We start from the raw sequence: 57,671 nt of genomic DNA on the forward strand, positions 1-57,671 counted from the left end.
CCCACCCTGGCCGCACCCGGCGCCGGCCTCGGCAATCCCGCTGCACCTCGCCGCCTGACCGCGGTGCTGCCCGAATCCGAAGTCGTGCTCCTCGACGACGTCGCCCGCAGCCGGAACCTCACCCCGAGCACGATCCTGCAAGGGGTGTGGGCCTTGGTGCTCAGCGCCATGACAGGTGTTCGCGATGTCGTCTCGGGCATCCAGGTCACCGGCAGGAACGCGGAAGTGGCCGGTATCGAACGCCTGGTCGGGATCGTGATGAACACCGTGCCGATGCGTGCTCGCCTGAATCCCGCGGAGCCCGCCGCCGAGTTCTTCGCACGCCTGCAGCTCGAACAGGCCGGCCTGTTCGAACACCATCACCTCGGCCTTCCCGATATCCAACGTGCGGCCGGTCTCGACGCACCTCTTTTCGACACCACCTTCGTATACGAGAACATTCCCTATGATGCCGCGGAGCTGGCGAATATCGTGCCGGGTCTGGCGGTGAGATTGCTGGACGACGACGCGGATCCGGAAGCCACGCACTACCCGTTGAACTTCGTCGTCTTCCCTGGCCCGTCCCTGCGTTTCGAACTGGGGTACCGGCCGGACGTCATTTCGGGAAGAACCGCGTCGATCTGGCTGGATCTCTACCTCGAGACGGTGCGGCGGATCCTGCGCGACCCGAACCTGCCGCTCGGTCGGTTGCCCGCTCTTCCCGGACCGGACGAGGTCGGGTCGACCGGTACCTTGGCGCCGGTTTCGCCGTCGCCGTCATCGCTCGTCGACGTCTTCACCAGACAGGTCGAGCGAACTCCCGATGCCGTCGCGATGGTGGCGGACGGACAACGCATCACCTTCGGTGAACTGGGCGCGCGTGTCGAGCGGCTGGCTCGCGAACTGCGCCGGCACGGTGCCGTGGCGGACCGGTTCGTGGCTGCCGCAGTGCCGCGCTCGGCCGATGCTCTCGTCGCCGTGCTGGCGATCCTCCGGTCCGGAGCGGCGTACCTGCCGATCGATCCCGACCAGCCGGGCGGCTGGATCGCCGAGGTTCTCGCCCGGACCGGTCCGGTCGTCGGGCTGACAACCGCGGATCTGGCCGGGGCGCTGCCCGGGATACCCGACGGCCGCTGGATATCCGGTGTGGACGGGGATGGTCCCGGGAGCGACGCCGCGTTGCCGCCGCACGGCGCTGGGCGTGCGCTCGCGTATGCCATTCCGACCTCCGGATCGACGGGGCAACCGAAAATCGTTCTGGTCGAGCAGCACAGCCTGAGCAACATGTTCCACAGTCACGAACGGCACTACTACGCGAAAGAGGCAACGGGAAACACCCGTCTCCGGGTCGCCTTGACCTACGCGATGACGTTCGACGGGTTCTGGTCACCGTTGTTCTGGATGGTCGCCGGGCACGAGCTGCACCTCCTCGACGACACCGTGCGCAAGGACACCGAGGCACTGGTCGCCTACGTGCACCAGCACGCCCTCGACGTCGTGGAGACCACGCCCAGCCACGCGGAACTGCTGCTGAGCGGAGGCCTGCTCGAAGAACCCGGGCCGCGGGTGCTGGCCTTGGGCGGGGAGCCGATCTCACCGGAGTTGTGGTTGCGGCTGCGACGCGCCGACGTGTCGGCCTACAACATGTACGGACCGACCGAATGCACCATCGACCCGCTGTACTGCCGGATCGACGACGTCGAGCGGCCCAGCATCGGTGAACCCGCGGACAACAACCAGATTCACGTCCTCGACACCTTTCTCCGGCCGGTGGCCGAGGGAGTGGTCGGTGAGCTGTACATTTCCGGAGAAGGCGTGGCCCGCGGTTATGCCGGACGTCCGGGTGCGACCGCCGAGCGATTTGTGGCTTGTACCGCCGGCAACGGCGAGCGGATGTATCGCACCGGCGACCTCGTACGTCGGGATTCCGGTGGCGAGCTGTGCTTTGTCGGTCGCGCCGACGACCAGGTCAAGATCCGCGGGTTCCGGGTGGAACCGCGTCAGGCCGAGCTGGTGATCGCGGCGCTGCCGGAAGTGGCGCAGGCAGCCGTCGTCGTCCGCGCCGATCAGTTCGGTGACCCCCAGCTCGTGGCGTACGTCGTGCCCGCTCCGGGGAGCTCGGTCGACCCGCGCGGTGTGCGCACCGAGGTGAGTTCCGTCCTGCCGGCACACCTGGTGCCCGCGGTGGTCGTGGCGTTGGACGTGCTCCCGACGACGACGTCGGGCAAATTGGACCGGCGCGCGTTGCCGGCGCCGAAGTGGACGTCCGAGGCGGCCCGGGCCGCCAGGACTCCGCTGGAGGCAGTCGTCGCGGACGCGTTCGCGGCGGCGCTCGACGTTGCAGCGATCGATCCGGACGACGATTTCTTCCGCCTGGGCGGACATTCGCTGCTGGTCACGAAGCTCGTCGGGCGGCTGCGATCGGCAGTGCGAACCGAGATCAGCGTCCGGGATGTTTTCGACCACCCCACCGCGGCCGGACTCGCGCTGCTGCTGGACGGCCGGGCCGGGCGGGTGGCGCCGCCGCGCCTGGAGCCTCGCCAGCGTCCGGCCGAGCTGCCGCTGTCCGCTCCGCAACGGAGACTCTGGGCGCTGGCGCAGATCGACGGTACCAGTGCCCCGTACAACGTTCCCTCGACGTGGCGCCTTCGTGGCGGCATCGATCGCGTCTCCCTGGCTTCGGCGATCGGTGACGTGTCACTTCGGCACGAGGCCCTGCGTACCGTGTTCCCGGTTACGAACGGCGAGCCGCGTCAGCGGATTCTGGACCGGCTTCCCGGGGTCGAGTTCTTGGAGTGCGTCGACGAGAAGGAGCGGCGAAGCCGGATCGCCGAAGCCGAACGCGCCCCCTTCGACCTTTCCGGGGAACTGCCGATCCGGGTTCGGCTCTGCAGCGTCGGCGATCAGGACCATGTTCTGTCCGTGGTGATCCACCACAGCGCAACAGACGGATGGTCGGCCGGCCCGTTCGCCCTCGATCTCGCGGCGGCCTATGAAGCGCGGGTGGCGGCAACCGCCCCGGAGTGGTCTCCGCTGCCGGTTCAATACGCCGATTACACGCTGTGGCTCGAAGAGTTCCTGAGCGCTCCGCGTGACTCCGGCACCCTGCGTACGCAACAACTGCGCTATTGGCGCACTGCCCTCGCCGGGCTGGCCACCGTCACGAACCTGCCGACGGACAGGCCGCGGCCGGCTCGCCGAAACCACGATGGTGACCATGTGCGCGCTGTGCTCGGCACGTCGTCGCACAACGCTTTGCGGGACCTCGCTCGACAACACAACGTCACGCTGTTCATGGTGGTCCAGGCAGCGCTGAGCCTGGTGCTGTCCCGCCTTGGTGCCGGCTCCGACATTGCGGTCGGAACCCCGAGCGCGGCCCGGACTGACCCCGCGTTGGACGGGATGGTCGGCTTCTTCGCAAACACAATGGTGCTACGCACGGACGTTTCGGGCGAGATCACTTTCGCGGAACTCCTCACCAGGGTTCGTGCGGCGGATCTCGAGGCGTTCGCGAACGCCGACGTCGCGTTCGACGAAGTCGTCGGAGCGATCGACCCGGCCCGGCTGCCGTCGGTCCACCCTCTGTTCCAGGTCGTACTGGTCGCGCGCGACACCGGAGCGCCCGCGCTGAAGTTGACCGGTTTGGCGGTCGAGGAAGAGCCTCCGGCGCACGTGGCAGCACGGTTCGACCTGACCTTCGAGTTCGGTGTCGTGTCCGGTGACGAATTGGAACTCGCCCTGGTCTACGCCGTCGATCTGTTCGATCGGGTGACTGCGAAGGCCATGGTGGACCGCCTCGGCCAAGTGCTGCGGACGGTCGCCGACGCCCCCAGCATTCCGCTGCGGCAGGTGGACGTCCTCCTGCCGGATGAACGAGGGCGGATCGCCAAGGCTGCCGTCGGCCGGTCGTCGGGCGAGTGCCTGCACGAAGTGTTCCAGGACCGGGCTCGGGCCACGCCCCAGGCGATCGCCGTCATCGCCGGCGACGAGCGGCTCACCTACGCCGAACTGGACTCCCGCGCCGACCGCCTCGCCGGCCACCTGCTCGCGCGGCCCCTCACCGGCCCGGTCATCGGCATCCACCTGGACCGTGGGCCGGAATTGGTCGTGGCTCTGCTGGCCGTGCTCAAGGCCGGTCGGGCGTACGCGCTGCTGGACGTGGAGTTTCCACCGGAGTGGGTGGCCACCGTCGCCGGCGACTCCGGAATGAGCTTGGTGCTGTCCACATCCGCGCGCGCCCGGACAGTCGAGTGGCGCGGTGCCGAAGTTCTAGACTTGATGGCCGAGGCACCTCTGCTCCCCGCCACATCCTCGTCGAGCCCCGCTGTTTCCGTGGACCCGGATGCGCCGGCTTGTGCGATGTTCACCTCCGGTTCGACCGGCCGGCCGAAATGCGTCCTCGCCCCGCACCGTGCCCTGACCGGCACCTACCTCGGCCAGGACTACCTGAGTTTCGGCGCGGGCCAGGTGTGGCTCCAGCTGTCACCGGTCTCCTGGGACGCGTTCGCGCTGGAGGTGTTCGGCGCGCTGCTTTTCGGCGGCACGACGGTGCTGTACCCGGGTGCGCAGATCGATCTCGACACGGTCGCGCACCTCGTGGCCGAACACGGGGTGACGTCCTTGCAGCTGTCGGCCAGCTTGTTCAACCTCCTCGCGGACGAACGGCCGGAGGTGTTCGACGGGCTGACCCAGGTCATGACCGCCGGCGAGACCGCGTCGGCAAGCCACGTCGCCACCGTGCTCGCCCGGTGCCCGCGATTGCGAGTCGTGAACGGCTACGGGCCGGTCGAGACACTGGGATTCTCCACCGCCCACGACATCGTCCCGGCCGATGTCGAACGCGGCTCGATTCCCATCGGGCATCCGGTGGCGGGCAAAGCCGCCTTCGTGCTCGACACGGAGCTGCGGCCGGTGCCGGACGGTGTACCCGGCGAGTTGTACCTCGGGGGAGTGGGGCTGGCGCGGGGTTATCTCGGCCGGGCGGCCGGCACCGCCACGCGCTTCGTGGCTTGCCCGTTCGGCCCGGCCGGGGCGCGGATCTACCGCACCGGCGACCTCGTCCGCCGGACCCGGACCGGGGTTCTCGAGTACCTCGGCCGCCTCGACGACCAAGCCAAGGTCAACGGGTTCCGCGTGGAACCCGGCGCGGTCGAGCAAGCTCTGTCGGGCATTTCCGGCGTGCGGCGTGCGGCGGTGGTGGTGCGCGACGACCGATGGGGAAAACCCGCGTTGACAGCGTACGTGGTGGGCACGGACGTCGACCCGGCACGCCTTCGTGCGGCGTTGTCGGAGGTGCTGCCCCGGCACCTGGTCCCCACGGCTTTTATCGGGCTGGCCGACCTGCCGCTGACCACCAACGGGAAGCTCGATCGGGGTGCGCTCCGGCAACCGCACTTCGAAGCCGACGAGGGGCGGCGCCCGGTGGCCACCTCGGAGGAAGCGCTCCTGGCCACCTTGTTCTCCGAGGTACTCGGCGTTCCCGAAGTGGGACCGGACGATGACTTCTTCGCCTTGGGCGGGCACTCGGTATCGGCGATCCGGCTGGCTGCGCGAGCTCGTTCCGCGAACCTCGTGGTCACCGCGCAGCAGGTGTTCGCCCACCCGACCGTCGCCGATCTGGCGACGCACGTGACGCGGCCGGATCCGGGCGACTCGCAGCCGCACCTGGACGGCTCGCTCGAACTGGACGCCGACGAACTGGCCGAGGTCGCCTCCTGGCGTAACGCCACCACTCCGGACCCGGCGGAAAGCGAGTGAGCGTGCGCGACCCTGTTGCCGAAGAAGTCCTGCCCTTGTCGTCCCTCCAAGAAGGACTCTTCTTCCACGCCCAGCACGACACCCAGGGCCCCGATGTCTACCTCGTCCAATCCGGACTGGTGCTGGAAGGAGCGATCCGGGAGCAGGAGCTCCGAGCCGCATGCGACCGCGTGGTGCAGCGCCATTCCGCGTTGCGGGCGAGTTTCCTCGGCTTGTCCTCGGGACGGATCGTCCAGGTCGTGCCCGCCGCCGTCACCGTGCCGTTCGAAGTGACAGATCTCTCCCACGTTCCGGCCGCCCGGCAGCGAAGCGAGCTGACCGATCTGCTCGATCGCGACCGCCTCCGGCGGTTCGACCTCGGGAACGCTCCCGCCCTGCGATTCCTCCTGGTCCGGCTGGGGCGACGACGTGCGGCTCTGGTGCTGTCGATCCACCACATCCTGGTGGACGGCTGGTCCATGTCGGTGTTGTGGCGCGATCTCATGCGTGCGTACTCGGGGGTCGAGCCGGCGGCGCCGGCGAACTACAGTGCCTATCTGGGCTGGCTCGGCCGGCAAAACCGCACCGACGCCATCGAGGCATGGCGGTCAGCGCTGGCGGGGCTGGACGAGCCGGCGCTGGTCGTCCCCGACACGGGCGAGCGGACCGCCGCATTGCCGTCGAGGATCGTCACCGAATTGCCGGCCGGCCTGACGGCCGCACTCGACCGGGAGGCACGGGCACGGCGGCTGACCCTGAACACGATCGTGCAAGGTGTCTGGGGCCTGTTGCTGTCGAACCGGCTCGGCAGGCGTGACGTCGTGTTCGGGGCGACTGTATCGGTCCGGCCGGCGGAGGTACCCGGAGTCGAGGACGTGGTCGGCCTGCTGGTCACCACCGTCCCCGTCCGGGTCACCGTCGACCCGGGAGAACCGCTCGCGCGGATGTTCACCCGGATCCAGCGGCAGCAGTCGGCCCTGATCGCGCACCACCACCTCGGCCTGGCGAACATCCAGCGGGCGGTCGGACTGGGGGACCTTTTCGACACGGTCATCGTGTTCGAGAGCCAGCCGGCCGGAGAGCCGGAGGTTTTCGGTGCTCTCCGAGCCACCGCGCTGCCTGACGACAGCGAGTCCGGGGTCATGCATTACCCGCTCAGTCTTGCCGTTCACCCCGGGGAACAGATGTCGTTGCACCTCAGCTTCCGGGCCGACCTGATCGACCGGGACGCCGTCGACCGGCTCGCCGCGGGACTGGTGAGCGTCATGGAAACCGTGGCGGAAGATCCGGATCGCGTCGCCGGCCGGCTCGAGCGGACGCCCGTCGGTACTGGCGCGCGGCTCGCCGGAGCCGACAGCCCGACCGTTCGTCCGGTACCCCGCACGACGCTGCCCGAACTGTTCCAGGAGCAGGCCGCCCGGACGCCCGGAGCGACCGCGGTCGTGCACAAGGGGCACACGTTGACCTACCGCGAGCTGGACCGGCGCGCGAACCGGCTCGCCCGGGCCCTTCGGCTGCGCGGCGTCGAGCGCGGACACGTCGTGGCGGTTGCCCTGCCCCGCTCCCTGGAACTGATGATCGCGTTGTACGCCGTGCACAAGGCAGGCGCCGCGTACCTGCCCGTCGATCCGGATCTCCCGGCGGAGCGGGCCGGGATCATGTGCGCCGACGCCCGGGCGACCGTCACCGTGACCGAACGAACCTACGAGGAGCTGGTGAAAGCCGAGCCCGGGCGGCTCACGCTCGGTGCCGCCGCGCCCGAGGACCCTGCTTACGTCATCTACACGTCGGGTTCCACCGGACGGCCCAAGGGGGTCGTCGTGCCCCACAGCGCGATCGTCAACAGGCTGCTGTGGATGCAGGACCACTTCGGGCTGGAGCCGGGCGAGCGGGTGCTGCACAAGACACCCGTCGGCTTCGACGTGTCCGTGTGGGAGCTCTTCTGGCCGTTGCTGGCCGGTGCCACCGTCGTTCTGGCCGATCCGGGCGGGCACACCGATCCCGCTTACCTGGCCCGGTTGATCGAGACGGAGAAGGTGACCACCGCCCACTTCGTGCCGACGATGCTGGATGCGTTCATCCGCGCACGTGAAACGACAGGGACCAGGTTGCGCCGTGTCATTTGCAGCGGTGAACAGCTCGATCGGGAGCTGGCCGGCAGCGCCCACGCCGTGCTGGGAGTCGCCCCGCACAACCTGTACGGCCCGACCGAGGCCGCCGTCGACGTGACTGCCTGGCAGTACGATCCGGGAGACCGGCGCGCCGGTGTCCCGATAGGACTGCCGATCTGGAACACGCAGGTTCACGTGCTGGACCACAACCTGCACCCGGTTCCGGCCGGGGAAACCGGCGAGCTGTACCTGGCCGGCGCAGGGCTGGCGCACGGCTACACGGGCCGGCCGGACTTGACCGCGGATCGGTTTGTGGCCTGCCCGTTCGGCGCCTCCGGTGGCCGGATGTATCGCACCGGCGACCTGGGACGCCGTGGTCCGGACGGGGCACTCGAATACCAGGGGCGGGTGGACGACCAGGTGAAGATTCGTGGCGTCCGCGTCGAACCGGACGAAGTCTCCGCCGTGCTGGCCGGCCACCCGGCGGTGCGCAGGGCACTGGTCGTCGCGCGTAAGGCGCCGACGAGCGGGAACCGGCTGGTGGCCTACGTGGTTCCGGCGGAGGCGGCTTCGGCCGATCTCCGGGGCTACCTCGAGGCACGGCTGCCTTCCTACCTGGTCCCCACGGCTTTCGTCGGTCTCGGCTCCATACCGGTGACCGCCAACGGGAAGGTGGACCGGCGCGCTCTGCCGGAGCCTGCGAAGCGTGACGGGCCGCCCCCGCGGCGCCCGCAGAACGCCGGTGAGCGAGCGCTGAGCGCAGCCTTCGCGGAGGTGCTCGGCGTTGCGGAGGTCGGGACGGGCGAAGACTTCTTCGAACTCGGCGGCGACTCGATCTCGTCGATCCACCTGGCGGTGAAGGCACGCGAGGCGGGTTTTGTGGTGACCACGCACGACATCTTCCGATATCGCACCGTCCGGGAATTGATCGTCCACGCTCGTCCCGGTGACCGTCCGCCGGATGGGGAGCCCGTCCCGGCGGCAATGGCACTCGCACCGGCGGAAGCCGAGATCCTCGACCGGCACTACCCGGAACGAGAGGCCGTCTGGCCGGTCTCCCCTTTGCAGGAGGGCCTGCTCTTCCACGCCGATTGCAGCGCCGGCGAAGTCGACGTGCACGTCGTGCAAATCGCGCTCACGCTGACGGGGGAGGTCCGTGCGGCCGACCTGCGCGCGGCGTGGCGAGCCTTGGTGCGCAGGCACGGGGCCCTGCGTGCGGCCTTCCCCCGGCTCCCGTCCGGGCGGCCGGTGCAGGTCCTGCCGAGCGGGGTGGATCCGGTCTGGAGCGAGGTCGAACTCGTCGACGATCTACCGGCCCTGCTGGCGAGTGACCGGCTGACGCCGTTCGACTTGAACTCGCCGACGCCGGCGAGGCTCATGCTCGTCCGCGAAAGCTCCGGGAAAACCACGGTCGTCCTGACCTTGCACCACATCGTCGTCGACGGGTGGTCCATCCCGACGTTGTTGCGCGATCTTTTCGCCCTCTACAAGGGAGACGAGCTGCCCGGTCCCGCTTCCTACGGCGACTACCTGGCGTGGGTGACGAGACAGGATCGGTCGTCGGCGGCCGCTGTCTGGGCGAGTGCGCTGGCCGGCCTGAACCGCGCGGCGCTCGTGGCTCCCGGCATCCGTTCCGCGGCGACCGCCGTGCTGCCGGCTCGGATTTCGACGCAGTTGCCGGTCGAAGCCTCTCGGCGGATCGCCGCGGCCGCTAGAGCCGGCGGGATCACGGTCAACACCTTGACCCAGGTGGCCTGGTCGCTGCTGCTCGCTCGGTTGCTGGACACCGAAGACGTGGTTTTCGGCGCCACGGTATCCGGGCGTTCGCCGGAAGTGCCCGCCGTCTCCGAGATCGTCGGCCTGTTGATCAACACCGTACCCGTGCGGGTGCGGATCCGGCCGGACGAGCGGCTGATCGACCTGTTGACCCGGGTTCAGGACGAACAGTCGGCGCTGGTGGCCCAGCACCATCTAGGGCTCACGGAGATCCATCGCGCGGTGGGCCGGACGGCCCTGTTCGACACAACTGTCGTATTCGAAAACTACCCCATCGACAAGTTCGGCGACTACGGGCAGGCGGGACGAAACCCGCTCGGCGAGATCGGGCTGGACCTGGGATTCGTGGAAATGGCCGCTCATGACGCCTTTCATTATCCGTTGCGCCTCATGGCAGCGTGTGATGATCGCATCTTCCTGCGGATAGATTACCGGGAAGAGTTGTTCGACGAATCTGTGCTGTGGTCGTGGATCGAGTGGCTTGTGCACGTGTTCGAGTCATTCGAAAGTGATCCGAATACGCTGATTCACCGAGTACTGCGCGGAAAGCTCGCCGGATGTCCGATGGTGCCGACCTCGACGCCCGATCGGCCGGGTGCGGCCGGGCACGAGCCCTCGGTGCCGTCGGAGGCGGGGGTGGAACTCATGCGTCGGCTTCGCCCGATCGCCGCTGAAGTGCTCGGGCTTCCTTCGATCGGGGACGACGAAGATTTCTTCGAGTTGGGTGCGGATTCCTTGGTCCTGGGCCGCCTGGCGGGCGCGTTTCGGGCCGGAGCCGATGTGGAAATCCCGGTGCGGCAGCTGTTCGAGCGCAGCACGTTGGCGGGGGTGATCGATTACTGGGAAGTTGCCGGTCGATTTCCTGGCCGAAGGAGCCCGTCTTCTGAAGACTTCGAGTGCTAGCCAACCGTGAACTTGGAGAAAGTCATGGAAAATCCGTTCGATGATGAACAGGGGCGGTTTCTCGTTCTGGTCAACGATGAAGGACAGCACTCGATCTGGCCCGCCTTCGCGGAGGTACCACTGGGCTGGCGCCAAGTATACGGCGAAGCCGATCGGCGTTCCTGTCTCGACTACGTCGAACAGAACTGGACGGACCTGCGTCCCGCCGGCCTTGCAAGGCAGGACCGGTGATGGGCGCGCCTTCGACCAGCGATCTCCCCGAGTATCTGCTGAGTGAGACGGAGGCACACACCATCTCGATGCTGGCCAGGAGTCTGCGTGAAAGTGTTGCGCACCCGACCTCATCGGCCTTCTACGACGAACACTGGAAAGAACTGGTCGCGCTGCCCCCGGGCCTTCGTGTGTTTCTCGAGTCCATCCGTCGCAAGGAGTCCGGTGGGGCGTTCCTCGTGACTGGTCTGCCGGTAGACGATCATGCGATCGGTCCGACCCCGGCACATTGGAGTACGCCGGCCGGGGATTCTCGGACGCTCGAGCACGAAATCATCCTGGCGCTGTGCGGGCTGTCGCTCGGAGAACCGTTCACCTGGGCCACGCTGCAGTCGGGACGGATGGTGCAGGATATCCTTCCCGTGCGCGGCGACGAGCACCGGCAGAACGGCCACGGCAGCACATCGTTGCTCGAGTTCCACACGGAGGACGGCTTCCATCCGGACCGCTGCGACTACCTGCTGCTTTACGGACTCAGAAATCACGACCGCGTGCCGACGGTCGTCGCTTCGATTCGCGATGTCCGGCTCAGTGCCCGTGATCGAAAGGTGCTGGCGGCCCCGCGTTTCCACATTCTTCCTGATGACGAGCACATCCGGCAGCTTGAGATCCGGAACCCGGCTCATCCGGCGTTGCGGGTGATGAAGCGGATGCGTGATGTTCCCGAGCCGGTCGCGGTCCTCTTCGGCGATCCCGCGCACCCTTATCTGAAAGTGGACCGTCCGTTCATGCGCTGCGCGGGCGACGATCCGGCCGCGGCGCGTGCGCTGAGGCATCTGATGGAAGAGCTCGAACGGGTCCAACAAGACGTGGTCGTCGTTCCGGGAGCGCTTCTGGTCGTGGACAACTACGTCGCCGTGCACGGACGCCGCTCGTTCGTCAGCCGCTACGACGGAACCGACCGCTGGCTGAAGAAGCTCACGGTCCGGCGGGACCTCCGCCGGCCCGTTCTGTCATCGCGTTCGGCCGGCGAATACGTTTTGTACTGAACGGGAGAAGTGCGTGCGAACGGTGATTGTGTCGGGTGCCAGTAGTGGCATCGGAGAGGCGACTGCGGCGCGTTTCGCGGAGGCAGGCGATCGTGTGATCAACTTCGACGTGGCAAGACCGACTGGCCCGGCCGGGTCCTCGATCAGCTGGGAAGAAGTCGACGTTTCGGACTGGGCCGCGGTGGCCGGAGCCGTGGCGAAGGTCGAGTCCGAACACGGCGGCATCGACGTGGTGGTCGCGAACGCCGGGATCAGCATCCGCCACCCAGCACTGGAAATCAGTGAAGAAGAGGCTCGCAGAGTGCTCGAAGTCAACCTTCTCGGGGTCCTGGCTCTGTGGCGCCATGCTGCTCGCGCGATGTCCGCGTCGGCGCGGCCGGGCGTGCTGCTGGCCACGTCGTCGGTGAACGGACTGCGCGGCTATCCCTTGTACGCCGACTATAACGCGTCCAAGGCGGGAATCGGGGCCTTGTGCCGAACGTTCGCCCTCGAACTCGCGCCGTTGATCCGGGTCGCGTGTGTGGCGCCGGGAGCCGTGCTCACACCGATGCAACGGGCAGAATACTCCGATTCCCTGCTGGAGGCGGTCAACGGCTGTATTCCGGCGGGCAGGCACGCCGCGCCCGAGGAGATCGCGAACGCCTTCTTCTACTTGGCTTCTCCTGATGCGGCGTTCGTCACCGGTCATGAGGTGGTTGTCGACGGAGGCGAGACCGCGGGGGCGACGACCACAGCATTGGCGAAGCCGAAATGATGTCGTGCAGAACGCAACTGCAAGGGGTTCGCGCATGACAGCGACAGACAGCCTCAGGCTGCTCACCGCCCAGTCGGAGGTGTGGGCGGCCCACGAGGTCGATCCGGATAGCCCCCAGTTCAACTGCGCCGGTTATCTCGAGCTGTCCGGGCCGTTGCAGCGGGACTTGCTCGATCGTGCGGTCGAGCAGGTGGACTCCGAGTGTGAGGCGCTGCGCGTACGCCCTGACCTGGCTCGCACCAATGTTTCCGGCGCTCTGGCCGCCGGCGTCGCCGAGGCGGGCGGATCCGGCGTGGAGTTCGTCGACCTCACCGGGGCCGCGTCGGTGGCTGACGGCAAGGACGCTGCTCGGTCGGCAATGGCCGAGGACTTGGACAGGCCGCTGCGGCTCGGCATCGACTCACTCGTCCGCATGACGTTGTTCCGGCTCGCGCCCGAGCATCATCTCTTCTACCTGCGCATCCACCATGTCCTGCTCGATGGTTACGGCCAGGTTCTCTATTGGCGACGGCTCGCCCGGGTGTACTCCGCGCTGGTCACCGGAAACGAACCGCCCCCAAGCTCTTTCGGGCGGCTGCGCGATCTGATCGGTGAGGAACGCGGCTACGTCGCCTCAGCCGACTTCGCCCGTGATCAGTCGTACTGGCTCGACCGGATGGCCGACCCGCCCGCGCGGATGAACCTCGGCGGCACGCCGGAGCCACGTCGACGGGTGCTGCGCACCGCCGGAGACGTCGCGATCGCGATGCGCGAGCTGCACCTGGCCGCCGCGGTCCTCGACGTGCACTGGTCGGTGCTGGGCACCGCCGCGCTCGCCACCTACCTGCACCGGCTGACCGGGCAGGAAGATATGGTGCTCGGATTTCCGGTGCGCGCGCGGACCACGCGGCTGGCACTGACCACGCCCGCCATGCTCGCCAACGAGCTGCCGCTTCGGTTGTCGGTATCTGCGGCCGTCACGACGGCCGAGCTGGTGGTTCAGGCGAATGAGTCCATCGTGCAAGCACTGCGCCACCAGCGCTACCGCGCGGAGGAGGTGCACCGCGCATTGCGTGCCCGGCACGGACACGTCGAATACCCCGCAGTGGTGGCCAATCTCGTCTCGTTCGACAGCGCGCTCACCTTCGGTGCCTGCGCTGCTTCGGTGTGCCAGCTGTCGACGGGACCGGTGCGTGATCTGTCGATGGACTTCTACGGCGGTACCCAGGACGGGCCACTGAGGCTGGGCGTGAGCAGCTCCGGTGCCGTGACCGGTCGGTCCGACCTCGATGCGCACCGAGCTCGCTTCGGCGAGTTCCTGGCGGTCTTCCTCGCTGCGCCCGGGAACTCGCGGCTGAGGTCGCTGGAGCTCCCGGTCGGCAATGAGCGAGCCGGAACCGGGCTGCGGTCACCGGCGCCGTCCGGGACCACGACCTCTCCGGCACAGTGACCGCGCCGCGCGGTACCGCGACCCGTACCTGACCACAAGGGAGATCCGATATGTCCAAGACGGCGGTCTTGCTAGCGGGCCAGGGGGCCTTCCGCCCCGGAATGTTCGCCGGCGAGCGCAGTTCTGCCGAGCTCGACCGGCTCCTCGACACGGTCGACGCCACGGCCGCCGAGTTCGGCCGGCCCAACGTTCGGCACCACCTGCTCGACCCCGCAACCCCGGCCGCGGCGGAGCTGGCCACAGCTGACCCGTTCACTCTCCAACTGCTGGTGTTCACCGCTGCGGTGGGTGAGTACCACCTGGCGGCCCGCGAGGGAACCGCGGACGTGCTGGTCGGCCACAGTCTGGGCGAACTCGCCGCACTCACCGTCGCGGGCGCCTTCGACCTCGTGGACGGTTTCCGGCTGGTGTGCCACCGTTCGGTCGCTCTGGCCGAGCGCGCGACCGAGCCGGGCGGAATGCTCTCGATGGATCTGCCTGCCGACCGAACCGGGTTCGTCGTCGCCGCCGTGGGTGACCGGCGGGCGCGAGTCGCGGTGCTCAACGCGCCGGCACGCACCGTCGTAGCGGGGCCGGACAGCGCGCTCGACGTGGTGCGCGGAGTGGCCGGGGCGCTCGGGGTGAGGGCGGTTCGGCTGCCCGCGCCGTACGCCTACCACTCGCCTGGGATGGCGTTGGCTGCCGAACAGTTCGCCGAGGACGTCAAGAGTGTCCGGCAACGGCCGCTACAGCTGCCGGTCTACTCCCCGCTGTTGCGCGGATACGTCGACGATTCCGACGACCTGGGCGCTTTGCTGGTCCGGCACCTGACCACGCAGGTGGACTTCGTCGCCGCGATCCGAGCCCTGCACGCCGAAGGGATGAGGACGGTCATCGAGTGCGGGCACAGCGGCCTTGGCAAGCTGGTGGAAGCCTGCGTGCCCTCGGTCAGGGTCGTCGCACCGGCCGAGACACCCGAATCGAAGAACACTCCGGCCGCTCTTGCCTCCCCCCTCCCCGTGGCCGCGACGGCTTCGAGCGTCGCGGAGGTGGCTGAGCGGCTTCGCATGTTGTACGCGACGGTACTGCAGTACCCCCTCGAAGCAGTCGAGCCTGAGGCCGATTTGGAGGCCGACCTGGGCATCGACTCGCTCAAGCAGGCCGAGATGCTGGGCAGGGTCAGGGCGGAGTTCGGGCTGCCCGCCTCTGCCGGCGACGGGCGGCTGATCGCTCATGCCACGCTGGCCGAGCTCGCGGGCACGGTCACGGCCATCCTGACCGCTGAGGAAGTGACGCGATGAACACGCGGGGGCATGTCATCGTCGGGGCAGGAGCGCTCGCGCGGGAGATCATCGGTTCACTCGCCGCGGCCGGAGTCGAGGCCTCATCGGTGGCACCGGGGACGCCCGTCGCAGCCAACGCGGTGGCGGTGCACGTCGCGGACCCGGCCACGTATCCGATGTCCGAGGTCTGCCGCGCGGCAGCGGTGGCCAAAAGCCCGATTGCGGTGATCGTCGCCGACACACGGACCGGCGCTCCGGGGGATGGGGCTTCGCGCGGTGGTCCTGCCGCCGTGCGTGCTGCTGTCGAGCAGCTGGCAGGTGAAACCCGGGTCAATGCGATCGCCGTGGCCGGTCCGAAGGACCGCGCGATCGGCGCCGAGGTGGCCGCGGCGCTGGTGTATTTGACCGATCCTCTCGCGGCCCCGCTCAGCGGCCAGTGCCTCACTGTGGACGCCGCACTGATCGGCCCGTCCGCCGGCACCAGCCCCGGGCCGGCCGAACCGGATGTTCATCTGCGCGGCACGGATTCGGACGTGGTCGCAGTAGTCGGGATGGGTCTCGTGCTGCCCAGGGCGGCTTCCCCGGATGAGTTCTGGAAGCTGCTGCACGGCGACCTCACCGTGTTCGGCGAGCCAGGCACGCGCATCGACCTCGACCACGTCTGGTCGGCGGATCCCGACGAGGACGACCACACCTACTCACGGGTGTCGGGCTTCATGGTGCCCCACGGCAGTCCCGATCCCGATGAGGACTTCACCGAGCGCTGGTTGCGAAGCAGCATTGCCCAGGCCATGTCCACGGTGAACACATCGGCATCGCATCGACACCTGTTCGCCGTGGGCCTCACCGTCGGTGGCAGCCACCACTTGGAACAGAGCCTGGTCGTCCGGGAGGTGCGCAGGCTACTCGGCGACCGGTTCGACGCGGCGACCGAGCGGCGATTGCGCGACCTGTACCCGCTAGCGACCGACTCTCCTGAGCGAATGCTGCCCTATCGCATCGCCCGGCGGGCGGCAGCAGACTTGCCTGCCGGCACCGAAGTCGTGGTATTGGACGCCGCGTGTTCGTCGTCGCTCTACAGCATCGACATCGGGGCGCGGGTACTACGGGCGGGTGAGACTGACGTCGCGGTGTGTGGCGGTGCCTTCGCGCTGGGCGTGCAGAACCTCGTGCTGTTCTCGAAACTGCGCGGCCTGTCGCGCTCGGGCGAGGTTCGGCCGCTGGACTCCCGCGCCGACGGCGTGCTGTTCACAGACAGTGCGGCCGTGCTCGTGCTCAAAACCCTGTCGCGTGCACGTACCGACGGCGACACCGTACTTGGCTATGTGACCGGCTTCGGTGGCTCGTCTGACGGCAAAGGGAAGGCCATCTACGCGCCGAACCCGGTGGGCCAGCGGATTGCGCTGCGCCGGGCGTGGGCCGCGGCGGGCGTAGCTCCAGCCGACATCGACTGGGTCATCGCGCACGCCACGGGCACACCCACCGGCGATCGGACGGAACTTTCCGTGCTCGGCGAGCTGGCCGGGTCAGGCGGCAGTTGGACGGTGTCGTCCAACAAGTCGGTGGTCGGCCATCCCGGGTGGGCCGCGGGCGCGGTCTCCACCGTGCACGCACTGCTGGCACTGCGTCACGAGAGCATCCCCGCGCAACGACACTTCAGCGGCCTGCCGGCCGGGCTTGGCCGCGACGTGCCCATCACCGTTCCCACCCTGGACATCCCGTGGCCGGCCGGGGACCGCCCGCGCACGGTCGCCATCTCGGCCATGGGCTTCGGCGGGACCAACGGGCACCTGCTGATCAGCGACACTGTCCCGGCGACGCCTCCCGACGCTCGAGACGACGCCGCTGAAGTCACCGAAGACCCCGTCGTCGTCGCCGGGTGGGCCACGCACCTGCCGGGTGGCCCCGACGACGAGCGAGTACGCGAGTGGCTGTGCGGCGGTCCCGCGAGCTGGCCCACGAGGTTTCCCGGAGACTACCCGTTGCCGTCTCCGGTGGACATGCGGCTCGCCCCGTCGGCGATCGCCGCGATGGATCTCAGCCAGGTGATCGCGGTCCGGTGCGCGGACGCGCTGGCTGCCGGCTGGTTCAGCGGTACCGGACTGGCCGAGCGGACCGCCGTGTTCGTCGGGCACAGCGGGCCGACGACGGCCGCGGTGCGCCGTGACACCCGCGCCTACCTCGCCGGCCTGGCGGCCCGCGGCGGCATCGACCGGTTCGATGACCTGGTCGCCGAGCCCGCCCGAACCGTGGTGCCCGCCGCGACCGAGGACTCCTATACCGGCCTGATGCCCAACATCGTCGCAGCCAGGATCGCCCAGCGGCTGGATCTGCACGGACCAAACATGTCACTCGACGCAGGCCTGGACTCGTTCACCTCGGCACTGGTCACGGCCACCCGATCGTTGCGCGACGGCGATACCGACCTCGCGTTCGTGGTCGGTGTCTCCGCGGCAGCCGAGCAAGCGGAACCGAGAGAAGGCCGCGAGTCGGCAGAGGGCGCCGCCGGCGTCGTCCTGACTCGTCGCAGCACCGCGACGAGTCATGATTTGCCCGAGCTGGCGACAGTCCATGTCGGCCGGCCGGGTGCCGGACACGCAGCGATCGGCCGAGACCGCGTGTACCACGGCGCGGAAGGTGCATTCGAGCTGCTGCAGGTACTGCACACGACCACCGGTCAGAGCGTCCTCGCCAACCAGCAGGACGACCGCACCCCGGCCGTCGTCGTCACCGTGGCAAAACAGAACGGCCGAAGCACCAGCCTGCGGGAAGAGCTCACTCGGCACGTCCTCGAGCTGTGGCCGGCCCCGGCTCGGCCGGAGCATCCGGAAATGCCGGCGATTCCGCCGAACTGCCTCGTTGTCACGGACAAGGCGGACGCGTTCGACCGGCAGTCCGCCACCGTGCTCGGGCTCGACACCGATGTTGCGCACGTCGACGCACTCGTGCGCGCGAGCGAGGCACAGCACGTCCGGATCGTGCTGACCGCGGGCGGGACGTTCGAGGAAGCGCTCACCGCCAATGACCTCGCCTTCGCTGTGATTCGGGCGATGGCCGGGCCGCTGGACGCGGGCGGGAGCCTCGGCGTGCTGCTGCTCGACGGCTTCGACGGCGAGGTGCCGCGCCCGGAGACCGGGCTCAGCACGGGGTTGCTGCGCAGCGTCGAGCAGGAACTGACCGGCTGCGCGGCCTTCGCCGTGATAACCGACTCCGACAACCTGTCGGCCGGGCTGGCCGCACTGGCCGCCGAAAGCGGGCACCATCGGCACCTTCCGGTCACCTACTTGCGTGCCGGCGCCCGCTACGAACTGGTACCAGTACCGCGCCCGGTGAACGAGGCCGATACGGAAGACACTGTCTCCGGGATGGTCATGAACCCGGTGGTACTGGCCACCGGCGGCGCGCGGGGAATTACCGCTCGGCTGGTGAGCGAGCTGCTCACCGGTCGCTCCCCGCAAGGGGTCTGGCTGTTGGGTACGGCGCCGGAGCCAGACCCGAGCGCTCTGGTGGACCTGCCGGACAAGCCCGCCGCCCTTCGTGAGCTTATGGCCCGCTATCCCGGGGAGAAGCTGGCTTCACTCGACCGCCGCTTCAACGAGTCCGTGCGCGCCGCCGAGCGCGCCCGCACCATCCAGGACCTGCGCGTGCGGTTCGGTGAAGACCGCGTGCACTACCGTCGGTGCGACGTGCGTGACGGCGCCCAGGTAGCGGCGGTCATCGACGAGGTGGTCGACGCCGAGGGTCGTGTCGATGTCGTCGTGCACGGCGCCGGACTGCTCCACAGCACCGCCCTCATCCGGAAGACCCTCGATGACTACCGGCTCGTTCGTGACGTGAAGGTGCGTGGTGACCACAACTTGCGCACAGCGCTGGCCACGCGGCCACCGGCGCTGTGGTGCGGACTGAGCTCCGTCGTTGCGTTCGTTGGAGTGCCGGGAGAAGGAGACTACCAGGCGGGCAACGAGTACCTGATGCTGTCGGCCGCCACCAGTCGGGCAGCGGGGCGCGACGAACTGGCCATCCTCTCCGGGCTGTGGGTGGAATCGGGTATTGCGTCCGGTTACGCCACCGGGTCGTCGTTCACTTCGGGCCTGACCGGCCTCACGCCCCTCACCGACGGGCAAGGCACGGAGTTGTTCCGCGACGAACTGGCCGGGCGGCACGACCTCGGTGGAGCGCTAGCCGCGACCTGGCTCGGCGAGGCGGAATGGTCGACGCTGCACCGCCGCGCTCCCGGTTTGCGTCACCGGGCGAGCACTCGACCGCCGGTGTTCCTCACCTCGCCGCCCGACACTGACGGCGCCACGGCCACGTGGCGGTGCGTGCTGGACGTGGTCGAGCACCCTTGGTTACTCGACCACCTTGTTGACGAGCGTCCGACCGTTCCGGCCACGGTCATGCTGCAAATCGCCGCGGAAGCCGCGACCGCAATCAGTCCCGGGTTGGTGCCTGTTCGCTTCGCCGACGTCGTGCTGTCGGCGTTCATCCGCGCGCCTCGCGCATCCTGGCCACGTCACCTCGTGGTCACTGCCACCCGGGACGGCGACGTGATCCGCGTGTGCCTCAACAGCGCGCCGCCAGGACGCGTGCCCGCTCGCGAACACGCGCGAATGACCGTGCACCTTGCTGCGGAGTACACACCCGCCCCCCGGGTTACGGTAGCGAGGCCACTTGGCATCCCGGTGCCGGATGTCTATCAACTCGGTGGCTCCCTTCACTTGCAGGGAGTTTTCGGTGGCCTGCGCGACGCCAGGTTGCATGAGGACGGCGGTTCGGCACGATTCGGGATGTCCCGTCACGCAACGCGGTTGGACGACTTCACCGTGCCGAGCGTTGCTCTGGACGCATTGTTGCGTACCTCCGTGCTTGACGGTCAAGATTCGGAAACGATCACGGCTGTCGTGCCGACCGCTATTTCCATGATCGACATTCACGCCGCGGGAAACGACCGGGACTGGAGCAATCGATGCGGTGGCGACGTCGCGTTGCGGTATTATTCAGCTGGCGATAGTGGGTCTAATGAAGGTGTGGCAATGTTGCCGAATGGGACCGTTTTGGCGCGCTTCTGCGGACTTTCATCCGTTTCGAAAGGGTCTGTGAAATTTGACCGGCAAACGGGGATGGTGGCGAGGTAATCCACTTGGGCGTGCACTCATGATCGCTGCCGTCAGCGAATCCTGGAGGCTGTCCTGATTAGCAAATCACTGAGTTCGCAGGGCATGGTGATCATGCATTCATGGCCGGTGGGCAACGACCATACCTGCGACGGAGAGCCGTTGGGCTGTAGTTCTGGGACGGGTGGCAGAATTGTGACTTTCGCGTTCACGTCGATACAACGGATGTGCGTTCGTGGAATCGACTTTGCAGCTGGGTTGTCCAACTGCTTCGGTTGTTGGAAGGACCGCGCGGGGTGATCGGAGAGTAATGTGCGCAGCCAGGCGATATCGGCAGGCGCGACGACCCCGAGTAGGCCAACCGGTGGCGGCTGCTCTGAGGGTGGTGGAATGCGCCACGGGTTCGCGGACTTTGCGGCGAGGTCGATCAACCTCTGCAACCTCGGTAGGGCGTCGATCGCGGTTTCGCCATCCTTCGGGGCAGTTGAGTCGACGTACACCAAGTGCGCAATGCTTTCTGGCACCAGGTTGGCGGCGGCCGAGATGACTCCGCCTCCGTAGCTGTGTCCCACGAGTACCACGTCTTCGAGATCGCCTTTGTCGATCAGCCTGACCACGTCGTCTACGTGCGTGTCGAGCCCCACTTCCGGGGTGAGCAGGTGAGCCCGGTCTCCGGTGCCTGTAAGTGACGGCGCAATCACGCTATGGCCAGCGGACTCGAGAAGCGGTACCACTCGATCCCAGCATCGACCGCTGTGCCAAGCACCGTGCACCAGCAAAAACGTCGGCATGGTCGAGGTGACCTCTCTCTTGCGATTGAAGACGGATGGGTAATTGATACCGCGCGTTGGAGGCAGGGCGCTCTTTGACATTTAGGATCATCGTGCCACACCTGCCACATCTCGAATCTTGGCGGTGAAGAGCCGACAGTGCTCCACCACCAAGGGCTTCCGGCCTGTGTTCTCGATTCAGGCGAAGGGTTCGGCCGATGATGACGTTGGGTTCCGGGAAGAGGCGGGGTCGCCCTAGTGTCCTGCGCCTGAAATTCGTTGGCAATATCGTGCGAGCGAGTCGATGATCTCCTCGGCGGTCTTGCGCCAGACGAACGGGCGGGGGTCTTCGTTCCAGCCCTTGATCCACTCGCGGATGTCCTTCTCCAGCGCCGCAACGCTTCTGTGGACGCCGCGACGGATCAGCTGATCGGTGAGGAACGCGAACCACCGCTCAACCTGGTTGATCCAGCTGGACCCGGTCGGAGTGAAGTGCATATGCACCCTGGGATGTTTGGCCAGCCACGCCTTGATCGCCGGAGTTTTGTGGGTCCCGTAGTTGTCGCAGATCAGATGGATGTCCAGCCCTTCAGGCACGGTCTTGTCGATCGTGGTCAAGAACTTCTTGAACTCGGCGGCCCGGTGCCGGCGGTGCAGTTCGCTGATCACGGTGCCGTCGGCGGTGTTGAACGCCGCGAACAGAGTGGTGATGCCGTGACGGACATAGTCGTGGCTGCGCCGCTCAGGCATGCCCGGCATCATCGGCAGCACCAGCTGGGATCGGTCCAAGGCTTGGACCTGGCTCTTCTCGTCGGTGCACAGCACCACCGCCCGCTCCGGCGGGTGGTGATACAACCCGACCACGTCGACGACCTTGTCCACGAACAACGGATCGGTAGACAGCTTGAAGGTGTCGGCCAGGTGCGGCTTGAGTCCGAAGTCTTGCCAGATCCGCCCGATCGTCGAGCGCGACAATCCGGACCGTTCAGCCATCGACGCGCGTGACCAGTGCGTGGCGTTGCGGGGCGTCTGTTCCAGGGTTGTCACGATCACGTCCTCGACCTTGTCCAGCGTGATCGACGGTGGCCGGCCCGGCCGGTCCTCATCGACCAGCCCGTCCAATCGCTGAGCGACGAACCGGGAACGCCACTTTCCCACCGTCATCCGATGGATCCCGAGCCGATCCGCGACCTCGGTGTTGGACCAGCCTTCCGCGCAGGCCAGCACAATCCGACACCGCAACGCCAACGCTTGTGCCGACTTCGCCCGCCGCTCCCACCGCAGCAACGTCGCGCGCTCATCATCGCTGAGGACCAGCTCGACCTTGGACCGTCCACGACCCACCATCGCCGCACCCTACAATTAGATAGCGAATTTCAGGCGCAGGACACTAGCGGTGCCCCAGCGGGCAACGGTGGTCGGCCGATGTCGAACCAGCCGGCGATGTCCACCATGCCGATGTAGCGGTAGGTCGTTTCTGGTTCGTCAGGAGGACTGTCGGTGACCTTGCGCTGTCCGTCGCCCACCTGACGAAACTAGCAGAAATTTGCTCTGCGATCTGGGCATCTACGCCGCCGTGTTCCGGGGTCAGCGCGACGAGCACGCCTCGGAGAACGCTTACCTAAGGTGCATCTCGGCCTTCTGCCGCGCGGACTCGACGGTCACCTTGACTTTGAGCCCTGAGCGCGGGTCATTCGTCAAAGGCTATCGCGCCGACGGCGTGTGGTGATCGACGAAGCGCAGGCGCACGCTGATGCCGATCGATGAGGAGGTTGCGTTGAGGCAAGTGGTGGTCTACAAACCGTGCGGCTGTAAGGCGCGAGGAGAAGACGGCGGGTGAGCCAGGCGACCGGTGTCTTCGGTTGGCTGAGCGGGGTCACGGAGTTGGTATTTCTCCCTGGAGCTGTCGTGTGGTCGGGACGGCCGGCGGCATCGGGTGCGTCGTGGCGGCTTCCGGTCTCGTGCGGCCGCGGAGCAGGCGCGGGCGTATCTGCTCCAAGCCGATGTCGGTCCGGGGCGGACCGCGGTGACGGCGGGGCAGTGGTTGGACACCTGGCTCGAGATGCGCCAGACCCTGAGCTTCAACACCCGCAGGTTGTACACCCAGCAAGTGAACGACTACCTGAAGCCGTACCTCGGGAGTGTGCCACTGCGGTCGTGCACCGTGGCGCGGGTGCAGGCGATGTTCGTGGCGTTGGCCCGGGGGAACGCGACACGTGAACGGCAGCTGTCGTCGGGCCACGTTCGTGCGGATCCGGGGACACTGGATGCGGCTTTGAACGGCGCGATCCGGGTTGGGTTGATCGAGCGGAACCCGGCGCACCTGCCGGCGCACCTGGTGGAGCTGCCGCCGGGGCGGCGGCCACGCGCGGTGGTGTGGACCGAGGCACGGGTCGCGCACTGGCGAGCCACCGGTGAGCGTCCGCCGGTGGCGGTGTAGACCACCCAGCAGACGGGCGAGTTCCTGGGGCGCACGCGCGTCGCCATCCAAAGTATGAGTTGCATCTGGGTAGTCGCGTTGCTCGGATTGCGGCGCGGCGAGGCGTCCGGCCTGCGCTGGTGCGACCTCGACGCTGCGCTCGTGCACGTGTCACACTAGGTCCAGGACCGGGGTGGCCGCACGGTGGTGTGCCCGCCGAAGACTGAAACGAGCGTCCGCACCTTGGCGCTGGATCATGGCTTGGTGGTCGCGCCGCGGGTGGGTTGCAGCCGGGAATCAATCTCGTGAGCTGTCCGCGGAGGCCCGGGCGCAGCTGTACCTGTTTTCTTGCCGGTGCCGGAATGACGGTACTGCTCGCTTTCCTTCCCCTTGGCGTGCAACTCATCTGGGCCTCACGACCAAGGCGGCAATCCTGAAATTTGCGCCTGACCTCTGCGAAGTGGTCGTCGTCGGTCGGTGGCAGCGGGAGCGGGCGTTCCGCACTCGCTATCAGCGCACCGCGCAATGCTACCGCGCTCCGTAACCCGCACAGTGCGGGTGCCGACAGCGTCAGAACGCTCGGCGCGAAGGTGTTGCTGGACTTCGCAGCCGAGATGAACGGGGAATAGGCTGGGGCGGGCATCCGCTGGCGAGGTACCTACATCGCCTTGTAACAGCACATTCACGACGTGCGGTACGGGCTGGCATCGCCGGCCCGCCGATCAGGCCGCGGTGCTCCTCGCACGCTACTGCAGGAGTGAGTTGGAGCCGGCTGAAGCGAGGGACCGGACGTGCGCGTCGTCGAAGGGTTCGTTGTGACGGACTGATTCGAACTCACACGGCTTGACCTGGGCAAACGCGTCCGCCGAGTCGCTGCTTCGACTGGAAATATGACGCTGACCTGGGAAATCTCCGTGCCCCCGGTGAGATTCGAACTCACACTGGACGGGTTTTGAATCCGTTGCCTCTGCCAGTTGGGCTACGGGGGCGTGAGGCCACAACCCTACGGGATCATCGGACCCGCTCCGTGACCGGGGCCGGGGGTGTCGCGCCGGCCACTACGTGGTGAACGCCATCTCTGCTTCTGGATCGTTCCCGGTAGGCTTCAGGTTCGCGGAAAGCCGCGAGACCCACCGTCCCGCCGAATCTTCAGGAGGACCCCGGTGACCGATCAGGCTACCGAGGCCAACGGTGCCGCCACCGTGCCGCAGCGTCGGGTGCTCGTCGCGGAAGACGAGGCGCTCATCCGGCTGGACCTCGTCGAAATGCTGCGTGAAGAGGGCTATGAGGTCGTCGGGGAGGCGGGCGATGGGGAGCAGGCCATCTCCCTCGCCACCGATCTGAAGCCCGACCTCGTGATCCTCGACGTCAAGATGCCCAAGCTGGACGGGATCGAGGCCGCGGCCAAGATCACCGGTGACCGGATCGCGCCCGTCGTCATCCTCACCGCCTTCAGCCAGCGGGATCTCGTCGAACGCGCTCGGGACGCCGGGACCATGGCGTACCTCGTCAAGCCGTTCGCCAAGCGGGACCTCGTGCCCGCCATCGAGCTCGCCGTCAGCCGGTTCTCCGAGCTGCAGGCCCTCGAGGCCGAGGTCGCCGGGCTCACCGACCGGCTCGAGACGCGGAAGGTCATCGACCGCGCCAAGGGCCTGCTCATGAGCCGCCAGGGGCTCACCGAGCCCGACGCCTTCCGGTGGATCCAGCGCACCGCCATGGACCGCCGGACCACCATGAAGGCCGTCGCCGAGGCCGTCGTCGAGAGCATCGGAAGCTAGCCGGACCGACGGTCGGCAGGCAGAATCACCCTGGTGAGACTCCTGCCGGTCGTCGTCGCCCTCACGCTGCTCGCGGGGTGCGAATCGGCCAAAGAGCCCAGCGCGCCCGCGCCGACGACGTATGAGCTGCCGCCGCGGCAGGTCCGGCCCGACGAGACCGCGCTCAAGCTGCCGCCCGCCAAGAACGGCGACACCGAGTTCACCCTGATCGGCTTCGCCGCGGGGTTGCCCAGCATCACCGGGAGCCACACCGAATTCCCCGCCACGGGCCAGTTCGTCCGGCTGCGGCTGGTGGTCACCAACACCGGGACCTCGAGCGTCCTGTTCGACACCCAACGCCAGCTGCTGGTCGACGACCGGGGCGCCACCCACCCGCCGGACGAGCAGGCCATGCTGATCAAGCGCCAGCCCGGTCAGTTCGACCTCGGGCACAGCGTGCGCGTCGAGTTCGACCTCTACTGGGACATCCCCAAGGACCGGAAGCCGGTCGCCGTCCGGGCCTTCGGCGGCCCGACCATCACCGACATGAAGAACCTCAACGGCACCGACATCAAGCTGTGAAAACGGGGGCCCGGCAAGCAGCACCGGGCCCCCGACGTACGACGATCAGACGCCGAGGTCGCCACCGAGGTAGGCGGCTCGCACCTTCGGGTCGTTGAGCAGCTCGGCACCGCGCGCGCTCTGGACCACGCGGCCCGTCTCGAGCACGTACGCGCGGTCCGACAGCTTCAGCGCCTGCTGGGCGTTCTGCTCCACCAGCAGCACCGTCGTGCCGCGCTTGTTGATCTCGCGGATGATGTCGAAGATCTGCGCGATCAGCATCGGCGCCAGGCCCATCGACGGCTCGTCGAGCAGCAGCACCTTCGGCTTCGTCATCAGCGCCCGGCCGATGGCGATCATCTGCTGCTCGCCGCCGGACATGGTGCCGCCGAACTGGTTCTTCCGCTCCGCGAGCCGGGGGAACAGCTCGAAGACCTCGTCGAGGTCGGCCTGCAGGTCGTCCTTGCGGGTGTAGGCACCCATCAGGAGGTTCTCCTGCACCGTCATGCCGGGGAACACGCCCCGGCCCTCGGGCGACTGGCCGATCCCGAGCAGCACGCGCTTGTGCCCCGGGGTCTTCGAGATGTCCTGGCCGTTGAACGTGATCCGGCCGCTGGTGAGCGGCCGCAGCCCCGAGATCGTCTTGAGCGTCGTGGTCTTGCCGGCGCCGTTGGCCCCGATGAGGGAGACGATCTCACCCTCGTCGACCTGGATGCTCATGCCCTTGAGGGCCGCGATCTTGCCGTAGTGGACGTTGATGTCCTCGACCTCAAGAAGCATCTTCGGACACCCCCAGGTACGCCTCGATCACCTTCTGGTTGTTCTGCACCTCGTGCGGCAGCCCTTCTGCGATCTTCTGGCCGAAGTCGAGCACGGCCAGCCGGTCGCTGATGTGCATGACCAGGCCCATGTCGTGCTCGATCAGCAGCACGGTGCGGCCGTCGTCCCGGATCTTGCGGATCAGCGCCTGCAGTGCGTTCTTCTCCGCCGGGTTCATGCCCGCGGCCGGCTCGTCGAGCAGCAGCAGCTTCGGGTCCGTGGCCAGCGCCCGCGCGATCTCGAGCCGGCGCTGGTCGCCGTAGGAGAGGTTCTTCGCGACGCTGTGCTCGACCCGGCCGATGCCGACGAAGTCGAGCAGCTCCCGCGCCCGCTCCCGGCCCCGCTTCTCCTCCTTGCGGTGCGTCGGCAGGCCGAGCACCGCGCCGATCGCGCCCGTCTTGTGGTGCGCGTCCGCGCCCACCATGACGTTCTCCAGCGCCGTCATGTTGTGGAAGAGCCGGATGTTCTGGAACGTCCGGGCGATGCCGCGCTTGGTGACGCGGAACCGCTTCATCCCGTCGACGCGGTCGCCGTCGAAGCGGACCTGGCCCTCGGTCGGGTGGTAGACGCCGGTGACCACGTTGAACACCGTGGTCTTGCCCGCGCCGTTCGGCCCGATGAGCGCGAAGATCTCGCCCTCGTTGATGCTGATGTTGACCTCGCGCAGGGCGGTCACGCCGCCGAAGCGCATGGTCACGTTGTCGAATTCGAGCAAGGTGTTCACTTGGCGACCTCCGCCGACGCCTCGGAGTCGGGACCGGCCACTTCGGCGCCCATCGTGCCCATGCCGCCGGTTCCTTCCCGCAGTTCGGCCTTGCGCTGCCGGGACGGCAGCAGGCCCTCGGGCCGCAGCGCCATCATCAGCACCAGGACGGCGCCGAAGACGAAGATGCGGTAGTCCGCGAAGTTCCGGAAGCGCTCCGGGAGCCAGGCGACGACGAACGCGCCGAGGATGACGCCCGGCAGGTTGCCCGCCCCGCCCAGCACGACCGCGGCCAGGATCGTCGCGGACAGGATGAACGGGAAGTTGTTCGGCTCGACGAACACGGCCTTGCTGGCGTAGATCGTGCCGGCGAAGCCGCCGATCATGGCGCCGATCGCGAAGGCGAGCAGCTTGAACTTGAACGTCGGCACGCCCATCAGCTCGGCCGCGTCCTCGTCCTCGCGGATCGCCGCCCACGCCCGTCCGACGCGGCTCTTGTTGAGCCGGATCGAGAAGACGACGACGAGCACGATCGCGAACAGCATCAGGTAGTAGTACGGCGCCGGGTCGAGGAAGAACTCGACCCCGAAGATCGGCTCCGGGTGCGGGACGTTCGTGATGCCGCGCGCGCCGCCGATGGCGTCGGTGTTGTTCGCGGTGATCCGGACGATCTCGCCGAAGCCCAGTGTCACGATCGCGAGGTAGTCACCTCGTAGCCGTAGTGTCGGGGCGCCGAGGATGACGCCGGACACCGAGGCCAGGAAGATGCCGAGCACCACCGTCGGCCAGAACGACCAGCCGTACTTGGTGCCGATCGACGCCCAGGTGTAGGCGCCGATCGCGAAGAACGCGACGTAGCCGAGGTCCAGCATGCCGGCGTGGCCGACCACGATGTTGAGGCCGACGGCCAGCAGGATGTACGTCCCGATCGGGAAGATCAGCACCGTGGTCCAGTCCGAGTCCGGCGACATGAAGGCACCGATCCACGGGGCGGGCAGGATCAGTGCGAAGACGATCAGCAGGATGTAGACGCCGTAGCGCTGCCACTGCGGCGCACCGGCCCACCAGTCGCGCATGCCGTCGATCGGGTGGAACCCCCGGCGGCCCGGGGATTCGTTTCCGTGTACCACGTCGTTGCCTTTCATACGCGCGCCCGCTGCAGCGATTCACCGAGAATGCCGGTGGGCCGGAACATGAGCACGAGCACCAGGATGACGAAGGCGGTGACGTCCTTCCAGGCCGAGCCGAGGAAGATGGAGCTCCAGTTCTCGACGAGGCCCAGCACGATTCCGCCGAGCAGGGCACCACGCAGGTTGCCGATACCGCCGAGCACCGCGGCGGTGAACGCCTTGATGCCGAGCAGGAATCCGATGCGGTAGTCGGTGTTCTCGTATTCCATGACGAACAGGGCCGCGGCGACGCCCGCCATGGCCCCGCCGAGCAGGAACGTGATGCGGACGATCCGGTCGATGCTCACGCCCATCAGCACGGCGGCCTCGGGGTCCTGGGCGGTGGCGCGGATCCCGCGGCCGATCCGGGTCCGGCGGACCAGCTGGTCGAGGACGATCATGACGATGACCGCGCCGATGATGACGAAGACGTGGTCGGTGCGGACGACGCCGTTGCCGATGCGGAACAGCTCCTCGTGCGGGATGAACCGCGGCGCGGACTGCTGAACGCGGCCCGACTTGCCGAAGACGTCCGGGATGACGATGAGCGCGAACAGCTCCTGCAGGAACAGCGACGCGCCGATGGCCGAGATCAGGGCGGCGAGCCGGGTCGCGCCCTTCTTGCGCAGCGGCCGGTAGGCGACCTGCTCGAGGACGATCGCGGACCCGCCGGAGACCAGGGCCGAGACCACGATCAGCAGCAGCAGGATCCCGATCATCGAGAAGATCGTGAAGGGCGCCGACGGCGCGATGGAGATGAGGATGAACAGGGACGTCATCGTCCCGATCATGAAGATCTCGGAGTGGGCGAAGTTGATCAGCCGCAGCACGCCGTAGACCATCGTGTAGCCGAGGGCGATCAGGGCGTAGATGGAGCCGGCTACCAGGCCGCCGATGGTGCTGCCCAGAAACTGGCTCTGCAGATCTTGGAACATGACGTAGTTGCCTTACCTGACGGGGCGAGGATGGTCGCCACATTGGCGGGGAGCGGGGGTGCTGTGGCCGTCCACAGCGCCCCCGCTCCCGTGAGGTGTTACTTCAGCTCCGTCAGCCGGCGATCTTGGCCTCGGTCGAGGCGCCGAGGTTCTTGATGACCGCGCCGACGACCTGGTAGACGTAGATCGCGTTGGTCTGCGGCTCGCCGTTGTCCTTGAACTTGATCTGCTTCGACGCGCCCTTGAAGTCTTCCGTCTTCAGGAAGTCGTTGATCTTCTCGCCGGTGGTGTTGCCCGCCTTGACCGCGTTGATGATGGCGGTCGCGGCGTCATAACCCTCGGTCGCGTAGATGGCCGGGTCGACGTTGAACTTGGCCTTGTACTTGGTGGCGAAGTCGTTGCCGGGGGCACCCGGGTCCGGGATGTTGCACGGGCAGCCGACGACGGCGCCTTCGGCGGCCGCGGCACCCGCACCGGAGACCAGCTGCGGGTCGAGCGAGCCGTCACCGGTGGCGAAGGTGGCCTTCACGCCACCGTCACGCAGCTGCTTGAGCAGCCGGCCGGCCTGGGCGTAGTAACCGCCGTAGGCGATGACGTCCGGGTTGGCGGCCTTGACCTTCTGCACGGTCGACGAGTAGTCCGACGCGTCCTTGGCGAACTTGTCGCGCTCGGTCGTGATGCCCTTGTCCTTGAAGGTCTTCTCGAACGCGTCCGCGAGGCCGACGCTGTACTCCTGGTCGTCCGAGATGACGTAGGCGTTCTTCGGCGACTTCGCCGTGATGAGGAAGTTCGCGATGCCGGGGCCCTGGTCGTTGTCGTTCGCGACGACGCGGTGCCAGTACTTCCAGCCGTTCGCGGCCAGACCCGGGTTGGTCGCCGAGGGCGACACGCTCGGGATCTTGCCCTGCTCGAGGACACCGCCGACGGCCTTCGACTCACCGGAGAACGCGGGGCCGATGAGGGCGGTGATCTTGTCCGTCCCGATCGCGGTCTGCACCAGCGACGTGGCCTGCTCCGGCTTGCCCTGGCTGTCGTAGTTCTTCAGCTCGAGCTTCACCTTGGGGTTCGTGGCGTTGTACTCGTCGATGGCGAGCTTCGCGCCGTTGTTGGGCGGAATCACGATCCCGGAGTTCTCCCCGGTCAGGTCGCCCATGAACCCGATCTTCAGCGTGCTGCTGTCACCGCTGCCCGACGAGCTGCTGCCGCCGGCACAGCCCGCCAGCGCCAGCGACGTCGCCGCTGCGAGGGCGAGAACCCGTCCAAAACGCACTCCTGACACCGACTACCTCCCATGACCAACCAGCCGCCGGTAGGCGTTGCCCCCGACACAGGGGCTAGGTTAGGGCAGGAAGATATCCCTCTCGCCCGTCATGTGCACAGGCGGCCTCACTACTCTGTGTCCACATCGTGACGATCGCAACCGAGACGAATTGCACGAAAAGCCGAACGACGTTTCGTTACAGCCCGCCGCTGGTCACGTAGCGATACTAAGTATCGGCGCTCGTTATGCGAATGGGTGACAGCAGTGTTTCCGCAGTATGTCATCGCCCATTTCGGCGGGCGGTGCGTGGCCGGTTTCCCGGCGATCCGGTGTTCACCCTGGCGAGGGCCCCACGAGGCGGGCACCGCCGTAGGGATGCACCTTACGTCCGATTCGGGCGGGCCGAAGGGACCCGCCCTCGCTCACCGGGACCGCGGGTCTGCACGAAAGTCCGCTCGTTCGGGCCCAGCCGTCACAACCACCGGTTGTCGTGGACGCCGGAACGGCTGTTGGACCCGCACCCGTCGCCGGCTGTTCGCTGGAGGCAGCCGAGAGACAGGGAGAGGCACCATGCGGGAAGTGGTCGAGGGCGTCGCGGCGGGGGTGCCGTTCGTGGCGCTGCCGCCGGCGGACCGGGAAGCGCCGGCGGCGCTGGTGGCGGGCTGGCACCTGATGGAGGTGCCCGCGAGCGAGCAGGCGTTCGCCGAGGCGGTGCCGATGACGGGCCTGCAGGCGTGGCGGGTGTACTTCGGCCTGCCGCTGACCGGGGCGAGGCTGCCCGAAGGCGGTCCGGCGGAGCTGTTCCGGCTGGCGACCGAGGACGCGGTGCTCAACGTCTTCGAGCCGGTCACCGAGCAGGCGGTGGCGGAGTTCCCGGCGGCGCTGGCCGAGCTGCGGGACCGGCTCCCGGGCGCGGACGGTCCGCTCGGCGTCTTCGGCGGCTCGGCGGGCTCGCTGGTGGCGCTGGAGGTGCTCGCCCGCGGGGACGTCGCCGTCCGGGCCGCCGCGGTGGTCAGCCCGGTCGCCCGGCTGGCGCCGGTGATCGCCCGCAACGAGCGGCTCTTCGACGTCACCTACCCGTGGACGCCGCGGTCCCGGGCCGTCGCCGACCACTACGACTACGTGCGCCGGGCCGGGGAGCTGACCGCGCCGCTGCTGATCGTGGCCGGGGAAGCCGACGACGTCGCCGTGCGCGAGCCGGCGGAGGCGCTGCGCGAAAGGCTCGGGACCGAGCTGGTGCTGGTCGAAGCGATGGCGCACGAGTTCGCGCCGGGGACACCGGAAGCGAAGCGGGTCGACGCGGCCTTCACCGAGTGGTTCGCGCGGCGGTTGCCGGCTTGAGGTCGTCGGCCGGCAGCCAGGCGTGCGCCGGGTCGTAGGCGCACCAGTCCTCTTCACGGCTGGTGCGCCCGGCCAGCGCCAGCAGCCTGCGCAGGGCCGGGCGCGCCTTCCCCCGCCGCCACACGAGCGACCACGGGAACAGCGGGGACGGCTCGAACGGCAGCACCCTCAGGTTGAGGTCGGGTGCCAGCTCCATGTCGGCGCCGGCGAGGGTGACGCGCCGCTTGCCGTACCGCGTCTGCTCGAGCGTGTGCCGCAGGTCGTAGCTGACGCCGGAGTCGTCGATCGGCACGCCGAACCGGCCGCACAGCTCGTCGAGGTACGACATCCACTCGGCGGGGCCGCTCGAGCCGGGCAGCCAGATGCCCTCGGCGCGCAGTTCGTCGAGCCGCAGCACGTCCGCATTCGCAAGCGGGTGTTCCGGGGCGAGCAGCGCGACCAGCGGTTCGAGCCGGACCGTGCGGTGCTCCAGCTCGTCGGGCAGCGGCCTGCCGAAGCCGGTGACGCGGCCGATGGCGACGTCCAGCTCCCCGGACAGCAGCGGCTCGACGGCGTTGGCGAACCCGCCGCCGGCGACCCGGTCGATCCGCAGCGCGGGCTCCCGCGCGGCGAGCCGGCGGAGCAGGAAGATCGGGGAGAGCCGGAAGTCGACGACGTCGAGGCGCAGCGGCCGGTCGTCGGCGCCCATCGCGGCCACCGCCGCGTCGGCCACCCGCACCAGCTCGCGCGCGTGCGGGAGGAAGCGCTCGCCGTCGGCGGTGAGCTCGACCGACCGGTTGGTGCGCAGGAACAACGGCGTCGCGAGCGTGTCCTCGAGCTTCCGGATCCGCTTCGACAACGCCTGCTGCGTGAGGAACAGCGTCTGGGCCGCGCGCCCGAAGTGGCGCTGGTCCGCGGTCACGACGAACGCCCGGACCTGGGCGAGGTCGAGGTCCACCGGCTCAGGCGCCCGGCGGGCGGTCCCGGACGACGCAGGTGAGCCGGGCGGTGCAGGTGCGCCTGCCCTCGTCGTCGGTCAGCACGATCTCCGCGGTGATGGTGCCGCGGCCGACGTGCAGCGGCGTCGCGACGCCGGTGACGGTGCCGGAGCGGACGGCGCGGTGGTGGGTGCAGGACAGCTCCAGCCCCATCGCGGCGCGGTCCGGGCCGGCGTTCAGCGCGGCCACGGTCGAGCCCAGCGCTTCGGCGAGCACCGCGTTCGCGCCGCCGTGCAGCAGGCCGTACGGCTGGAGGTTGCCCTCGACCGGGATGGTGCCGACCACGCGTTCGGCGGTGGCCTCCAGGAGCTTCATGCCGACCTTGTCGTTCAGCTGCTGGTCCGCGGCGGCCGGATCGATCCCGGCGTAGTTCTCGACCGCGACGTCTGCGGCGCGTTCGGTCACGCAGTGCTCCTCTTCCTATGCGACACGTAAGAGTGTCGGACCCTCAGCCTAGACTCGGCCCCGTGAGCCCGAGTGAGAAGACGACCGTTGCCAACGCCACAGGAACCACCAGCCTGGCCGAGCGGCCGAAGCTGCTGCTGATCGACGGCCATTCGATGGCCTACCGCGCGTTCTTCGCGCTGCCCGCCGAGAACTTCAAGACGAAGACCGGGCAGGTCACGAACGCGGTCTTCGGGTTCACCTCGATGCTCATCAACCTCCTGCGCGACGAGGCGCCGACCCACCTCGCGGTGGCGTTCGACCTCTCGCGCAAGACGTTCCGCTCGGAGACCTACGCCGACTACAAGGCGAACCGGAGCACGACGCCGGACGAGTTCCGCGGCCAGGTGGACCTGGTCAAGGAGGTCCTCGACGTGCTCGGCATCCCGTCGCTGGTCAAGGAGAACTTCGAAGCCGACGACATCATCGCCACGCTCACGACCCAGGCGACGGCCGACGGCTTCGACGTCCTCATCTGTACCGGCGACCGCGACGCGCTGCAGCTGGTCACCGAGCACGTCACCGTGCTGTACCCGAAGCGCGGCGTCTCCGAGATGACCCGGTTCACGCCGGACGCCGTCGAGGAGAAGTACGGGCTCACCCCGCGGCAGTACCCGGACTTCGCCGCGCTGCGCGGCGACCCGTCGGACAACCTGCCGAGCATCCCCGGCGTCGGCGAGAAGACGGCGGCGAAGTGGATCAAGCAGTTCGGTTCGCTCGACGACCTGATCGACCGGGTGGACGAGGTCAAGGGCAAGGTCGGCGACGCGCTGCGGGCGCACCTCAGCGCCGTCACCCTGAACCGCCAGCTGACCGAGCTGATCCGGGACGTCGAGCTGGAGGTCGGGCCGTCCGGGCTGGAGCTGCGCCCGTGGGATCGCGAGGCGGTGCACGCGCTGTTCGACGAGCTGGAGTTCCGCGTGCTGCGGGACCGGCTGTTCGCGACGCTGCAGAGCGCCGAGCCGGAGGCCGACGAAGGTTTCGAGGTGTCGGGGGCCGCCCTCGCGCCGGGCGCGCTGTCGGCGTGGCTCGCGGCGCACGCGGGCGAAGGCGAGCCGGTGGCGCTGGCCTTCCGCACCGTGGGCACGTCGGTCCGGTCCGACCTGCGCGCGGTCGCCTTCGCCTCGGCGGACGGCGAAGGCGCGTACGTCGACGTGACGGCGATGGACCAGGCCGACGACGCCGCGCTCGCCGCGTGGCTGGCCGACCCGAAGATCCGCAAGACCGGCCACGACCTCAAGGTCCCGCTGCACGCGATCCGCTCGCGCGGCTGGGCCCTCTCCGGGCTCGCCATGGACACCGCGCTGGCCGCGTACCTCGTGCGGCCCGGGCAGCGCACGTTCGAGCTGGACGACCTCGCGCTGCGCTACCTGCACCGCGAGCTGCGCTCGGAGACCGACGGCGGCGACGGGCAGCTGTCCCTGCTCGACGGCGGCGCGGAAGGCCTGGAGCAGAAGGAGATCGACGAAGAGCTGGTCAAGGCCCGCGCGATCTTCGAGCTGGCCGGCGCGCTCGAGAAGGAGCTCGAGCAGATCGGCGGCGCGCGGCTGCTCGCCGAGCTGGAGCTGCCGCTGCTGGAGGTCATCACCGAGCTGGAGATCGCCGGCGTCGCCGTCGACCTGGAGCAGCTGACCACGCTCGAGGCGCACTACCTCTCGCGCGTCACGCAGGCCGCCGAAGAGGCGTACGCGGTGATCGGCAAGCAGATCAACCTCGGCTCGCCGAAGCAGCTGCAGGTTGTGCTGTTCGACGAGCTCGGCATGCCGAAGACCAAGCGCACCAAGACCGGCTACACCACCGACGCCGAGGCGCTGCAGGGCCTGTTCGAGAAGACCGAGCACCCGTTCCTGCAGCACATGCTGGAGCACCGGGACGCGACGAAGTTGCGCACGACCGTCGAGGGCCTGATCAAGTCCGTCGCCGACGACGGCCGCATCCACACCACGCTGCTGCAGACCATCGCGGCCACCGGGCGGCTGTCCTCGACCGAGCCGAACCTGCAGAACATCCCGGTCCGCACCGAGGAAGGCCGCCGCATCCGCGACGCGTTCGTGGTCGGGGAGGGCTACTCCGAGCTGATGACCGCGGACTACAGCCAGATCGAGATGCGGATCATGGCGCACCTCTCGAAGGACGAGGGCCTCATCGAGGCGTTCAACAGCGGCGAGGACCTGCACACGTTCGTCGCGTCGCGGGCGTTCTCGCTGCCGCCGGAGGAGATCACGCCGGAGCTGCGCTACCGCGTCAAGGCGATGTCGTACGGCCTCGCGTACGGGCTGTCGGCGTACGGGCTTTCGCAGCAGCTGCGCATTTCCACCGAGGACGCGAAGTCCCAGATGGAGGCGTACTTCGCCCGCTTCGGCGGCGTGCGCGACTACCTCCACTCAGTGGTCGGCGAAGCGGCGAAGTGCGGGTACACGGAGACGATCTTCGGCCGCCGCCGCTACCTGCCGGACCTCAACAGCGACAACCGCCAGCGCCGCGAGATGGCCGAGCGGATGGCGCTCAACGCCCCGATCCAGGGCAGCGCGGCCGACATCATCAAGGTCGCGATGCTCAACGTCCACCGGGCGCTGGTCGAGGCGAAGCTGAAGAGCCGGATCCTGCTGCAGGTGCACGACGAACTGGTGCTCGAGGTCGCCGAAGGCGAGCGCGAGCAGTTGGAGAAGCTGGTGCGTGACGGCATGGGCTCGGCCTACGAGCTGGCGGTGCCGCTGGAGGTTTCGGTCGGCTACGGCCGGTCCTGGAACGACGCGGCGCACTGAGTTCACTCCGCGCCACGGCCCGGATCACCGGGTCGTGGCGCGGGCGGACGCCCCGGGGGAGCGCGATCTTCGGCCGCGTCTGACGGTCAAGCGGTGCAGTGCCGGGTGATCTTTCGGGCAGACCGCCGGACGGCGCCCTCGTCCCGCTGAGCGGTCTCCACGGGCTCCGCGCACTCATCCGCGCACAAAAACCGTTGGCATTGCGACGAACGGAGGACTCCGTTCGGGTGAGCCATTACTGCTGGGTAGGGAGGTCGGCGCCCACCGCGTGGCGATCACGGCGTAGGGTCCGCCGAATGGGGTTCGAGCGTGAGCGACGACGCTGGCGGGTCCGGCTGCACGACGAACTCGGCCGGGTGTGCGGAGCGGGTACGGTTCTCGACGAGTACCACGTTCTCACGAGCGCGCACGTCGTCGAAACGGCCGGGGGGCCACGCTCCTCGCTGAGCGTCGACTTCGTCGGCCTGGCCGAGGCGATGCCCGGCACGGCAGGCGTCGTCGAAGGCTGCTGGGTGCCCTCCGACGGCGGTGGCCGCGGCGATCTCGCCGTGCTGCGGCTCGACCGTCCCGAATCCCGCGTCTTCCGCGCGCCGCTGCACCGCATGCCGCTGGGTGAGCACCAGCTGGTGCGCGCCTTCGGCTTCCCGCCGGGCTCGGTCGGCCGCTGGACGCACGCCCGGCTCGGCGGCCCCGAGCACCCCGGCGGTCCCGGCGGCGAGTGGGTGCGGCTGTTCCGCACCGCCGAAGCCGAACCGCTCGGCCCCGGCTTCGGTGGCACGGCCGTGCTCGACGAGGCGACCGGGCACGTCGTCGGCGTGGTCGTCGGCAAGGACACCGGCACCTGGATGATCCCCGTCGAGACGATGCTCGGGCACCTGCCGCAGCTGAGCATCTGGTCCTCGGGCAGCCCGGCGGTCGACGCCAGCTTCTCGCGCCCGGTCGGCGAAGCCGTCGACGTCTCCTTCGTGCAGCGCGTCGCCGACTGGTTCGCCAAGGCCGAGCCCGGCACGGTCTGGGTCGTCGACACCGGCGAGGCCGGTTCGCCGGTCGCCGCGGCGCTGCGGTTCGGGATCGTCCTCGCCGACCGCGAACGCTCCCTCGGCGTGGCCGGCCTGCCGCCCGCGCTCGGCGAGATGCCGCCGGCGGGCAGCGTCGACCTCGCCGTCGACGCCACCGGCCGCACCGCCGACGCCGTCCGCCACCGGATCGCCGACCGGCTCACGACCGGGGTCGCGGGCCGCACCCTCGTCGTCGACGCGATCGACGACTCCGCCGAACCCGACCGGCTCGTCGGCGAGGTGCTGGCCCCGCTCGCCGGCCGCGCGGCCGAGCTCGGCATCCGCCTGCTGCTCGGCTTCCGGGACGAGTCTTCGCCCGGGGCCGTGGCGGTGCGGGCGAGCACGGTCGGCGCCCGCCCGGCCCCGGACGACCTCGCGGGCCGGCTCGACGTGCTGACCCAGTCGGTCGAGGAGCTCGCCGAGATCGAGGCGTACCAGCTGCGCGTGGCGACGCGGTTCACCGGCGTCGCGATGCTGCCGGCCCGGGCGCAGCGGCTGCGCGGCGCGCTGAAGCAGCTGCGCTCGGCCGAGGTCGACGGCGACGCGGAGTGGGTCGAGAAGCACATCGACGGCCACGAGCACGCGGTCGCCCCGGCGGTCGAGGACGGCCGCCGCCAGCGCGCGGTCCTCGACGGCCTGGTCGCCCGCCGCGAAGAGTTGCGAGCGCGCCTGGCCGCCGACAACGAACTCGCGCGCGAGCACGGCCTGGCGCGCGACCCGGAGCTGGAGCAGGCGTACGTACCGGCGAAGAGGCTGCTGATCGACGGCCCCTGCGAGCTGACGGCGGCGGCCACAGCAGTCGACACCTACGCGGCGGCGGTCCGGGCCCGCATCGAAGACCGCGGCTGACCGAGAGCCGCGGCTTTCGGGCGCGGAACTGTCGGTGCCGGCCGGTAAAGTAGAGAACGGGGGGCGCCCCGCGGGCTGGTCCACGAGCTGCGCGGGCCGCCTCGGCCGAGCGCCCCATCCACCGCGTTCGGCGCCGGATTGTCGGTGTCGAGCGGTAGCGTGGAAACCGGGGGGCCCCGCGAGCGGCGCCGGACTGGTGCAGCAACGGTCGTCTGAACCGGCCAAGTCCGGCGACCGTCCTCAGCGGCGGCCGAGCCCCCGGATCAGCACCATCACCGCTTCCCGCACCTCCGCCCGCGTCCGCTGCGGGCCGAACACCTGCCAGTCCAGCGCCACCACCAGCATCGTGCCGAACAGACCGGCCGCCGCCGTCGGGATCTCGACGCCGTCCGGGAGGCGGCCGGCTGCCTCCAGCCGGGACAGCTGGCCCTTCACGATCGAGATGATCTCCTCGCGCAGCAGGGAAAGCGTGCCGTGCCACTGGCCCGGCGTCCGCCACAGCTCGCTCACCAGGATCTGCGAAAACCCCGGGTAGCTCGCGATGAACTCCAGCGTCGTGTCGACCTGCGCCTCGATCACGTCCAGCGGATCAGCGTCGGACACGGCCGAGCGCAGTCGCCCGGCCAGCATGTCGACGCCGTAGCGCAGCAGGCCGTCGACCAGGCCGTCCTTCGAACCGAAGTTGTAGTAGACCGTGCCCTTCGCGACGCCTGCCTCGGCGGCGATGTCGTCGACCGTCAACCCCACCAGGCCCCGGCTCTTCGACAGGCGCAGGGTGGCCTCGAAGAGCTTCTGCTTCGTCCCGCCGCTCACAGGCTCAACTCGGGCTTGAGCGCGGACACCGTCCAAACGCGACGGTTGCGCGCGGCCAGGGTGGACACCAGGATCCCGCCGACGAGGTACGCCAGCAGCACGCCGATGTCACCCAGGATCTGCACGGTGGCGCCGCTGTAGAACAGGTGGCGGAAGCCGTCGATCGCGTAGCCCATCGGCAGCACGACGTGCAGCGGGTACAGCGCGTCCGGGATGGTCTGCCACGGGAACGTCCCACCCGCGCTGACCAGCTGCAGCACCAGCAGCACGAGCCCGAGGAACTTCCCGACCGCGCCGAAGAACGCGTTGAGCGCGTGCACCACCGACGTGAACGTCAGCGACACCAGCACGGCGAACCCGATCGCGCCCAGCGGGTGCGCGATGTGGATGCCGACCAGCCACGTCACCGCGCCGAACAGGACGATCACCTGCGCGACGCCGAGCAGCGCCGAGGACAGCCAGCCGCCGACGGCGACCCGGAGCGGCGCCGCGCCCGCGGTCAGCGCGCGGGTCGAGAGCGGCCGCAGGATCAGGAAGAGCACGAACGCGCCGATCCACGTGGCCAGCGAGATGAAGAACGGCGCGAGCCCGGCGCCGTACGTCCCCGCCGACGCCTCGCCGTTGGCGTTGACCGCCACCGGGTCGGCAATGGTGTTGGCCGTTGCGTTGCGGGTCGGGTCGTCCGGGTTCGGGATTTCCTTGAGCCCGGCCGAAAGCCCGTCACGCAGCTTCACCGCGCCGTCGGCGAGCTGGTTCGTGCCGGTGACGGCCGTCTTCTCGCCGTCGTTGAGCTGCGAAGCACCGTCGCGCAGCTGGTTCGCACCGTCGGACGCCTGCGCGATGCCGCTCGTCAGCTGCGGGGACGCGGCGGCGAGCTTGGCCGCGCCGTCGGAGACCTGCCGGGCGCCGTCGGCGAGCTTCGCGAGGTCGCCGTTGGCCTGCTGGATCTTGCCGTTCGCCTGGTCGACCGGGGAGCGCAGCTGGTCGGCCTTCGCGAGGATCGCCTGGACTTCGCTCTCCGGCACGCCCGCGTTGCGCAGGTCGGTCTGGAGCTGGCTGCGGTAGGCATCGAGCTTGCCCTGGATGTCGGACGACGCCGTCGCGGCCAGGGACGCCGCGTCGGCGACCTTCTGGTCCCCGGCGGCGACCTGCGAAGCGCCGTTGGCGAGCTGCTGGGTCTGCGAGGGCAGGGAAGCGGTGCTGCTCTTGAGCGTGCCCAGGCCGGTCGCGAGCGTCGACGAGCCGTCCGCGAGCTTGGCCGCGCCGTCGGCCAGCTGCTGCTGACCGGACTTCAGCTGTGAAGCGCCGTCGGCGAGCTGTGCCGCGCCGGTCGAGGCCTCCTGGATCTTGCCGTAGATCGTGGAGAAGCCGACCAGGAACCGGTCCGCGGCCTCGCTGCCGACCTTCTCCGCGATCGTCTTGCGGACCTGCTCGGCCACCTGCTTCGCGATGGTGCCGGACAGGTAGTTGTTGGCGTCGTTGGTGGTCAGCGTGATGGTCGCCTGCTGCGGCTGGAAGTTGCCGACCGAGAGCAGCGCGGCGGAGAAGCCGCTGGGGATGCCGATCGCGAACGAGTACTTGTCGTCGCGGACGCCGTCGCGCGCCTCCTGCTCGGACACCTCGTGCCACTGGAAGGTGCCGGACTTGACGAGCTCGTCGGTCACCTCGCGGCCGACGTTGCGCTGCTGGCCGCTCGAGTCCTTCGCGCCGGTGTCGCTGGTGAAGACGGCGGCGGGCAGCTTGTCGAGGCGGCCGTAAGGGTCGTAGTTCGCGTAGAGGTAGAAGGACGCGTAGAGCAGCGGCACCAGCACGAGCGCGACCAGCGCCAGCTTGGGCATCGTGCCGGTGGAGAGGCGGCGCAGCTCGTTGCGCGCGATCCGGAGGACGTTCATGCGGGGTCTCCGTCGGTGCTCGGGGAGAGCTCTTCGGTGGGTTCGGGGACGGGAGCGCAGTGCTGCGGCGCCGGCTGCCCGGTCTCGCCGATGCGCGCGGGCGGGAACGGCAGCGCGGACTCGGGGGTGGTGGCGGCCAGCACGACGACGGCGAACCCGCGCTCGGCGTGCGCGCGGGCCACGTCCGCCCAGATGCCGACCTGGCTGGTGTGCCGGTCCGGCGTGTCGAGCACGAGCACGCGCACGCCGCGGCGGGCGGCGGCGAGCTCGGTGAGCAGCCGGATGCGCAGCGCGGGCTCGAGGTTCTCGAAGCGGGTGTCCGCGAACGGGGCGACGTCGTGCTCCGCCAGCCAGCGCGCGACGTCGTCCTTGCGCGCGGGCCGGTGTGCGAGGGCGAGCTCCTCGCCGACGACGACCCGCAGCTGGACGTTTTCGTCGGGGTCGCTCACGCCGGGGGCGTCGACGACCGCGACGAGCTCGGGCAGCCCGGCGTCCACGCCCTCGGCGTGCACCGTGCCGGTGGTCGGCTTCAGCCGCCCGGCCAGCGCGAGGCCGAACGCGGTGACGCCGACGCCGGGTTCGCCGTGCACGATCGCCAGATCGCCCTCGCCGACGGTCAGCGAGGTGGGCGGTAACAAGGTGCCGTGGTGCCCTTCGAGGGACACGCGATCGGCTCGGACCTGCACGGTGGACTCCAGCGTTTTGAACTGACCGGTCAGTTCAAAAGCTAGTCCCCGGAGCGGGGCGCGGCAAGATCACCGGACGCACGTCACACCCGTGGGTGACTTTCGCATCCCGCTCGCCGCGGCGCCGCGCGGCGAACCCGGGCGGGGGAGGACCGCTCAGCGGAGCGCCGAGGCCGGCCGCACTTCCCAGGTCGTCCACAGTGGACGGTAACCCTGCCGGTGCCAGAACACCGAGGCCAGCGGGTTGGTCGGGTTGTAGTAGAGGTACGTGCGGGTCGCCCCGCCCCGGTGCAGCTCCTGGTGCACCCGGGTCATCAGCGCCCGGCCGAGGCCGCCGCCGCGGTGCCCGGGCGCGGTGACGACGTTGTTCACGTAGCCCCAGCGGCCCGGCGGGAGCAGCTCGGCCGCCGCGCTCCCCGGGGCCGCGTCGATCCACGCGCAGTGCGCCAGCGCGCGGATCTCGCCGTCCGCCTCGGCCAGCCACACCGCCGGTTCGTCCTCGGCCAGCGCGTCCCGCAGCGCGGGGGCGAGCAGCTCGGCCGTGTCGGGCCGGCGGGCCGCCGCCACCAGGCCGGTGTAGTCGAACGTCGCGGCGGCCAGCTCCAGCGCCGCCGCGAAGTCGTCCGGCCCGGCGCGGCGGATGGCGGCGCCGGGCGCCCCCTCGGCCGGGGGAGCGGTCCGGACGCCGACCGCGGCGAGCGGGACGAGACCGTGGTCGAGGAAGGCGCGGATCGCCTCGGCGTCGCGGCTGGGCCAGACGACGACGCACGACGAGTCGTCGCCGGTCGCCTCCGCCTCCAGCACGCCCTTGAGCGCGCGGAGCAGGAGATCCACGCCCTCGGTGCCGGTGGCGCCGAAGTACGGGAAGAGCTGCCAGACCTCGGCCGCCTCCCACAGCGTCGCGACGTCGCCGGGGCCGGACCGGTGCCGCTGGAGGACGCCGGCGACGCGGGTGCCGTCCGCGGTCGCGGCGTCCAGCCGCCGCCCCTCCGCCGGCGGCGCGGCGGGCGGCATCAGCGCGTCGACCGCCGCGAAGCGCGCGCGGTGGGCGGCGAGCAGCGGCTCGGCGATCTCCATGAAGCCCCCTGGTGCGTCGGTCAGGACCAGGCGGGCCGCCGGATCCACATCGTCCACAGTGGACGATAGCCCTGCCGGTGCCAGAACACCGGCGAAAGCGGGTTCGCCGGGTGGTAGAAGAGGAACGTACCGCGCATGTCCGGCCGGAGCAGCTCGCGGTGGGCCACCGCCATCAGGGCCCGGCCCACGCCGCCCCCACGCGCCGCGGGCGCGACCGACAGCGTGTCGACGTACCCCCAGGGGCCCGGGTGCAGCCGGCCGTGGATGCTGTCGCCCGGCGCGGGCAAGGTCGGCGCGCACGCGGCCATGCCCACCGGCACGCCGTCGTCCTCCGCGAGCCAGACCAGGCCGCTGAAGCGCAGCGACCGGACGACCTCCGCGCGCAGCAGCGCCCGCGCGCCCGCCCTTGGCACCGCCGTGCCGACCAGCGACGTGTAGCGCCATTCCGCCACGCGCAGGTCGGTGAGGGTCTCGACGTCGCCTTCGCCGGCGCGGCGGACCGTCACCCGCGCCGGCCCCGCGTCCGCGGGCGGCCCGGGGGCCCGGACCGCCAGGCACGTCATCGGCGCGAAGCCGTGGGCCAGCAGGACCGCGGACGCCTCGGCGTCGCGGCTCGGCCAGGTCACCGTGCAGCCCGAGTCCGGCTCGGGCCGCGTGCCGCGCAGCCGGTCGCGCCAGGCACCCAGCAGCGCGGCGAGGCCGGCCGCGCCGCTGTCGCCCGGCACCGCGGTCAGGTCCCGGATCTCGAGCGGTCCCCACAGCGCGGGCCACGACCCGGGCGCGTGCACGACGTGCGTCAGCAGGCCGCCAGCGCGGAGGCCGCCGGTGGCCACCACCAGTGGCTCGCTCGCCGCGGGCGGGGCCGCGATCGGGGGCAGCAGCGGGTCGAGCGCGGCGAACCGCGCGTTCTGCTGCGCTTCCAGGGGGTTCACGAGCGGTGCGTGCGGAAGATCGCGGTGCCCGGGAACAGCCGGCCGCGCAGCGGGCTCCACTGGCCCCAGACCCGCGTGTGCCCCGCGGGCCACTCGGGCTCGACCAGGTCGGTGAGGGTGAACCCGGCCGCGGCCAGCGCGCGCACGTAGTCGCCGAGGGTGTGGTGGTACTCGACGTAGGTCGCGGTGCCCGCGTCGTCGACCTCGACGTACGGCGTCCGGTCGAAGTAGGGCTGGGTGACCGTCAGCCCCTGCGGGCCGGGGTCGTCCGGGAAGATCCACCGCATCGGGTGAGTCACCGAGAACACCCACGGCGCGCCCGGCCGCAGCACCCGGTGCACCTCGGCGAAGACCGCGTCCACCGACGCCACGAACGGGATCGCGCCGAAGGCCGAGCAGGCCGCGTCGAAGCTGCCCGACGCCAACGGCAGGTACTCGGCGTTCGCCTGGACGAGGGGGACGTCGGCGCCGGTGCGCGCGTTGCCCTCGCGGGCGTGGCGCAGCATGCCGGCGGACAGGTCGGTCGCCACCGGGTGCGCGCCCTGCGCGGCCAGCCAGCGCGAGCAGGCGGCCTGGCCGCAGCCGACCTCCAGCACGCGCTTCCCGCGGACGTCGCCGAGCAGCCGCGCGTCCGCCTCCCGCACGCCCTCCGGGCACCAGACGAAGTCCGCGTCGCCGAGGAAGCCGCCGTGCTCGGCCTGGTAGTCGTCGGCGTCGGCGTCCCACCAGGCGAGGTTCGCGGCGGCGGCCTCCGCGCCCTCGACCTCGCGGTAGGCGACGGCCGCGGTGCCCAGGTGGTGCTCCGCCGCGTCGTGGCGTCCCGGCGCGAGCGGCTCCTCCGGTGGCATGATGGTGGTCTCCGGTCCCTGAGTCCTGGTGCTGCGGTTTGCTTCCGCGAGGACCTTAGCGACCGTGGGGGACCCTGATTGTGCCGCCTAGCGGCCGCCGCGTAGGATGAGTGTTAGCGCAGTGGGTTCGCGCTGCCTTCCGCTCAGCTTCTTGGTCGGGCTCGGGTCGCGCACCGTTATGCGGGTCATGCCGCGGTCGTTCACTGGTGGACGTTTGCTCGCAGGGTCGTCGCATGCACCCATTCGCGCCGACAACTGCCAACCCTCGATTCCATCCACCGGAGCAACCCGCCTAATGACCACCGACACCGCCACCGCCCCGACCGCCCCCACCGGGCCCCAGCAGGTCGCCATCAACGACATCGGGTCGGAGGAAGACTTCCTCGCGGCGATCGACAAGACGATCAAGTACTTCAACGATGGCGACATCGTCGAAGGCACGATCGTCAAGGTCGACCGCGACGAGGTCCTGCTCGACATCGGCTACAAGACCGAGGGTGTCATCCCCTCGCGTGAGCTCTCCATCAAGCACGATGTCGACCCGGCTGAGGTTGTCACCGTCGGCGATGAGGTCGAAGCCCTCGTTCTCCAGAAGGAGGACAAGGAAGGCCGTCTGATCCTGTCCAAGAAGCGCGCGCAGTACGAGCGCGCCTGGGGCACGATCGAGGAGCTCAAGGAGAAGGACGAGCCCGTCAAGGGCACCGTCATCGAGGTCGTCAAGGGCGGCCTCATCCTGGACATCGGCCTGCGCGGCTTCCTCCCCGCGTCCCTGGTCGAGATGCGCCGCGTCCGCGACCTGCAGCCGTACGTCGGCCGCGAGCTCGAGGCGAAGATCATCGAGCTGGACAAGAACCGCAACAACGTGGTCCTGTCCCGCCGCGCCTACCTGGAGCAGACCCAGTCCGAGGTGCGCAGCGAGTTCCTCAACGCGCTCGCCAAGGGCCAGGTCCGCAAGGGTGTCGTGTCGTCCATCGTCAACTTCGGTGCCTTCGTGGACCTGGGTGGCGTCGACGGCCTGGTGCACGTCTCCGAGCTGTCCTGGAAGCACATCGACCACCCGTCCGAGGTCGTCGAGGTCGGCCAGGAGGTCACGGTCGAGGTGCTGGACGTCGACATGGACCGCGAGCGCGTCTCGCTGTCGCTGAAGGCGACCCAGGAAGACCCGTGGCGCCAGTTCGCCCGCACCCACGCGATCGGCCAGATCGTGCCGGGCAAGGTCACCAAGCTGGTTCCGTTCGGTGCGTTCGTGCGCGTCGAAGAGGGCATCGAGGGCCTGGTCCACATCTCCGAGCTGGCCGAGCGCCACGTGGAGATCCCGGAGCAGGTCGTCCAGGTCAACGGCGACGTCATGGTCAAGGTCATCGACATCGACCTCGAGCGCCGTCGCATCTCGCTGTCGCTGAAGCAGGCGAACGAGGGTGTCACGCCGGACACCGAGTTCGACCCGGCCCAGTACGGCATGGCCGCCGAGTACGACGCCGAGGGCAACTACATCTACCCCGAAGGCTTCGACCCGGACACCCAGGAGTGGCAGGAAGGCTTCGACAAGCAGCGTGAGGAGTGGGAGCGCCAGTACGCCGAGGCGCACACTCGTTACGAGGCCCACATGAAGCAGGTCCAGAAGGCCGTCGAGGCCGACGCCGAGGCCGCCGCGGACGCCGCGACCGGCATCGAGGGTGGCGCGGAAAGCTACACCTCGGGCTCGGCCCCGGCCGACACGAAGAGCAGCGGTGGCACTCTCGCCTCCGACGAGCAGCTCGCGGCGCTCCGCGAGAAGCTCTCCGGCGGTGCGTGAGCACTAGCTCTCTGAGCTGACAGCGAACCCCCGGTCCCTCGCGGACCGGGGGTTCGCTGCGTTCACGGCTCCGGGGTCCCGAACAGGATCCGGCCGCAGGTCAGCCACCGCAGCTGCCCGAAGTCCGGGTCGCCGACGCGGCCGTCCTGGTACACCGGGCGCAGCGCCGGCCAGGCCGGTGCCGGGATCTTTCAGCGGCGCCGACCGGCCGGCCGTCGCCCGCGGGGCCGGTCAGCGGTTGCGCAGGTCGAGGCCGGCCATCATCGCGGCGATCCCGCGGCGGTACATCTGCTCGTTCGCCTCTTCGGTCGGCGGGATGAACCAGTCCGGCAGCGGTGTCCGCGAAGCCAGCATGAGCTCCGCCCCGACCAGGCCGTGCATCGCCGTCCACAGCTGGTACGCAGCGGCGCGGGCGTCCGCTCCCGGTGGGCACACCCGCGCGACCCGGGCGATGAACAGCGCGAACGTGGTCCGCACGACCGCCGACCGCAGCGCCGGGTCCGGGTCGAACCCCGGCACCGGGCGCTCGAACATCAGCGCGTAGCGGACCGGGCTCTCGAGGGCGAAGAGCCGGTACTCGAGCGCCAGGTGCAGCAGGTCCGCGACCCCGTCGGCGCTCGACGGCGGCAGGCCTTCCAGCAGCTCCCGAAGCGAGTCGAACGTGCGCTCGTACAGCGCGTCGAGCAGGCCCGCGCGGCCGCCGAAGCGGGCGTACACCGAGAGCGTCGACGCGCCGGCCGCCTCGGCCACCCCGCGCACGGTCAGCGCCGAGACACCGCGGTCGAACAGCACCGACAGCGCCGCGTCCAGGAAGCGCTCGCGGTTGCCCTGCTCGGCGGGACGCATCGACAGGTGCCTGGTGGCCACGGCGCACCCCCTTCGCCCACGACGACGTCCGGGTGACCCACCCGCAGCAGAAGATACGATATCCCGGCCGTCTTGGGAATGCGCCGGATGTCCGGATGTGCGGCGTTCGTGCCAGGCTGCGTGCATGGACTTCGTCACCACGATCTTGGACGCACCCTGAGAGGACTGAGCGGATGGAGCACCCCGAGCCGGGCACGGTCGTCGTCACCGCGAGCGGCGACGGCACCTACACGCAGCGGGTCACGACGGCGACCCACGAGCTGCTCGCCGACGAACCGGTCGCGGTCGGGAGTGCCGACGCCGGCCCGAACCCGTACGAGCTGCTGCTCGCGTCGCTGGGTTCGTGCACGGCGATCACGCTGCGGATGTACGCGGAACGCAAGGCCATCCCGCTGACCCGGGCGACGATCCGGCTGCGCCACGACCGCATCCACGCCGAAGACTGCGCCAAGTGCGAAACGGAGCGCGGCATGCTCAGCCGGATCACGCGCGAGATCGAGCTGGACGGCGACCTCGACGACGACCAGCGGGCGCAGCTCATGCTGATCGCCGACAGGTGCCCGGTGCACCGGACGCTGTCCTCGGAGATCGCGATCGACACGCGCGAGGTCGGCCGTTGAGGTAGACGGCCGACTCGGCTGCGCCGGGGTGGTGGCCGTCGGGCTGCGGCGGCGCGGTGGCCGGAGGGGCGCCGTGATGCGCGGGGCGACGGTTCGGCGACGCCGGGAGCGGTGACTGTCAGGCCGCGGCGGCGTGGGCGGTGACCGGTCGCACCGTCGCGGTGCCCACGGCCGGGACCCAGATGCGCTCGAGCGCCGCCGCGCGGGCCCTGCGGCGCAGGCCGGCGAAGCTGTGCTTGGCGGGGACCAGCAGGGCGCTCAGCCAGGTCCGGCGGTAGTCCGCCAGCGCGTGGGCCACGGTGCGGTGAAGAACGCAGTGGACCAGCCCCGGCGTGCCGAGCCGGTGCCTCCCGACGTGCTTGCTGTCCGCCATCGTTCCTCCGTGTGGGCGACCTTGTCGCGCGCACGGTACGCACTCGGCCCGGTCAAGGTGAGTAAGCAACGCGGCGTGTCCGGATATCGGTTGAGTCACGCGTCACGATCGCCTTGCGGATCACCCGTTCGTATGTACCGGTTACGCGAAGAGGGGCTCGGGCCGTCGTCGTCGGCTTCACGGTCCCTCCCCGGACCGGACGGGCCGGTGACTAGGGTGATCGGCATGCTGCGTGTGGGGTTGACGGGTGGGATCGGGGCCGGCAAGTCGACGGTGGCGAACCGGCTCGCCGAGCACGGCGCCGTCCTGGTCGACTCCGACCGGATCGCCCGCGAGGTGGTCGAGCCCGGTACCGAGGGGCTGGCCCGGCTCGTCGAGGAGTTCGGCGAGGAGATCCTGGCCGCCGACGGGTCGCTCGACCGGCCCGCGCTCGCCGCGAAGGCGTTCGCCGACGACGAGTCGCGGCGCCGGCTGAACGCGATCGTGCACCCGCTGGTCGGCGCCCGCACCGGCGAGCTGATGGCCGCCGCCGCGGCGGACGCCGTCATCGTCCACGACATTCCGCTGCTGGTCGAGAACGGCCTCGCGACGGCGTACCACCTGGTCGTGGTGGTTGACGCGCCCGTCGAGGTGCGGGTCCGGCGGCTGGTGACGGCGCGCGGCATGGCCGAGGAGGACGCGCGGGCGCGGATCCGGGCGCAGGCGAGCGACGAGCAGCGCCGCGCCGTCGCGGATGTCTGGCTGGACAACGGCGGCGCCGAAGACGCCGTGCTCGCCGACGTCGACGCGCTGTGGGCCGACCGGCTGGTGCCATTCGAGGCGAACGTCCGCCTGCGCAAGCCGCGGCCGCCGATGTCCCCGAAGATCGCCGGCTACGACCTCACCTGGCCGGCGCAGGCCGAGCGGGTGCTCGCCCGGGTCCGCGCCGTGGCCGGGCAGCTGGCTCGCCGGGCCGACCACATCGGCTCGACCGCCGTCCCCGGCCTGCCCGCCAAGGACGTCCTCGACCTGCAGCTCACGGTGTCCACTTTGGACGATGCGGACGCGCTGCGGGAGTTGCTGTCCGACGCCGGGTTCCCGCGGCTGGAAGGCGACTGGTGCGACGACGCCCAGGACGGCACCGGGACGTGGCCGAAGCGCCTGCACGTCGGCGCCGACCCGAAGCGCCCGGTCAACCTGCACGTCCGGTCCGAGGAGACGCCCGCGTGGCGCCTCGCGCTGTTGTTCCGCGACTACCTGCGCGCGAACCCGGGCGAGCGCGACGACTACCGCGACGTGAAGCTGCGGCTGGCCGACGCGCACGCCGCGGACGGCACCGTCGCGGCTTACGCGGACGAGAAGCAGGAGTTCGTCAACGGCGTGTTCGCCCGCGCGGAGAAGTGGGCCGCGACCACCGGCTGGACGCCCTAGGAACCGAGCAGCCCGCGTTCGAACGCGACCGCGACGGCCGCCGCGCGGTCCTTCACGCCGAGCTTCGCGTAGACGTGGATCAGGTGCGTCTTGACCGTCGCTTCGCTGATGAAGAGCTTCTTCGCGGCTTCCTTGTTCGTGGAGCCGCGGGCGACGAGGGTGAGCACCTCGAGTTCGCGCTGGGACAGCGTTTCCCGCACCGGCGCGCGCATCCGGCCCAGCAGCCGGCTGGCGACGGCGGGGGAGAGCACCGCCTCGCCGCGGGCCGCGGCCTCCACGGCGCGGAAGAGGTCCTCGCGCGGGGCGTCCTTGAGCAGGTAGCCCGTCGCGCCGGCCTCGACGGCGGGCAGGACGTCGGAGTCCGTGTCGTAGGTCGTGAGCACCAGGACCCGCGCCGGGTTGCCCAGCCGGGCCAGCTCGGTGATCGCCGTGACGCCGTCGGTGCCCGGCATCCGCAGGTCCATCAGCACGACGTCGGGGCGCAGCCGTTCGGCGAGCGCGACGGCCTCGGCGCCGTTCGCCGCCTCGCCGACGACCTCGAAGCCGCGGCCGGTGAAGATGCCGCGCAGCCCGTCGCGGACGATCGGGTGGTCGTCGGCGATGAGCACGGTGATCGTCATGCGGAGGCCTCCGGCGGGGACGGGACGGCGGGCAGGGTGGCCGAGATCGCGGTGCCGCCGCCGGGTTCGGACTCGACGTGGAGCGTACCGGCCAGCCGCCGGACGCGGCGGCGCATGCCGGGGCCGGGTCCCGGGGTGAAGCCGCGGCCGTCGTCGCGGACGTCCAGGGTCACCTCGTCGTCCATGGAGGACAGCGTGAGGCCGACCCGGGACGCCGTCGCGTGCTTGTCCACATTGGACAGCGCTGCCTGGGTGACCCGAGCGGTCCGCGCCGACTCCGGCGGCTCACGCTCTCATGTCCTCGAGCCGCGGCCAGATCTCGGCCCAGCTCGCCGTCCGGCCGGTGAGCTGCCAGACCGGCATGTGCTCGCTCGCGTTCCGGACGCCGAGCCGGTTGCCGACCTGGCCGACGATCCTCGCGGCACCGAAGTACTTCGCGAGCTTGGCCGGGTCGTAGCCGACGAAGAGCACGTTCTCCATGGTGTCGGCCGGACGGCCGAAGTACCAGAAGCCGCGGCTGGGGCTGTAGGCCTCGGGCAGGCCGCGCTCGGGCCCGTAGCGGCCGAGCGCGCCCGCCTGCCAGTAGCCGCCGGTGACGATCGCGGTGCCCGGCGGCGCGGTCCGGTACAGCGCGGCGACGTCGTCGGCGAGGTCCGGCCAGCCGATCTCTTCGGCCGCGTAGGCGGGCCGCGGCGCGCCCGGGTGGTCGGCCAGCCAGTGCGCCGGCCACAGCGGCAGCGTGAAGGGCAGGCTGAACAGGGCCGACAGCACGAACACCGGCCAGGCCGGCACCCACCGCCACCACCGCGCGGGATCGCGTCCTTCCAGGTGCACCGCGGCCGCGGCCCACAGCACGCCGAACATCCCGGCGGCGTAGTAGTACCGGCCGTTCGCGACGAGGAAGACCGCGACGACGCCCAGCGCCGTCCAGCCGAGGAACCGGTACGGCCGCAGCTGCCCGCTCCCGAGCAGCACGGCGACGCCGTAGAGGACGCCGAGCGCGCCGATCACCCAGCCGGCGCCGGCCAGGAGGTTCGGGACGAAGCTCTCCCGGCCGCCCGCCGCGTCGACCTCGGCGCCGACCGCGTCGCCCATGCCGAGCTGCGGCCAGCCGTTCGCGCGCTGCCACAGCAGCGTGGGCACCAGCGAGGCGGCGGCGATCAGCGCGCCCAGCCAGAGCATCGGACGGCGAAGCAGCTCCCGGGGCCCGAACACGAGCACGGCGAGCCCGGCCACCACCCAGAACGCGCCGATGAGCAGCTTGTCGTTGAGCGCCACCGCCGTCACGACGCCGAGCCAGACCAGCAGCGAGTCGGCGCGGGTGCGGACCCAGCGGACCAGCAGCCACAACACGAGCGTCCACAGCAGCGGGTCGATCGTCGACGTCGCGAGGTAGTGGCCGCTGCCGACGAACTGCCCGCAGATCGCGTACGCCGCCGCGGCGCGGGCCTGCGCCTTGCGCCGCCCGCCGAGCTCGCGGGCGATCAGCGCGGTGACGACGACCCCGGCGGCGGTCGCGGCGATCGCCGGCAGCCGGAAGACGACCAGCGATCCCGGCGCCAGGGCGTTCATCGTCCACGCCAGGACCGGCACGAGCGGCGGCTGGTCGGCGTAGCCCCAGGCGAGGTGCTTCCCGGCGGCGAGGAAGTACAGCTCGTCGCCGAAGTAGCCGTAGCGGCCGGCGGTCAGCAGCAGGGCGGCGGCGGTGCCGAGCGCGAGCAGCGCGACCGGCAGCCGGGCGAACGGGGCGAGCTCGGCTTTCGCCTGGTCGGAGGCGGTGGCTACGGCGTCCATCGTGCTCCTGTTCCTCGTCGGCGCCGGTCCTTCCCGCACCCTACGTGGGGCCACCGGCGGCCACCGTGCGGCTGGTGACGCCGGACTCACGCACGCGTGTCCACCAGCTTCGGCCGCCTAGGGGTGGCGCCGCCAGGTGAGCACGATGTCCTTTGTGGACAGCCAGGCGGCGAGGTCGTAGCCGTGCGCGGCCAGCCCTTCCACCGCTGCATAGGTGGTTTCCAGCGCGTACTGCGCGTCTTCGGCGGTGACGAGACCGGCGGCGTTGGCCTCGAGCAGCTCGTCGGTGTCGATCACCCGCAGCGACAGCTTGTCCTTGAGCACCAGGTCGACGTAGAGGTCGGTGGCGACCCACCGCGGGCCGTCGCGGCGGACGCGGACGACGTCGAGGTAGAAGTCCTGGTCGCGTTCGTGGCCGGGGGAGAACCAGAAGTCGGTGAGCCGCAGGCCGAGCCCGGGCACCAGCCACGACTCCAGGTAGTGGAACTGGGCGCGGCCGGGCGCCGGGCGGGCGAGGTACAGGCCGAACGGTTCCTCGCGGTACTCCTCGACCTCCCGGAGGACGCCCTTCGGGTCGATGTTCGCGCGCGCGGCGGGGTCGAAGACCTCGACCTTCGGGGGGTGCAGTGCGGCCATGGCGCTCATCCTGCCGGGCGGGTCACGAATCGCGCACACGCGACGCTCGCGCCACACGTTCGGGCTAAGGTGCGCCGACCGTGAGCGAGGGGGACCGGGGATGTTCGGGATCATCAGGCCGTGCCGGCACCGGCTGTCCGAAAGCCTGCACGCGGACTGGCTCGCCCACCTCTGCGGGCTCTGCCTCACGCTGCGCGACGAACACGGGCAGTTCGCGCGCGTCGTCACGAACTACGACGGCCTGATCATCTCCGCGCTGGTCGAGGCGCAGACGTCCCGCGACGGCGGGCGCCGGGACGCCGGGCCGTGCCCGCTGCGGGGCATGCGGACGGCGTCGGTGGCGCGCGGGGAGGGCGCCCAGCTCGCCGCGGCGGTGTCGCTGGTGCTGGCCGGGGCCAAGGTGGACGACCACGTCGATGACCGCGACGGTGCCTTCGGCAGGCGCCCGGTGGCGCTGGCCGCGCGGCGCGTCGCGGCCCGGTGGGCGGCCCAGGGCAGCAGCACCGGCGGCCGGGTCGGGTTCGACACGACGGTGCTGACCGAGGCGGTCGAGCGGCAGGGTGCCCTGGAGCGGACGGTGGGTTTCGGTGACTCGGCGCTCCTCGCGACCGAGCCCGCCGAGCTGGCCACCTCCGCGGCGTTCGCGCGGACGGCGGAGCTGGCCGGACGGCCCGGCAACGTGGCCCCGCTGGCGGAGGCGGGCCGGCTGTTCGGCCGGGTGGCCCACCTGCTGGACGCAGTCGAGGACCACGCGGCAGATGCCGCGGCGGGCGCGTGGAACCCGTTGCGGGCCACGGGAACCTCGATGGCCGAGGCCTGCCGGTTGTGCGACGACGCGGTGCTCGGGGTGGAGCTGGCGTTGCGGGAGGCCGAGTTCGCGCGGCCGGGGCTGGTGCACGCGTTGCTGGTGCACGAGCTGCGCCAGGCAGTCCGCCGCGCGTTCGGACATGGTTCGGCGCACGTCCACGGCTTGGTGGCCGGAGCCGAGCCGCGCTTCGGTTCTGCGGCTGGGCGTGCTGCGGGCTTTGGAGCAGGCTCGGCGTTCGGTTCCGCAGCCGGAACTGATCCGAGCATTGGGGCAGGTTCGGGGTTCGGTTCTGCGGCGGGGAGTGATGCGGGCTTTGGGGCAGGTTCGGGCTTCGGTTCTGTGGCTGGAAGTGATCCAGGCTTCGGGACGGCTGCGGCACCCGAGTGGCGCTCGAACCTCGGGCCGGTCGCCGGTCCGGAGGCCGGGAGCGGCTCGAGCTTCCGGCCCGGCTCGGCCTCCGGCGGCATCGCCGGGCAGCAGCCGCCGCCCGGGTGGATCGGGCCGGGGCCCACGCCGCAGCAGCATCCCCACCAGCCGCCGCCGGGCTGGGTCGGGCGGGGACCGGCTCCTCGGCAGTACCCGCACCAGCCGCCGGGTGGTCCGGGATCCGGTGCGGGGTATGGCTTTCCCTCGCCTGGTCCGGTTCCGCCGCCGGGCGCTCCCGGTGGTCGAGGCCCGGACGGTCCCCGAGGCCCGGGCGGGCCGGGAGGCCCCGGTGGTCCGGGTGGACCTGGCGGCCCCGGTGGCCCGGGAGGGCCCGGTGACTCCGGCGGTCCGGAGCCGCTCGACGGCAAGGGCGGCGGGCTCTGGTACCCGAAGTTCGCCGTGCCGCCCAAGAAGCGCAACTTCTTCCTCGGCTGCGCGATCGCGCCGTACATGTGCTGCACCTGCCAGTTCTGCTGCCGCGATCCCTATCCTGGGCCGTGGAGCGGGAAACCGGTGGGCAGCTGGGACTGCGGCGGATGCGACTGCGGCGGCTGTGACGGTTGTTGCGAGTGTTGCTCCTGTTGTGACTGCAGCTGCTGAAGGGGGACCGGGATGACGATGGACGACCTGCACGACCGGGGCCGCGAGAACTTCGCCGGGCTGGTCGAGGACGGTGCGAAGCGGCTCGACGCGCTGTTCGCCACCGTCCCCGCGCTGGGCGAGCTGGCCGTCGGCACCGTCTACGGCCACCTGCACGAACGCCCGGCGCTCGACCCCCGGACGCGGGAGGCGGCCACCCTGGCGGCGATCGTCGCGGCGGGGATGGTCGGGCCGCCGCTGAGCGTCCACCTCCGCACCGGCCTCGCTTCGGGGCTGTCACCGGCCGAGGTCTGCGAAGTCGTCGTCCAGACGGCCGCGTTCGCGGGCTTCCCGCGCGCGGTTTCGGCGGCCGACCAGCTGAATCGCCTCTTCGAAGGCCACGGCCTGCCGATCCCGCCCCCGCCGTCGCCGCGGGAAGTGGTGCTGGCCCACCTCGCCGAGCCGGAGCCCGCACCCGAGGTCGCCGAGGTGCTCGGCGAGTTCCCGCGCACCGAGGTCCAGGCAACCGGACCCGACCGCGTCCTGGTCTCCTGCTTCGGGGACGACACCGTGCCCGGCGCGGTCCTGCACTGCGCCGTGACCGGCGGCGAAGTCACCTCCGTCACGGTGTTCCGGCCCCGCTGACCAGGCCCGACGGAAAACCGGCAGTGGCATCTGGGGCTTCGTCCCAGGTCGGGGGCTCCCGCTACCCGAACCCCCGGAAAATTGGCAGTGGCATCTGGGGCTTCGCCCCAGGTCGGGGGCTCCCGCTACCCGAACCCCCGGAAAATTGGCAGTGGCATCTGGGGCTTCGCCCCAGGTCGGGGGCTCCCGCCACCCGAACCCCCGGAAAATTGGCAGTGGCATCTGGGGCTTCGCCCCAGGTCGAGGGCTCCCGCCACCCGAACCCCCGGAAAATTGTCGGTGGGTCGGCTTACTCTGGTCGACGTGGCTTTCGCAACCGAACACCCCGTACTCGCCCAGTCCGACTTCCGCCCGGTCTCGGAGATCCCCCGGACCGGCGGCCGCTTCGAGGTGGTCAGCGACTACCAGCCCGCCGGTGACCAGCCGGCGGCCATCGACGACCTCGAACGCCGGGTCAGGGCGGGCGAGAAGGACATCGTGCTGCTGGGCGCCACCGGCACCGGCAAGTCGGCGACCACGGCGTGGCTGATCGAGCGCGTCCAGCGGCCGACGCTGGTGATGGCGCCGAACAAGACCCTCGCCGCGCAGCTGGCCAACGAGCTGCGCGAGCTGTTCCCGAACAACGCGGTCGAGTACTTCGTCAGCTACTACGACTACTACCAGCCCGAGGCGTACATCGCGCAGACGGACACCTACATCGAGAAGGACTCGTCGATCAACGACGACGTCGAGCGGCTGCGGCACTCGGCGACGATGAACCTGCTGTCGCGGCGGGACGTCATCGTGGTCGCGAGCGTCTCGTGCATCTACGGCCTGGGCACGCCCCAGTCCTACCTCGACCGGTCGTCGAAGCTGGCGGTCGGCATGCAGCTCGACCGGGACGTGTTCCTGCGGGCGCTGGTGGACGTGCAGTACACGCGCAACGACATCGCGTTCGCGCGCGGCACGTTCCGGGCGCGCGGGGACACGGTGGAGATCATCCCGGCGTACGAGGAGCTGGCGATCCGCGTCGAGTTCTTCGGCGACGAGGTCGAGAAGCTCTACTACCTGCACCCGCTGACCGGCGACATCGTCAAGGAGGTCGACGAGGTCCGGATCTTCCCGGCGACGCACTACGTCGCGGGCCCGGAGCGGATGGAAAAGGCGATCCAGGGCATCGAGAAGGAGCTCGAGGAGCGGCTGGCGGAACTGGAGAAGCAGGGCAAGCTGCTGGAGGCGCAGCGGCTGCGGATGCGCACCGCCTACGACATCGAGATGATGCGCCAGGTCGGGTTCTGCTCCGGCATCGAGAACTACTCGCGGCACATCGACGGCCGCGGGCCGGGTTCCGCGCCGGCGACGCTGATCGACTACTTCCCGGACGACTTCCTGCTCGTGATCGACGAGTCGCACCAGACGGTCCCGCAGATCGGCGGCATGTACGAGGGTGACATGTCCCGGAAGCGGAACCTGGTGGAGTACGGCTTCCGCCTCCCGAGCGCGGTCGACAACCGGCCGCTGACCTGGGAGGAGTTCTCCGACCGGATCGGGCAGACGGTCTACCTGTCGGCGACCCCGGGGCCGTACGAGATGGGCCAGGCGGGCGGCGAGTTCGTCGAGCAGGTCATCCGGCCGACGGGCCTGGTCGACCCGAAGGTGGTCGTGAAGCCGACCGAGGGCCAGATCGACGACCTGGTGCACGAGATCCGCGAGCGCGCGGAAAAGGACGAACGCGTCCTGGTCACCACGCTGACGAAGAAGATGTCCGAGGACCTGACCGACTACCTGCTGGAGCTGGGCATCCGGGTGCGTTACCTGCACTCGGAGGTCGACACGCTCCGCCGCGTCGAGCTGCTGCGGCAGCTGCGGGCGGGCGACTTCGACGTGCTGGTCGGCATCAACCTGCTGCGCGAGGGTCTCGACCTGCCGGAGGTGTCGCTGGTGGCGATCCTCGACGCGGACAAGGAGGGCTTCCTCCGGAGCGGGACGTCGCTGATCCAGACGATCGGCCGTGCGGCGCGAAACGTGTCGGGCGAGGTCCACATGTACGCGGACAAGATCACCGACTCGATGCAGCACGCGATCGAGGAGACCGACCGCCGCCGCGCGAAGCAGGTGGCCTACAACGAAGAGCGCGGCGTCGACCCGCAGCCGCTGCGGAAGAAGATCGCGGACATCCTCGACCGGGTGTACAGCGAGGCGGAGGACACCGAGCAGGTCTCGGTGGGCGGCTCGGGCCGCAACTCCTCGCGCGGCAAGAAGCCGGAGCAGGGCGACCGGGTGCGCAGCTCGGGGATGCTGGTGGACAAGAACGTCTCGGCGATGCCGCGCGCCCAGCTGGCGGACCTGATCCAGCAGATGACGGACCAGATGATGCAGGCAGCCCGCGACCTGCAGTTCGAGCTGGCCGCCCGGCTACGCGACGAGGTCCAGGACCTGAAGAAGGAGCTGAGGGGGATGGACGCCGCCGGCATCAAGTGACACCGATCGCCCGATCGAGTATTACACCCCTTGGGTATAGTTACACCATGGCGATGAACATCAAAGATCCTGAGGCCGAGCGCCTGGCCGCCGAGGTCGCCCAGCTGACGGGCGACACCAAGACAGGTGCCGTGCGCACGGCGCTGCGCGAGCTGAGGGCCAAGCTGGTCGCGGACAAGGAGACGCCCGAGGAACGCTTGGAACGGTTGCATCGCTTCCTCGAGGAAGAGGTTTGGTCC

General features: G+C 69.9%; 41 protein-coding genes, 1 tRNA gene and 2 pseudogenes (2 of these 44 cut by a window edge). 21 read left to right on the forward strand and 23 right to left on the reverse strand.

The window, feature by feature from the left end; translation table 11 throughout:
• The 8 genes in view from OG738_RS27230 to OG738_RS27265 are tightly spaced (at most 50 nt apart) and all read left to right on the forward strand, a layout consistent with a single transcriptional unit that may run on beyond the window.
• Positions 1 to 5,736 carry the 3' portion of a non-ribosomal peptide synthetase gene (locus tag OG738_RS27230; protein ID WP_329045088.1) on the forward strand. It extends 621 nt beyond the left edge of the window, so only the last 5,736 of its 6,357 coding nucleotides appear in the window; its start codon lies beyond the left edge, outside the window; it ends in the stop codon at positions 5,734 to 5,736.
• Entirely contained in the window at positions 5,733 to 10,505 is a 4,773-nt protein-coding gene (locus OG738_RS27235) for a non-ribosomal peptide synthetase (RefSeq protein WP_329045090.1), read from the forward strand. The genes OG738_RS27230 and OG738_RS27235 overlap by 4 nt, the downstream gene beginning before the upstream one ends.
• Positions 10,506 to 10,529: 24 nt before the next feature.
• A complete protein-coding gene (locus OG738_RS27240; protein ID WP_285993389.1) occupies positions 10,530 to 10,736 on the forward strand; it encodes an MbtH family protein in 207 nt (68 codons plus the stop codon).
• On the forward strand, positions 10,736 to 11,764 hold the full coding sequence (gntD, locus tag OG738_RS27245) for a guanitoxin biosynthesis L-enduracididine beta-hydroxylase GntD (protein WP_285993388.1): 1,029 nt from the start codon (positions 10,736 to 10,738) through the stop codon (positions 11,762 to 11,764). The genes OG738_RS27240 and gntD overlap by 1 nt, the downstream gene beginning before the upstream one ends.
• Positions 11,765 to 11,777: 13 nt before the next feature.
• Positions 11,778 to 12,518 (forward strand): SDR family NAD(P)-dependent oxidoreductase, encoded by a 741-nt coding sequence (locus OG738_RS27250; protein ID WP_329045098.1) that lies wholly within the window; start codon positions 11,778 to 11,780, stop codon positions 12,516 to 12,518.
• A gap of 34 nt (positions 12,519 to 12,552) precedes the next feature.
• Complete coding sequence (locus OG738_RS27255; protein ID WP_329045099.1) at positions 12,553 to 13,947, forward strand: condensation domain-containing protein; 1,395 nt, start codon at positions 12,553 to 12,555, stop codon at positions 13,945 to 13,947.
• 50 nt (positions 13,948 to 13,997) lie between these two features.
• Complete coding sequence (locus OG738_RS27260) at positions 13,998 to 15,227, forward strand: acyltransferase domain-containing protein (RefSeq protein WP_329045101.1); 1,230 nt, start codon at positions 13,998 to 14,000, stop codon at positions 15,225 to 15,227.
• Positions 15,224 to 20,344 carry an SDR family oxidoreductase gene (locus tag OG738_RS27265; RefSeq protein ID WP_329045103.1) on the forward strand — a complete coding sequence of 1,707 codons (5,121 nt, stop codon included), beginning with the start codon at positions 15,224 to 15,226 and terminating at the stop codon, positions 20,342 to 20,344. The genes OG738_RS27260 and OG738_RS27265 overlap by 4 nt, the downstream gene beginning before the upstream one ends.
• Positions 20,345 to 20,376: 32 nt before the next feature.
• Here the strand turns inward: OG738_RS27265 and OG738_RS27270 are convergent, their stop codons facing one another.
• The 3 genes from OG738_RS27270 to OG738_RS27280 all read right to left on the reverse strand — a co-directional run bounded on the left by OG738_RS27270 (position 20,377) and on the right by OG738_RS27280 (position 22,619).
• The gene (locus tag OG738_RS27270) at positions 20,377 to 21,195 is read right to left on the reverse strand and encodes an alpha/beta hydrolase (RefSeq protein ID WP_329045104.1); all 819 of its coding nucleotides are present in this window, start codon (positions 21,193 to 21,195) and stop codon (positions 20,377 to 20,379) included.
• Between the two features lie 153 nt (positions 21,196 to 21,348).
• Complete coding sequence (locus tag OG738_RS27275) at positions 21,349 to 22,440, reverse strand: IS630 family transposase (protein WP_329045105.1); 1,092 nt, start codon at positions 22,438 to 22,440, stop codon at positions 21,349 to 21,351.
• 29 nt (positions 22,441 to 22,469) lie between these two features.
• A complete protein-coding gene (locus tag OG738_RS27280) occupies positions 22,470 to 22,619 on the reverse strand; it encodes a hypothetical protein (protein ID WP_329045106.1) in 150 nt (49 codons plus the stop codon).
• 518 nt (positions 22,620 to 23,137) lie between these two features.
• Between OG738_RS27280 and OG738_RS27285 the strand changes: the two genes are divergently transcribed.
• Positions 23,138 to 23,533 (forward strand): hypothetical protein, encoded by a 396-nt coding sequence (locus OG738_RS27285; RefSeq protein ID WP_329045107.1) that lies wholly within the window; start codon positions 23,138 to 23,140, stop codon positions 23,531 to 23,533.
• 894 nt (positions 23,534 to 24,427) lie between these two features.
• Here OG738_RS27285 and OG738_RS27290 read toward each other — a convergent pair.
• A tRNA-Leu gene (locus OG738_RS27290) sits at positions 24,428 to 24,501 on the reverse strand.
• A 174-nt stretch (positions 24,502 to 24,675) separates the two neighbouring features.
• Here OG738_RS27290 and OG738_RS27295 point away from each other — a divergent pair.
• Positions 24,676 to 25,290, forward strand: a complete 615-nt coding sequence (locus OG738_RS27295) for an ANTAR domain-containing response regulator (protein ID WP_013227937.1) — start codon at positions 24,676 to 24,678, stop codon at positions 25,288 to 25,290.
• Between the two features lie 33 nt (positions 25,291 to 25,323).
• On the forward strand, positions 25,324 to 25,851 hold the full coding sequence (locus OG738_RS27300) for a hypothetical protein (protein ID WP_442875812.1): 528 nt from the start codon (positions 25,324 to 25,326) through the stop codon (positions 25,849 to 25,851).
• A gap of 45 nt (positions 25,852 to 25,896) precedes the next feature.
• Here the strand turns inward: OG738_RS27300 and OG738_RS27305 are convergent, their stop codons facing one another.
• From OG738_RS27305 to OG738_RS27325, 5 genes are all read right to left on the reverse strand, one after another.
• On the reverse strand, positions 25,897 to 26,610 hold the full coding sequence (locus OG738_RS27305) for an ABC transporter ATP-binding protein (protein ID WP_329045112.1): 714 nt from the start codon (positions 26,608 to 26,610) through the stop codon (positions 25,897 to 25,899).
• The gene (locus OG738_RS27310; protein WP_329045113.1) at positions 26,600 to 27,373 is read right to left on the reverse strand and encodes an ABC transporter ATP-binding protein; all 774 of its coding nucleotides are present in this window, start codon (positions 27,371 to 27,373) and stop codon (positions 26,600 to 26,602) included. Before OG738_RS27310 ends, OG738_RS27305 begins: the two co-directional genes overlap by 11 nt.
• On the reverse strand, positions 27,370 to 28,497 hold the full coding sequence (locus tag OG738_RS27315; RefSeq protein ID WP_329045115.1) for a branched-chain amino acid ABC transporter permease: 1,128 nt from the start codon (positions 28,495 to 28,497) through the stop codon (positions 27,370 to 27,372). Before OG738_RS27315 ends, OG738_RS27310 begins: the two co-directional genes overlap by 4 nt.
• Positions 28,494 to 29,456: a branched-chain amino acid ABC transporter permease gene (locus OG738_RS27320; protein ID WP_329045117.1), complete on the reverse strand. Its 963-nt coding sequence runs from the start codon at positions 29,454 to 29,456 to the stop codon at positions 28,494 to 28,496. The genes OG738_RS27315 and OG738_RS27320 overlap by 4 nt, the downstream gene beginning before the upstream one ends.
• 112 nt (positions 29,457 to 29,568) lie before the next feature.
• Positions 29,569 to 30,726: a branched-chain amino acid ABC transporter substrate-binding protein gene (locus tag OG738_RS27325; RefSeq protein ID WP_329045119.1), complete on the reverse strand. Its 1,158-nt coding sequence runs from the start codon at positions 30,724 to 30,726 to the stop codon at positions 29,569 to 29,571.
• A 561-nt stretch (positions 30,727 to 31,287) separates the two neighbouring features.
• Here OG738_RS27325 and OG738_RS27330 point away from each other — a divergent pair.
• Positions 31,288 to 32,058 carry an alpha/beta hydrolase family protein gene (locus OG738_RS27330; RefSeq protein ID WP_329045121.1) on the forward strand — a complete coding sequence of 257 codons (771 nt, stop codon included), beginning with the start codon at positions 31,288 to 31,290 and terminating at the stop codon, positions 32,056 to 32,058.
• Here OG738_RS27330 and OG738_RS27335 read toward each other — a convergent pair.
• Both OG738_RS27335 and OG738_RS27340 read right to left on the reverse strand, forming a co-directional pair.
• Positions 32,024 to 32,995, reverse strand: a complete 972-nt coding sequence (locus OG738_RS27335; RefSeq protein WP_329045122.1) for a LysR family transcriptional regulator — start codon at positions 32,993 to 32,995, stop codon at positions 32,024 to 32,026. The genes OG738_RS27330 and OG738_RS27335 overlap by 35 nt on opposite strands.
• A 4-nt stretch (positions 32,996 to 32,999) precedes the next feature.
• Complete coding sequence (locus OG738_RS27340; protein ID WP_013227928.1) at positions 33,000 to 33,440, reverse strand: PaaI family thioesterase; 441 nt, start codon at positions 33,438 to 33,440, stop codon at positions 33,000 to 33,002.
• A gap of 62 nt (positions 33,441 to 33,502) precedes the next feature.
• Between OG738_RS27340 and polA the strand changes: the two genes are divergently transcribed.
• A complete protein-coding gene (gene polA, locus OG738_RS27345) occupies positions 33,503 to 36,244 on the forward strand; it encodes a DNA polymerase I (protein ID WP_329045123.1) in 2,742 nt (913 codons plus the stop codon).
• Positions 36,245 to 36,540: 296 nt separating this feature from the next.
• A complete protein-coding gene (locus OG738_RS27350; protein ID WP_329045125.1) occupies positions 36,541 to 38,151 on the forward strand; it encodes a trypsin-like peptidase domain-containing protein in 1,611 nt (536 codons plus the stop codon).
• Positions 38,152 to 38,391: 240 nt separating this feature from the next.
• Here OG738_RS27350 and OG738_RS27355 read toward each other — a convergent pair whose 3' ends face one another.
• From OG738_RS27355 to OG738_RS27380, 6 genes are all read right to left on the reverse strand, one after another.
• Positions 38,392 to 38,964 (reverse strand): TetR/AcrR family transcriptional regulator, encoded by a 573-nt coding sequence (locus tag OG738_RS27355; RefSeq protein WP_329045127.1) that lies wholly within the window; start codon positions 38,962 to 38,964, stop codon positions 38,392 to 38,394.
• Positions 38,961 to 40,856: a YhgE/Pip domain-containing protein gene (locus OG738_RS27360; RefSeq protein ID WP_329045128.1), complete on the reverse strand. Its 1,896-nt coding sequence runs from the start codon at positions 40,854 to 40,856 to the stop codon at positions 38,961 to 38,963. The genes OG738_RS27355 and OG738_RS27360 overlap by 4 nt, the downstream gene beginning before the upstream one ends.
• Positions 40,853 to 41,542 carry an ABC transporter ATP-binding protein gene (locus OG738_RS27365; RefSeq protein WP_329045130.1) on the reverse strand — a complete coding sequence of 230 codons (690 nt, stop codon included), beginning with the start codon at positions 41,540 to 41,542 and terminating at the stop codon, positions 40,853 to 40,855. The genes OG738_RS27360 and OG738_RS27365 overlap by 4 nt, the downstream gene beginning before the upstream one ends.
• Before the next feature lie 156 nt (positions 41,543 to 41,698).
• Positions 41,699 to 42,619, reverse strand: a complete 921-nt coding sequence (locus tag OG738_RS27370) for a GNAT family N-acetyltransferase (RefSeq protein ID WP_329056852.1) — start codon at positions 42,617 to 42,619, stop codon at positions 41,699 to 41,701.
• Positions 42,620 to 42,639: 20 nt separating this feature from the next.
• A complete protein-coding gene (locus tag OG738_RS27375; protein ID WP_329045132.1) occupies positions 42,640 to 43,551 on the reverse strand; it encodes a GNAT family N-acetyltransferase in 912 nt (303 codons plus the stop codon).
• The gene (locus OG738_RS27380) at positions 43,548 to 44,399 is read right to left on the reverse strand and encodes a class I SAM-dependent methyltransferase (RefSeq protein WP_329045134.1); all 852 of its coding nucleotides are present in this window, start codon (positions 44,397 to 44,399) and stop codon (positions 43,548 to 43,550) included. Before OG738_RS27380 ends, OG738_RS27375 begins: the two co-directional genes overlap by 4 nt.
• A 295-nt stretch (positions 44,400 to 44,694) precedes the next feature.
• Here OG738_RS27380 and rpsA point away from each other — a divergent pair, with 295 nt between their 5' ends.
• The gene (gene rpsA, locus OG738_RS27385; protein WP_329045136.1) at positions 44,695 to 46,194 is read left to right on the forward strand and encodes a 30S ribosomal protein S1; all 1,500 of its coding nucleotides are present in this window, start codon (positions 44,695 to 44,697) and stop codon (positions 46,192 to 46,194) included.
• A gap of 231 nt (positions 46,195 to 46,425) precedes the next feature.
• On the opposite strand, the gene OG738_RS27390 is transcribed toward rpsA, so the two are convergent.
• Positions 46,426 to 47,040 (reverse strand): TetR/AcrR family transcriptional regulator, encoded by a 615-nt coding sequence (locus tag OG738_RS27390; protein WP_329056853.1) that lies wholly within the window; start codon positions 47,038 to 47,040, stop codon positions 46,426 to 46,428.
• 194 nt (positions 47,041 to 47,234) lie between these two features.
• Here OG738_RS27390 and OG738_RS27395 point away from each other — a divergent pair, with 194 nt between their 5' ends.
• On the forward strand, positions 47,235 to 47,681 hold the full coding sequence (locus tag OG738_RS27395; RefSeq protein WP_329045138.1) for an OsmC family protein: 447 nt from the start codon (positions 47,235 to 47,237) through the stop codon (positions 47,679 to 47,681).
• 118 nt (positions 47,682 to 47,799) lie between these two features.
• Here OG738_RS27395 and OG738_RS27400 read toward each other — a convergent pair whose 3' ends face one another.
• Positions 47,800 to 48,054, reverse strand: coding sequence for a hypothetical protein (locus OG738_RS27400; RefSeq protein WP_329045140.1), 255 nt, complete (start codon positions 48,052 to 48,054; stop codon positions 47,800 to 47,802).
• A 225-nt stretch (positions 48,055 to 48,279) separates the two neighbouring features.
• Here OG738_RS27400 and coaE point away from each other — a divergent pair, with 225 nt between their 5' ends.
• The gene (gene coaE / locus OG738_RS27405; RefSeq protein ID WP_329045142.1) at positions 48,280 to 49,464 is read left to right on the forward strand and encodes a dephospho-CoA kinase; all 1,185 of its coding nucleotides are present in this window, start codon (positions 48,280 to 48,282) and stop codon (positions 49,462 to 49,464) included.
• Here the strand turns inward: coaE and OG738_RS27410 are convergent.
• From OG738_RS27410 to OG738_RS27425, 4 genes and pseudogenes are all read right to left on the reverse strand, one after another.
• Complete coding sequence (locus OG738_RS27410; protein ID WP_329045144.1) at positions 49,461 to 50,084, reverse strand: response regulator transcription factor; 624 nt, start codon at positions 50,082 to 50,084, stop codon at positions 49,461 to 49,463. The genes coaE and OG738_RS27410 overlap by 4 nt on opposite strands.
• Positions 50,081 to 50,368 (reverse strand): annotated as a pseudogene (locus OG738_RS27415) (ATP-binding protein); the annotation flags it as partial. The pseudogene OG738_RS27415 and the gene OG738_RS27410, both read right to left, overlap by 4 nt.
• A 1-nt stretch (position 50,369) precedes the next feature.
• Entirely contained in the window at positions 50,370 to 51,878 is a 1,509-nt protein-coding gene (locus tag OG738_RS27420; RefSeq protein WP_329045145.1) for a glycosyltransferase family 39 protein, read from the reverse strand.
• A gap of 117 nt (positions 51,879 to 51,995) precedes the next feature.
• Entirely contained in the window at positions 51,996 to 52,514 is a 519-nt protein-coding gene (locus tag OG738_RS27425) for a DUF402 domain-containing protein (RefSeq protein WP_329045146.1), read from the reverse strand.
• Positions 52,515 to 52,614: 100 nt separating this feature from the next.
• Between OG738_RS27425 and OG738_RS44730 the strand changes: the two are divergent.
• The 4 genes and pseudogenes from OG738_RS44730 to OG738_RS27445 all read left to right on the forward strand — a co-directional run.
• Positions 52,615 to 53,484: pseudogene (locus OG738_RS44730) on the forward strand (DUF5685 family protein); the annotation flags it as partial.
• Between the two features lie 876 nt (positions 53,485 to 54,360).
• Positions 54,361 to 54,972: a carboxymuconolactone decarboxylase family protein gene (locus OG738_RS27435; RefSeq protein ID WP_329045151.1), complete on the forward strand. Its 612-nt coding sequence runs from the start codon at positions 54,361 to 54,363 to the stop codon at positions 54,970 to 54,972.
• 303 nt (positions 54,973 to 55,275) lie between these two features.
• Positions 55,276 to 57,432, forward strand: coding sequence for an excinuclease ABC subunit UvrB (gene uvrB, locus OG738_RS27440; protein WP_329045153.1), 2,157 nt, complete (start codon positions 55,276 to 55,278; stop codon positions 57,430 to 57,432).
• 47 nt (positions 57,433 to 57,479) lie between these two features.
• On the forward strand, positions 57,480 to 57,671 hold the 5' portion of the coding sequence (locus tag OG738_RS27445; protein WP_329045155.1) for a type II toxin-antitoxin system VapB family antitoxin. It continues 84 nt past the right edge of the window; 192 of the gene's 276 nt are visible here — the first part of the coding sequence; its start codon is at positions 57,480 to 57,482; its stop codon lies off the right edge, out of view.

It is taken from the genome of Amycolatopsis sp. NBC_01488 (assembly GCF_036227105.1).
Classification (GTDB): Bacteria; Actinomycetota; Actinomycetes; order Mycobacteriales; family Pseudonocardiaceae; genus Amycolatopsis.

What these genes read in the sequence shown, in the direction of transcription:
- OG738_RS27410 (WP_329045144.1), bottom strand. Translation starts at nt 50,084, where the DNA reads ATGACGATCACCGTGCTCATCGCCGACGACCACCCGATCGTCCGCGAC.
- gntD (WP_285993388.1), top strand. Translation starts at nt 10,736, where the DNA reads ATGGGCGCGCCTTCGACCAGCGATCTCCCCGAGTATCTGCTGAGTGAG.
- OG738_RS27390 (WP_329056853.1), bottom strand. Translation starts at nt 47,040, where the DNA reads ATGCGTCCCGCCGAGCAGGGCAACCGCGAGCGCTTCCTGGACGCGGCG.
- OG738_RS27265 (WP_329045103.1), top strand. Translation starts at nt 15,224, where the DNA reads ATGAACACGCGGGGGCATGTCATCGTCGGGGCAGGAGCGCTCGCGCGG.
- OG738_RS27435 (WP_329045151.1), top strand. Translation starts at nt 54,361, where the DNA reads ATGACGATGGACGACCTGCACGACCGGGGCCGCGAGAACTTCGCCGGG.
- OG738_RS27360 (WP_329045128.1), bottom strand. Translation starts at nt 40,856, where the DNA reads ATGAACGTCCTCCGGATCGCGCGCAACGAGCTGCGCCGCCTCTCCACC.
- OG738_RS27320 (WP_329045117.1), bottom strand. Translation starts at nt 29,456, where the DNA reads ATGTTCCAAGATCTGCAGAGCCAGTTTCTGGGCAGCACCATCGGCGGC.
- OG738_RS27425 (WP_329045146.1), bottom strand. Translation starts at nt 52,514, where the DNA reads ATGGCCGCACTGCACCCCCCGAAGGTCGAGGTCTTCGACCCCGCCGCG.
- OG738_RS27260 (WP_329045101.1), top strand. Translation starts at nt 13,998, where the DNA reads ATGTCCAAGACGGCGGTCTTGCTAGCGGGCCAGGGGGCCTTCCGCCCC.
- OG738_RS27350 (WP_329045125.1), top strand. Translation starts at nt 36,541, where the DNA reads ATGGGGTTCGAGCGTGAGCGACGACGCTGGCGGGTCCGGCTGCACGAC.
- OG738_RS27315 (WP_329045115.1), bottom strand. Translation starts at nt 28,497, where the DNA reads ATGAAAGGCAACGACGTGGTACACGGAAACGAATCCCCGGGCCGCCGG.
- OG738_RS27255 (WP_329045099.1), top strand. Translation starts at nt 12,553, where the DNA reads ATGACAGCGACAGACAGCCTCAGGCTGCTCACCGCCCAGTCGGAGGTG.
- OG738_RS27240 (WP_285993389.1), top strand. Translation starts at nt 10,530, where the DNA reads ATGGAAAATCCGTTCGATGATGAACAGGGGCGGTTTCTCGTTCTGGTC.
- OG738_RS27420 (WP_329045145.1), bottom strand. Translation starts at nt 51,878, where the DNA reads ATGGACGCCGTAGCCACCGCCTCCGACCAGGCGAAAGCCGAGCTCGCC.
- OG738_RS27380 (WP_329045134.1), bottom strand. Translation starts at nt 44,399, where the DNA reads ATGCCACCGGAGGAGCCGCTCGCGCCGGGACGCCACGACGCGGCGGAG.
- coaE (WP_329045142.1), top strand. Translation starts at nt 48,280, where the DNA reads ATGCTGCGTGTGGGGTTGACGGGTGGGATCGGGGCCGGCAAGTCGACG.
- OG738_RS27275 (WP_329045105.1), bottom strand. Translation starts at nt 22,440, where the DNA reads ATGGTGGGTCGTGGACGGTCCAAGGTCGAGCTGGTCCTCAGCGATGAT.
- OG738_RS27400 (WP_329045140.1), bottom strand. Translation starts at nt 48,054, where the DNA reads ATGGCGGACAGCAAGCACGTCGGGAGGCACCGGCTCGGCACGCCGGGG.
- OG738_RS27395 (WP_329045138.1), top strand. Translation starts at nt 47,235, where the DNA reads ATGGAGCACCCCGAGCCGGGCACGGTCGTCGTCACCGCGAGCGGCGAC.
- OG738_RS27270 (WP_329045104.1), bottom strand. Translation starts at nt 21,195, where the DNA reads ATGTCAAAGAGCGCCCTGCCTCCAACGCGCGGTATCAATTACCCATCC.
- rpsA (WP_329045136.1), top strand. Translation starts at nt 44,695, where the DNA reads ATGACCACCGACACCGCCACCGCCCCGACCGCCCCCACCGGGCCCCAG.
- OG738_RS27370 (WP_329056852.1), bottom strand. Translation starts at nt 42,619, where the DNA reads ATGGAGATCGCCGAGCCGCTGCTCGCCGCCCACCGCGCGCGCTTCGCG.
- OG738_RS27330 (WP_329045121.1), top strand. Translation starts at nt 31,288, where the DNA reads ATGCGGGAAGTGGTCGAGGGCGTCGCGGCGGGGGTGCCGTTCGTGGCG.
- OG738_RS27305 (WP_329045112.1), bottom strand. Translation starts at nt 26,610, where the DNA reads ATGCTTCTTGAGGTCGAGGACATCAACGTCCACTACGGCAAGATCGCG.